The sequence below is a fragment of the Microlunatus aurantiacus genome, assembly GCF_039536605.1.
GTDB classification, from domain to species: domain Bacteria; phylum Actinomycetota; class Actinomycetes; order Propionibacteriales; family Propionibacteriaceae; genus Microlunatus; species Microlunatus aurantiacus.
The window spans coordinates 1,063,599-1,121,269 of sequence record NZ_BAAAYX010000002.1 but is presented as its reverse complement, the minus strand read 5'-3'; the positions used below and the strand labels follow the sequence as shown (position 1 = coordinate 1,121,269).

The 57,671-nt window shown below is 71.6% G+C and carries 49 protein-coding genes (2 of these 49 cut by a window edge); 26 read left to right on the top strand and 23 right to left on the bottom strand.

Annotated elements, in window-relative coordinates; translation table 11 throughout:
* On the top strand, nt 1-1,961 hold the 3' portion of the coding sequence (gene lysX, locus ABD714_RS05290) for a bifunctional lysylphosphatidylglycerol synthetase/lysine--tRNA ligase LysX (RefSeq protein ID WP_344811214.1). 1,459 nt of this gene lie to the left of the window's left edge; the window shows 1,961 of its 3,420 coding nt (coding positions 1,460-3,420); the start codon falls outside the window, past its left edge; it ends in the stop codon at nt 1,959-1,961.
* 79 nt (nt 1,962-2,040) lie between these two features.
* Here lysX and ABD714_RS05285 read toward each other — a convergent pair whose 3' ends face one another.
* On the bottom strand, nt 2,041-3,129 hold the full coding sequence (locus tag ABD714_RS05285; protein ID WP_344811213.1) for an alpha/beta hydrolase: 1,089 nt from the start codon (nt 3,127-3,129) through the stop codon (nt 2,041-2,043).
* 80 nt (nt 3,130-3,209) lie between these two features.
* Between ABD714_RS05285 and ligD the strand changes: the two genes are divergently transcribed.
* Entirely contained in the window at nt 3,210-4,169 is a 960-nt protein-coding gene (ligD, locus tag ABD714_RS05280) for a non-homologous end-joining DNA ligase (protein ID WP_344811212.1), read from the top strand.
* A 25-nt stretch (nt 4,170-4,194) separates the two neighbouring features.
* On the opposite strand, the gene ABD714_RS05275 is transcribed toward ligD, so the two are convergent.
* Nucleotides 4,195-4,956 carry a TetR/AcrR family transcriptional regulator gene (locus ABD714_RS05275; RefSeq protein WP_344811211.1) on the bottom strand — a complete coding sequence of 254 codons (762 nt, stop codon included), beginning with the start codon at nt 4,954-4,956 and terminating at the stop codon, nt 4,195-4,197.
* 34 nt (nt 4,957-4,990) lie between these two features.
* On the opposite strand from ABD714_RS05275, the gene ABD714_RS05270 reads away from it, so the two are divergent.
* Nucleotides 4,991-5,641, top strand: coding sequence for a TetR/AcrR family transcriptional regulator (locus ABD714_RS05270; protein WP_344811210.1), 651 nt, complete (start codon nt 4,991-4,993; stop codon nt 5,639-5,641).
* Nucleotides 5,638-6,456 carry a dimethylargininase gene (gene ddaH / locus ABD714_RS05265; RefSeq protein WP_344811209.1) on the top strand — a complete coding sequence of 273 codons (819 nt, stop codon included), beginning with the start codon at nt 5,638-5,640 and terminating at the stop codon, nt 6,454-6,456. Before ABD714_RS05270 ends, ddaH begins: the two co-directional genes overlap by 4 nt.
* A 71-nt stretch (nt 6,457-6,527) precedes the next feature.
* Here the strand turns inward: ddaH and ABD714_RS05260 are convergent, their stop codons facing one another.
* On the bottom strand, nt 6,528-7,433 hold the full coding sequence (locus ABD714_RS05260; protein WP_344811208.1) for a universal stress protein: 906 nt from the start codon (nt 7,431-7,433) through the stop codon (nt 6,528-6,530).
* Nucleotides 7,434-7,742: 309 nt separating this feature from the next.
* The gene (locus tag ABD714_RS05255; protein ID WP_344811207.1) at nt 7,743-9,221 is read right to left on the bottom strand and encodes an amino acid permease; all 1,479 of its coding nucleotides are present in this window, start codon (nt 9,219-9,221) and stop codon (nt 7,743-7,745) included.
* Nucleotides 9,222-9,392: 171 nt separating this feature from the next.
* Between ABD714_RS05255 and ABD714_RS05250 the strand changes: the two genes are divergently transcribed.
* From ABD714_RS05250 to ABD714_RS05215, 8 genes are all read left to right on the top strand, one after another.
* Nucleotides 9,393-10,643, top strand: coding sequence for a toxic anion resistance protein (locus ABD714_RS05250; protein ID WP_344811206.1), 1,251 nt, complete (start codon nt 9,393-9,395; stop codon nt 10,641-10,643).
* 43 nt (nt 10,644-10,686) lie between these two features.
* Nucleotides 10,687-11,247 (top strand): hypothetical protein, encoded by a 561-nt coding sequence (locus ABD714_RS05245; RefSeq protein WP_344811205.1) that lies wholly within the window; start codon nt 10,687-10,689, stop codon nt 11,245-11,247.
* On the top strand, nt 11,244-12,602 hold the full coding sequence (locus ABD714_RS05240) for an AAA family ATPase (protein WP_344811204.1): 1,359 nt from the start codon (nt 11,244-11,246) through the stop codon (nt 12,600-12,602). The genes ABD714_RS05245 and ABD714_RS05240 overlap by 4 nt, the downstream gene beginning before the upstream one ends.
* Nucleotides 12,599-13,897 carry a hypothetical protein gene (locus tag ABD714_RS05235; protein ID WP_344811203.1) on the top strand — a complete coding sequence of 433 codons (1,299 nt, stop codon included), beginning with the start codon at nt 12,599-12,601 and terminating at the stop codon, nt 13,895-13,897. The genes ABD714_RS05240 and ABD714_RS05235 overlap by 4 nt, the downstream gene beginning before the upstream one ends.
* Nucleotides 13,894-14,874: a glutamate ABC transporter substrate-binding protein gene (locus ABD714_RS05230; RefSeq protein WP_344811202.1), complete on the top strand. Its 981-nt coding sequence runs from the start codon at nt 13,894-13,896 to the stop codon at nt 14,872-14,874. The genes ABD714_RS05235 and ABD714_RS05230 overlap by 4 nt, the downstream gene beginning before the upstream one ends.
* Nucleotides 14,875-14,935: 61 nt before the next feature.
* Nucleotides 14,936-16,027 carry a coiled-coil domain-containing protein gene (locus ABD714_RS05225; RefSeq protein ID WP_425562337.1) on the top strand — a complete coding sequence of 364 codons (1,092 nt, stop codon included), beginning with the start codon at nt 14,936-14,938 and terminating at the stop codon, nt 16,025-16,027.
* Between the two features lie 25 nt (nt 16,028-16,052).
* Nucleotides 16,053-18,440, top strand: coding sequence for a serine/threonine-protein kinase (locus ABD714_RS05220; protein WP_344811200.1), 2,388 nt, complete (start codon nt 16,053-16,055; stop codon nt 18,438-18,440).
* 87 nt (nt 18,441-18,527) lie between these two features.
* Nucleotides 18,528-19,640 (top strand): PP2C family protein-serine/threonine phosphatase, encoded by a 1,113-nt coding sequence (locus ABD714_RS05215; RefSeq protein ID WP_344811199.1) that lies wholly within the window; start codon nt 18,528-18,530, stop codon nt 19,638-19,640.
* 153 nt (nt 19,641-19,793) lie between these two features.
* On the opposite strand, the gene ABD714_RS05210 is transcribed toward ABD714_RS05215, so the two are convergent.
* Nucleotides 19,794-20,420 carry a maleylpyruvate isomerase family mycothiol-dependent enzyme gene (locus ABD714_RS05210; protein WP_344811198.1) on the bottom strand — a complete coding sequence of 209 codons (627 nt, stop codon included), beginning with the start codon at nt 20,418-20,420 and terminating at the stop codon, nt 19,794-19,796.
* A 376-nt stretch (nt 20,421-20,796) separates the two neighbouring features.
* Here ABD714_RS05210 and ABD714_RS05205 point away from each other — a divergent pair, with 376 nt between their 5' ends.
* Both ABD714_RS05205 and ABD714_RS05200 read left to right on the top strand, forming a co-directional pair.
* Nucleotides 20,797-21,114 (top strand): ArsR/SmtB family transcription factor, encoded by a 318-nt coding sequence (locus ABD714_RS05205; RefSeq protein WP_344811197.1) that lies wholly within the window; start codon nt 20,797-20,799, stop codon nt 21,112-21,114.
* Nucleotides 21,111-21,635 (top strand): SRPBCC family protein, encoded by a 525-nt coding sequence (locus ABD714_RS05200; RefSeq protein ID WP_344811196.1) that lies wholly within the window; start codon nt 21,111-21,113, stop codon nt 21,633-21,635. Before ABD714_RS05205 ends, ABD714_RS05200 begins: the two co-directional genes overlap by 4 nt.
* Nucleotides 21,636-21,641: 6 nt before the next feature.
* On the opposite strand, the gene ABD714_RS05195 is transcribed toward ABD714_RS05200, so the two are convergent.
* Nucleotides 21,642-22,088, bottom strand: coding sequence for a hypothetical protein (locus ABD714_RS05195; protein WP_344811195.1), 447 nt, complete (start codon nt 22,086-22,088; stop codon nt 21,642-21,644).
* Nucleotides 22,089-22,196: 108 nt separating this feature from the next.
* Between ABD714_RS05195 and ABD714_RS05190 the strand changes: the two genes are divergently transcribed.
* Entirely contained in the window at nt 22,197-22,625 is a 429-nt protein-coding gene (locus ABD714_RS05190; RefSeq protein ID WP_344811194.1) for an META domain-containing protein, read from the top strand.
* A gap of 65 nt (nt 22,626-22,690) precedes the next feature.
* Here the strand turns inward: ABD714_RS05190 and ABD714_RS05185 are convergent, their stop codons facing one another.
* Nucleotides 22,691-24,841: a YhgE/Pip domain-containing protein gene (locus ABD714_RS05185; protein ID WP_344811193.1), complete on the bottom strand. Its 2,151-nt coding sequence runs from the start codon at nt 24,839-24,841 to the stop codon at nt 22,691-22,693.
* The gene (locus ABD714_RS05180; protein ID WP_344811192.1) at nt 24,838-25,551 is read right to left on the bottom strand and encodes an ATP-binding cassette domain-containing protein; all 714 of its coding nucleotides are present in this window, start codon (nt 25,549-25,551) and stop codon (nt 24,838-24,840) included. The genes ABD714_RS05185 and ABD714_RS05180 overlap by 4 nt, the downstream gene beginning before the upstream one ends.
* 127 nt (nt 25,552-25,678) lie before the next feature.
* Here ABD714_RS05180 and ABD714_RS05175 point away from each other — a divergent pair, with 127 nt between their 5' ends.
* Genes ABD714_RS05175 through ABD714_RS05165 form a run of 3 tightly spaced genes read left to right on the top strand, consistent with a single transcriptional unit; the run spans nt 25,679 to nt 28,083 of the window.
* The gene (locus ABD714_RS05175) at nt 25,679-26,959 is read left to right on the top strand and encodes a vWA domain-containing protein (RefSeq protein ID WP_344811191.1); all 1,281 of its coding nucleotides are present in this window, start codon (nt 25,679-25,681) and stop codon (nt 26,957-26,959) included.
* Nucleotides 26,960-26,988: 29 nt separating this feature from the next.
* Nucleotides 26,989-27,804 carry an FHA domain-containing protein gene (locus ABD714_RS05170; protein WP_344811190.1) on the top strand — a complete coding sequence of 272 codons (816 nt, stop codon included), beginning with the start codon at nt 26,989-26,991 and terminating at the stop codon, nt 27,802-27,804.
* A gap of 54 nt (nt 27,805-27,858) precedes the next feature.
* Nucleotides 27,859-28,083, top strand: coding sequence for a DUF3107 domain-containing protein (locus ABD714_RS05165; protein WP_344811189.1), 225 nt, complete (start codon nt 27,859-27,861; stop codon nt 28,081-28,083).
* Nucleotides 28,084-28,106: 23 nt separating this feature from the next.
* On the opposite strand, the gene ABD714_RS05160 is transcribed toward ABD714_RS05165, so the two are convergent.
* Nucleotides 28,107-28,772, bottom strand: a complete 666-nt coding sequence (locus tag ABD714_RS05160) for a ferritin-like fold-containing protein (protein ID WP_344811188.1) — start codon at nt 28,770-28,772, stop codon at nt 28,107-28,109.
* 164 nt (nt 28,773-28,936) lie between these two features.
* Here ABD714_RS05160 and ABD714_RS05155 point away from each other — a divergent pair, with 164 nt between their 5' ends.
* Entirely contained in the window at nt 28,937-30,595 is a 1,659-nt protein-coding gene (locus tag ABD714_RS05155; protein WP_425562346.1) for a DEAD/DEAH box helicase, read from the top strand.
* Nucleotides 30,596-30,686: 91 nt separating this feature from the next.
* On the opposite strand, the gene ABD714_RS05150 is transcribed toward ABD714_RS05155, so the two are convergent.
* From ABD714_RS05150 to ABD714_RS05140, 3 genes are all read right to left on the bottom strand, one after another.
* Nucleotides 30,687-32,198, bottom strand: coding sequence for a vanadium-dependent haloperoxidase (locus ABD714_RS05150; RefSeq protein WP_344811187.1), 1,512 nt, complete (start codon nt 32,196-32,198; stop codon nt 30,687-30,689).
* 101 nt (nt 32,199-32,299) lie between these two features.
* Nucleotides 32,300-33,367 carry a hypothetical protein gene (locus ABD714_RS05145; RefSeq protein ID WP_344811186.1) on the bottom strand — a complete coding sequence of 356 codons (1,068 nt, stop codon included), beginning with the start codon at nt 33,365-33,367 and terminating at the stop codon, nt 32,300-32,302.
* Nucleotides 33,364-33,906, bottom strand: coding sequence for a SigE family RNA polymerase sigma factor (locus tag ABD714_RS05140; RefSeq protein ID WP_344811185.1), 543 nt, complete (start codon nt 33,904-33,906; stop codon nt 33,364-33,366). The genes ABD714_RS05145 and ABD714_RS05140 overlap by 4 nt, the downstream gene beginning before the upstream one ends.
* A 204-nt stretch (nt 33,907-34,110) precedes the next feature.
* On the opposite strand from ABD714_RS05140, the gene ABD714_RS05135 reads away from it, so the two are divergent.
* Both ABD714_RS05135 and ABD714_RS05130 read left to right on the top strand, forming a co-directional pair.
* The gene (locus ABD714_RS05135) at nt 34,111-35,031 is read left to right on the top strand and encodes a phosphotransferase family protein (RefSeq protein ID WP_344811184.1); all 921 of its coding nucleotides are present in this window, start codon (nt 34,111-34,113) and stop codon (nt 35,029-35,031) included.
* Nucleotides 35,032-35,230: 199 nt separating this feature from the next.
* Complete coding sequence (locus ABD714_RS05130) at nt 35,231-35,794, top strand: flavodoxin family protein (protein ID WP_344811183.1); 564 nt, start codon at nt 35,231-35,233, stop codon at nt 35,792-35,794.
* A 140-nt stretch (nt 35,795-35,934) separates the two neighbouring features.
* On the opposite strand, the gene ABD714_RS05125 is transcribed toward ABD714_RS05130, so the two are convergent.
* From ABD714_RS05125 to ABD714_RS05100, 6 genes are all read right to left on the bottom strand, one after another.
* Nucleotides 35,935-37,749, bottom strand: a complete 1,815-nt coding sequence (locus tag ABD714_RS05125) for an ABC transporter ATP-binding protein (protein WP_344811182.1) — start codon at nt 37,747-37,749, stop codon at nt 35,935-35,937.
* A gap of 160 nt (nt 37,750-37,909) precedes the next feature.
* Nucleotides 37,910-38,632, bottom strand: a complete 723-nt coding sequence (locus ABD714_RS05120; protein WP_344811181.1) for a class F sortase — start codon at nt 38,630-38,632, stop codon at nt 37,910-37,912.
* A gap of 44 nt (nt 38,633-38,676) precedes the next feature.
* A complete protein-coding gene (locus tag ABD714_RS05115; RefSeq protein WP_344811180.1) occupies nt 38,677-39,447 on the bottom strand; it encodes a DUF4397 domain-containing protein in 771 nt (256 codons plus the stop codon).
* 23 nt (nt 39,448-39,470) lie between these two features.
* Nucleotides 39,471-40,244: a ParA family protein gene (locus ABD714_RS05110; protein WP_344811179.1), complete on the bottom strand. Its 774-nt coding sequence runs from the start codon at nt 40,242-40,244 to the stop codon at nt 39,471-39,473.
* A 22-nt stretch (nt 40,245-40,266) separates the two neighbouring features.
* Nucleotides 40,267-41,124, bottom strand: coding sequence for a PHP domain-containing protein (locus tag ABD714_RS05105; protein ID WP_344811178.1), 858 nt, complete (start codon nt 41,122-41,124; stop codon nt 40,267-40,269).
* Between the two features lie 60 nt (nt 41,125-41,184).
* Nucleotides 41,185-46,101 carry an NAD-glutamate dehydrogenase gene (locus tag ABD714_RS05100; RefSeq protein WP_344811177.1) on the bottom strand — a complete coding sequence of 1,639 codons (4,917 nt, stop codon included), beginning with the start codon at nt 46,099-46,101 and terminating at the stop codon, nt 41,185-41,187.
* Nucleotides 46,102-46,198: 97 nt separating this feature from the next.
* Between ABD714_RS05100 and ABD714_RS05095 the strand changes: the two genes are divergently transcribed.
* Nucleotides 46,199-46,672 (top strand): DUF2505 domain-containing protein, encoded by a 474-nt coding sequence (locus tag ABD714_RS05095; RefSeq protein WP_344811176.1) that lies wholly within the window; start codon nt 46,199-46,201, stop codon nt 46,670-46,672.
* A 162-nt stretch (nt 46,673-46,834) separates the two neighbouring features.
* On the opposite strand, the gene pruA is transcribed toward ABD714_RS05095, so the two are convergent.
* Nucleotides 46,835-48,463, bottom strand: a complete 1,629-nt coding sequence (gene pruA / locus ABD714_RS05090) for an L-glutamate gamma-semialdehyde dehydrogenase (RefSeq protein ID WP_344811175.1) — start codon at nt 48,461-48,463, stop codon at nt 46,835-46,837.
* Nucleotides 48,464-48,515: 52 nt separating this feature from the next.
* Nucleotides 48,516-51,380, bottom strand: a complete 2,865-nt coding sequence (gene ppc, locus ABD714_RS05085) for a phosphoenolpyruvate carboxylase (RefSeq protein WP_344811174.1) — start codon at nt 51,378-51,380, stop codon at nt 48,516-48,518.
* 113 nt (nt 51,381-51,493) lie between these two features.
* On the opposite strand from ppc, the gene ABD714_RS05080 reads away from it, so the two are divergent.
* The gene (locus ABD714_RS05080; protein ID WP_344811173.1) at nt 51,494-51,853 is read left to right on the top strand and encodes a hypothetical protein; all 360 of its coding nucleotides are present in this window, start codon (nt 51,494-51,496) and stop codon (nt 51,851-51,853) included.
* A complete protein-coding gene (locus ABD714_RS05075; protein ID WP_344811172.1) occupies nt 51,850-52,380 on the top strand; it encodes a hypothetical protein in 531 nt (176 codons plus the stop codon). The genes ABD714_RS05080 and ABD714_RS05075 overlap by 4 nt, the downstream gene beginning before the upstream one ends.
* Nucleotides 52,381-52,398: 18 nt before the next feature.
* Here ABD714_RS05075 and ku read toward each other — a convergent pair whose 3' ends face one another.
* The 3 genes from ku to ABD714_RS05060 form a co-directional block, all read right to left on the bottom strand.
* Nucleotides 52,399-53,205, bottom strand: a complete 807-nt coding sequence (gene ku / locus ABD714_RS05070; protein ID WP_344811171.1) for a non-homologous end joining protein Ku — start codon at nt 53,203-53,205, stop codon at nt 52,399-52,401.
* A 239-nt stretch (nt 53,206-53,444) separates the two neighbouring features.
* Nucleotides 53,445-53,915 (bottom strand): DUF6912 family protein, encoded by a 471-nt coding sequence (locus ABD714_RS05065; RefSeq protein ID WP_344811170.1) that lies wholly within the window; start codon nt 53,913-53,915, stop codon nt 53,445-53,447.
* Nucleotides 53,912-56,236 (bottom strand): wax ester/triacylglycerol synthase family O-acyltransferase, encoded by a 2,325-nt coding sequence (locus ABD714_RS05060; protein WP_344811169.1) that lies wholly within the window; start codon nt 56,234-56,236, stop codon nt 53,912-53,914. The genes ABD714_RS05065 and ABD714_RS05060 overlap by 4 nt, the downstream gene beginning before the upstream one ends.
* Nucleotides 56,237-56,416: 180 nt before the next feature.
* On the opposite strand from ABD714_RS05060, the gene ABD714_RS05055 reads away from it, so the two are divergent.
* Together ABD714_RS05055 and ABD714_RS05050 are read left to right on the top strand one after the other, a co-directional pair.
* On the top strand, nt 56,417-56,914 hold the full coding sequence (locus tag ABD714_RS05055) for a hypothetical protein (RefSeq protein WP_344811168.1): 498 nt from the start codon (nt 56,417-56,419) through the stop codon (nt 56,912-56,914).
* Nucleotides 56,911-57,671 carry the 5' portion of a hypothetical protein gene (locus tag ABD714_RS05050; protein WP_344811167.1) on the top strand. 592 nt of this gene lie beyond the right edge of the window, so the window shows 761 of its 1,353 coding nt (coding positions 1-761); it begins with the start codon at nt 56,911-56,913; the stop codon falls past the right edge of the window. Before ABD714_RS05055 ends, ABD714_RS05050 begins: the two co-directional genes overlap by 4 nt.

Sequence of the window (57,671 nt, the reverse complement as noted above, 5' to 3'; positions counted from 1 at the left end):
TGCGCCGCGACCCGTCCGCGGACAACGGGCTGGTCGAGCTGATGGTGGCCTCGCTGGCCGAGCGCTCGGCGCAGTTCGGGGTCGCCCGGGTGTCCCTCAACTTCGCCATGTTCCGTGAGGCCTTCGAGCGGGGGGCCGAGATCGGGGCGGGACCGCTGGCCAAGGCCTGGCGCCAGGCCCTGCTGCTGGCCAGCCGGAACTGGCAGCTGGAGTCGCTCTACCGCTCCAACGCCAAGTACCTGCCGAGCTGGCAGCCTCGGTTCATCTGCTTCGAGTACGCCTCCGACCTGCCCCGGGTGGGCACGGCCGCCGGGAGCGCCGAGGGCTTCCTCAGCCGTCCCAGCCTGGCGTCCCTGCTCCGCCGCCGGGAGACCGCCGCCGCCCTGGACACCGGCACCGAGGCGTACGCCGCCGAGGTCCGCGCCCTGATGCCGCCGGCACCGGACCTGTTGGCCGAGGCGCTCGCGGCCGACAAGCTGCCCGAGCAGGTGCGGGTGCGCCGGGCCAAGGTCGAGCGGTTGAAGGCCCGCGGCATCGAGCCGTACCCGGTCGGCTACCCGCGCAGCCACACCCTCGCCCAGGTCCGGGCCGAGGCCGGGCTGCTCGCCCCGGACACCCGGACCGGCGAGACGGTCTCGATCACGGGCCGGGTGCTGCTGAAGCGCAAGCTCGGCCGGATCGGCTTCGCCACCCTGCGCGACGGCTCCGGCGACCTGCAGGTGCTGATCACCCGCGACGGTGTCGGCGAGGAGCTGTTCGACCTGTGGCAGCACGACATCGACCTCGGCGACCACATCGGCGTCACCGGCGAGGTGATGGCCACCCACTCCGGTGAGCTGTCGGTGCAGGCGACCTCGCTGCAGCTGACCAGCAAGTCGCTGCGGCCGCTGCCGGACAAGCACAAGGGCCTGACCGACCCGGAGGCCCGGATCCGCGCCCGCTACGTCGACCTGATCATCCGGCCCGAGGCGCGCGAGATCGCCTACACCCGGGCGACCGTGGTGCGCAGCGTCCGCGACTCCCTGGCCCGGCGGGGCTTCACCGAGGTCGAGACGCCGATCCTGCAGCTCATCCACGGCGGCGCCAACGCCCGCCCGTTCGAGACCCACATCAACGCGTACGACCTCGATCTCTACCTCCGCATCGCCACCGAGCTGCACCTCAAGCGGCTGATCGTCGGGGGGATGGAGAAGGTGTTCGAGATGGGCAAGCAGTTCCGCAACGAGGGTGCTGACTTCAAGCACAACCCGGAGTTCACCTCGCTCGAGCTGTACGAGACCTACGGCGACTACGACTCGATGCGGATCCTCACCCAGCAGATCATCCAGGAGGCCGCGGTCGCCGTGTACGGCGAACCGGTGGCCCGTCGACCGGACGGTCCCGACGGCCAGCTGGTCGAGTACGACCTGTCCGGCGACTGGCCGGTGAAGACCATCTGCCAGGCGGTTTCGGAGAAGCTCGGCGAGGAGATCACGGCGGACACCCCGCGCGAGGTGCTGCTGCGGCACGCGGCGGCCGTCGGCCTCGACCTCGACGCCGACAGCCGCTGGGGGTTCGTGCTCGAGGAGGTCTACGGCGAGCTGTGCGAGTCGACCACCACCAGCCCGGTCTTCTACACCGACTTCCCCAAGGAGAACGCGCCGCTCACCCGCCAGCACCGCCACGATCCCCGCCTGGCCGAGAAGTGGGACCTGGTGATCTTCGCGGCCGAGCAGGGCACCGCCTACTCCGAGCTGGTCGACCCGATGGACCAGCGGGAGCGGCTGGTCGCGCAGTCCCTGCTGGCCGCGGCCGGCGACCCTGAGGCCATGCAGGTGGACGAGGACTTCCTCACCGCCCTGGAGTACGGCATGCCGCCGACCGGTGGCATGGGCCTGGGCATCGACCGGCTGGTGATGAACCTGACGGGCCTGAGCATCCGCGACACGATCCTGTTCCCGCTGGTGCGGCCCAACCGCTGACCGGCGCCGCACCAGCAGCCGGAAGGGTCGGGCCGGCGGCGTTCCGCGACACCCTCCGACAACGGCCAGGGTCCGGCTCTCACAGCGCCCCCACCTGCTTCAGCCAGACCAGTGACTGCGGCAGCGTGGGCTTGTAGGTCGAGTAGTTGTGCCCGCCACGGGGCAGCAGCAGCGTCGCCACCCCGGGGATGCCGGAGGACTGGGTGACCATCTGGGAGGTGTCGGCGTACGTGGCCCCCGGCTTCCAGGTGTCGGCGTCGGTCTTGCTGGCCACGATCAGCAGGTTGGTCTGCCGCTGCGGCGGCTGCTTGATCAGCCAGATCGGCGAGTTCTCGTTGCGCAGCTGCCGGCTGCCGCCGAAGAGGTCGCCGGTGGTCGAGTCGGTCTCGGCGTCGAAGTAGCCACCGATGCTGACCGCGGCCGAGAACTCCGTCCGGCTGCGCAGCAGCAGCTTCGCCGAGCAGAAGCCACCGGTGCTGAAGCCGAGCGAGGACCACCTCGCTCCCGACGGGTCGGAGCGGAACCGCTTGATCACCTGCTGGCGGACGCTGGTGGCCAGCCACGTCTCCGCCTGCGGGCCGCCGGGCACGTTGGTGCACTCGGTGTCCCGCGGCGCGTCGATCATCAGCGGCGGGAACACCGCGATGAACGGCGGGACCTTGCCCGAGTCGATCGCCTGGGTCGCCTGGGCGGCGAAGCCGAAACCGTTGAACATGGCTTGCGGGGTGCTCGGCTGCCCCGGCAGCACCATCAGCGTGGGGAACTTCGTCAGCCGGTTGCGCAGCTCGTCGTACTGCTTCGGCAACCAGACGAGCACGGGCAGCCGAGCCGCCTCCGGCCCCTTGGCCCCCGGAACCCGCACGGTGATCGTCTTGACCGTGCCCTGGGAGCCGTTGCCGGGCACCAGCCCGGTCAGGTCGATCGCGCCGCCCCCCGCGTCGGACTCACCGATCACCTCGCCCCAGCTGGTGTAGAAGCCGTACTCGTTGTTGGCGTACAGGCCGACGGCCCCGATCGCCAGCACCTGGCAGACCACGACGCCGACCAGGCGGAGCAGTCGCCCACCGAGCCCACCCGGCCCGCGGCCCCAGACGACGATCAGCCCGACGGGCACGATCACCGCCAGGGCACCGACGATCCACACCAGGACGGGGGACGTGAGACTCATGGGTTCAGGCTCCTGGGCACGGCTCCGACTGCACTCCGACGCCCGTGCAGGATCGCGGGGGCGGGGAGTTGAATGTGGCCATGGTCCCAGCCGCCGACAACGTCCGCACCCGGGTGGCCGGTCGCGAGCTGTCGATCGTCAACCTCGACAAGGTGATGTATCCCGCCACCGGCTACACGAAGGCGGAGGTGATCAGCTACTACTCCCAGATCGCCGACGTGCTGCTCCCCCACGTGGCCGACCGGGCCCTGACCAGGGTGCGGTTCCCCGACGGCGTGTCCGGTCCAAGCTTCTACGAGAAGAACGCCCCCGCCGGGACCCCCGACTGGGTCCGGACGGCGCGGATCCTGACCAGCGACGGCCCGGTGTCGTACGTGGTCGCCGACGAGCCGGCCACGTTGGTCTGGCTGGCCAACCTGGCCGCGCTGGAGCTGCACGTGCCGCAGTGGCGGGTGGGGGTGCTGGACCAGCGGACCGCCGCGAGCGGGGCGCTGGAGCGGGGTGAGCCGCTGGCCGACCGGGTGGTCGTCGACCTCGACCCGGGCGCCGGCACGACGATCGTCGACGTCGCCCGGGCCGCGATGATCGCCGCCGAGCGGCTCGCCTCCGACGGGCTGGTGCCGGTGGCCCAGACCTCCGGCAGCAAGGGCATCCAGGTCTACGCCGCGGTGGCGCCGACGCCGAGCCGACGGATCTGGGCGTACGTCAAGCAGCTGAACGGCACCCTGCACCGGCGCCAACCGGACTTCTTCGTGGCGTCGATGTCGATCGCCGAGCGGGCCGGGCGGATCTACGTGGACTACAACCAGAACCTCGCGGCGCGCAACACCATCGCGCCGTACTCGCTGCGCGGGCGGGAACGGCCGACCGTGGCCACACCGCTGACCTGGGAGGAGGTGGCCGCCACCGCCGGTCCCGACGACCTGCGCTTCTCCCCCGAGGACGTGCTGGACCGGGTCGCCGAGCACGGCGACCTGGCCGCCGACCTGCTGCACCCGGACCGACCGGAGCTGCCGGTCGCCGACGAGGACGGCGCTTGACGAGGTCCCCCGGCCGCAGTGGCGCTCAGGCCTCGGCCGCCCCTGCCGCTGTCTGCTGGCGCAGTCCCGCCAGAGTCAGGTCGAGCGCGGCCCGGAACTGGTCGAGGTCGTCGTGCACCGCGAACTCCTCCACGATCTCGTGCAGGAACGGGAAGTCGGCCGCGTCGACGTCGCGCCAGCTCTGCGCGACGCGGTCCAGGTACTGCGCACGGTCCACCCGCCCGTCGAGCACCTCGGCGGGGGGCTCCTGACCCAGGTCCGCCGTGCCGATGACCACGCCCAGGATCGCGGACACGGCGTGGAACCGCTGCCGCGCCGTGAGGTCCAGGCGGAGGGTCTGCCGCCCGAACTGCTCGTACAGGCGGAGCGAGTTGGTCTGCAGGATCGTGTTCCGCATGAAGTAGGCCGTCAGCCACGGCCGGGCCACGATCGCGTCGAACAGCGTGACGGCCATGGTGCGCAGCACGTCGACCGGGTCGCCCCCGTCCCGGTCGACCTCTCCGGACTGGTGCTCGACGGCGGCCAGCACGCCGCCGATCGCGTGGTCGGTGGCGCGGTCGAGCAGCTCGTCCTTGCTGGCGACGTACCAGTAGATGCTGGCCACGCCGCCGCCCAGCCGTGCGGCCAGCGCCCGGAACGTGAGCGCGGACTCTCCCGACTCGTCGAGCAACGCGACGGCCTCGGCGAGGACCGCCTCCATCGAGTGCGATGCCCGGCGCCGCCCGTCGGGGGTGCGCGTCCTGACCTGTGCCGTGCCGAGCAGGGTGGAAGCCACGGAGAAGGTCACCGGTGAGCGGCATGCCGCCCGTTAGGCTGCGCGGGTGAGCATCGAGGCCGTCGCCGCCAAGAAGAGCCCCACCCGGATGCCGCGGGACCAGCGTCGCGCACAGCTGCTCGACGCGGCCAACGACGTGTTCACCACCAACGGCTACCACGCCGCCGCGATGGACGACATCGCCGAAGCCGCCGGCGTGTCCAAGCCGGTCCTCTACCAGCACTTCGGCTCCAAGCTCGACCTCTACCTGGCCCTGCTGGACGCCAGCTGCGACCGGCTCGTGGAGGTCGTCGAGGAGGCGCTCGACTCCACCGAGGAGAACGCCGACCGGGTGGTCGCCACCATGGGCGCGTTCTACGAGTTCGTCTCCTCGGCCAGTGGGCAGTTCCGCTTCGTCTTCGAGTCCGACCTCACCGGCGACGGCCAGGTCCAGCAGCGGCTGTGGAAGGTCAACAACGACATCGCCGACGCCATCGCCGTGGTGATCGGAGACGACACCGGGCTGCCGTACGAGCAGTCCAAGCTGCTGGCCATCTCACTGGTCGGCATCGCCCAGGTCAGCGCGCGCTACTGGGTGTCCGGCGGCACCCAGCGGATCGCGCTCGAGGAGGCCAAGCACCTGGTCAGCAGCCTGGTCTGGCGGGGCATCGGCGGCTTCCCCAAGTCCGAGCACCCGCACCCCGAGGAGAACCCGTGACGGCGCCGAACGGTCACCTCCTCGTCCGGCGTCCCTCCCCCGCCCTCGCCCACGGCGAGCTGACCCACCTCGACCGTGCGCCCGTGGATGCCGAGCTCGCCCTGCGGCAGTGGCAGGGCTACGTCGACGCGTTCGCCGCCCACGGGTGGACGGTGCAGGAGATCGCGCCGGCCGACCAGCACCCGGACGGGGTGTTCGTGGAGGACACGGTGGTGGTCTTCGGCGACCTGGCGGTGCTGACCTCGCCGGGCGCCGCCTCCCGCCGGGGCGAGGTCGCGTCCACCGAGGCCGCGCTGGCCGCCCTGCCGGCGGCGTATCGCCTCCAGGTGGCCCGGATCGAGGAGCCGGGACACCTGGACGGCGGCGACGTGCTCAAGGTCGACCGGACCGTGTACGTGGGTCTCACGGCACGGACCGACGAGGCGGGCATCGCCCAGCTCACCGCGCTGCTCGGGCCCCGCGGCTGGCGGGTGGTCGCGGTGCCGGTGACGAAGGTGCTGCATCTGAAGTCCGGGGTGACCGCGTTGCCCGACGGCACGGTGGTGGGTCACCCGCCCCTGGTCGACGACGTGGGGGCCTACCCGACGTTCCTGGCCGTGCCGGAGGAGCACGGCACCGCCGTGGTCGACCTCGGGGTGGCGGCCGACGGTCGTCGCGCCGTGATCATGTCGGCCGGCGCCCCGCGCACCGCCGAGCTGTACGCGGCCCGGGGGCTCCAGGTGGTGACCGTGCCGATCACCGAGTTCGAGAAGCTCGAGGGTTGCGTGACCTGCCTGTCGGTACGCCTCCGCGGCGACCACGCGTCGTCGCCATGATCGAGCGCACCGATGATCGAGGGTGGCATCGTCACCGCCAGGGCGACTTCGCCTGAGGCGGCCCGCCCGGCTCAGGTCCCGCGCTGCTCGTGGTAGCCCCGCGGCACCACCAGCACCGGCACCGGTGAGTGCCGGATCAGCTTGGTCGCCCGCGAGCCCAGGAAGACCCGGGCGATCGGACCGAGGGTCGACGAGCCCAGCACCAGCAGCTCGTTGCGCTCCCAGTCGACACTCGACATGGACTCCCCCCAGCCGGCGCCGGTGGCGATCACGGTCTCGGTGGCGTCGTCGATGACCTCGTCGAGCCGCAGCCGGCTCTGAGCGTGCGACGCCTGCTCCCGCCAGGAGTCCAGCACCGAGTCCTCAGCGGACAACCCCACCTCGGGGGGATACATGGTCGCGCCGCGGACACCGAAGCTGGCCACCCGGGCGGGCGTGCCGAGACTCCGGGCGAAGGACACCGCGTGCGCCACCACCTTCTCCGACTCCTCGCCGTCGGAGAACGCGCAGGTGACCCGGCTGAAGCCGTCGGCAGCGGTCGACCGGTAGCCCCGGGGACTGAGGGCCAGCGGGATCGGCGAGGAGTGCAGCAGCTTGTCGGTGGTGGAGCCGACGACGATGCGACCCACCGCCCCGTCCGTGCTGGAGCCGAGCACCAGGACCGACGCTCGGCACTCCTGGGCGGCGTGCAGCAGGGCGGACGTGACCGAGCGGCCGGTGACGGCGTGGTAGTCGATCGGTATGTCGACGCTGGTGTCGACCAGGTACTCCCGTGCCTTGGCCTCGGCCTGCTCACCCAGCTGCTGGGCGAACTCGGCGTACTCGGCGTCGACCCGGGCCAGCGACGGCGTCGACCACTGGCGCGGGACGACGGTGACCACGCTGAGCGAGGTCCCCACGGCGTGGGCGAGCTGCAACCCGAGATCCAGCGAGCCACGCCCGCCCTTGTGCGGCACGTAGCCGACGAGCACGGTCATGAGCGCAGCCTCTCGGGAGTGCAGGAGCGTTCTGGGGCGACACGCCCTGTGCCTGACGTGGATGCCGTGTCGTCCCAGAACGCGACGAACGAGCGAGAAACCGCGGAGCGCATGACCGCGGAGCGCGGAGCGCGACCGACCGACCGAGTCATGAGCGCAGCCTCTCGGGAGTGCAGGAGCGTGAAACCGCGGAGCTCATGACCGCGGAGCGCGGAGCGCGACCGACCGACCGAGTCATGAGCGCAGCCTCTCGGGAGTGCAGGAGCGTGAAACCGCGGAGCGCATGACCGCGGAGCGCGAACACGGTCATCAGTGAGCCACCTCCGCGTCGTCGGCGTCGTCGGCGTCGACGTCCTCTCCGGCCAGCATCCGACCGAGCACCGAGTGCTTCCTCCCGTACAGGAGGTAGAACGCGATGAACACGCCGACCCAGAGGGCGAACACCAGCCAGGTGTACCAGTGCAGGTTGGCCAGGATGTAGCCGCAGGCGATGATCGACAGGATCGGGGTGACCGGGAAGAACGGCACCTTGAAGCCACGCGGCAGCTCGGGCTGGCGGTAGCGCAGGATGATCACGCCGAGGGACACCACGATGAAGGCGGTCAGGGTGCCGATCGAGACCACGTCGATCAGGTAGTCCAGCGGCACGAACGCCGCCAGCAACGAGACCACGATCGCCACGATGATCGTGTTGTTCACCGGCGTCTGCGTCTTCGCGCTGACCCGGGAGAACGTCCGGGGCAGCATCCCGTCCCGGCCCATGGCGAACAGGATGCGGGTCTGGCCGTACATGGTGACCAGCGTGACCGAGAAGATCGAGATCACCGCGCCGAGGGCCAGGATCGTGGCCCAGACGGTGTTGCCGGTGATGATCTCCAGGATCTTGGACAGCCCTGCCTCGGACTGACCCTCGAAGTCGGTCCACGGCTGGGCGCCGATGGCCGAGATCGCCACCAGCAGGTAGATGGCGATGACGATGAACAGGGCGCCGATCAGGGCCCGCGGCATGGTCTTCTGCGGGTCCTTCACCTCGTCGCCGGCGGTGGACACGGCGTCCAGACCGATGAAGGAGAAGAAGATCGTGCCGGCTGCGGTCGCCACCCCGGCCGATCCCATCGGGGCGAAGTCGGCGAAGTGGTCGGTGGTGAACGCGGTGAAGGCGATGATCGAGAACATCACCAGCACGCTCAGCTTGATCACGACCATGATCGCGTTGACCTTGGCCGACTCGCTCGCGCCCCGGATCAGCAGCAGCATGCAGAGCAGGGTGAGGATCACCGCAGGCAGGTTGATGATCCCGGTCTCCTGCCCCGGCGTCCCGAACGGGGCGGCCAGGATCGCCTGCGGCAGCTGCAGCCCGGTGATGTTGACCAGCGCCTCGTTCACGTAGCCGCTCCAGCCCACCGCGACCGCGGCGGTGGAGACGCCGTACTCCAGCAGCAGGCAGGCGGCCACGCCCATGGCGATGATCTCGCCCAGGGTCGCGTACGCGTAGGAGTAGGTGGAGCCGGACACCGGCACCGCGGAGGCCATCTCGGCGTAGCAGAGGGCGGCCAGACCCGCGGCCAGCCCGGCCAGCAGGAAGGACACGATCACCGCCGGGCCGGCCTCGGGCACCGCCGACGACAGGACGAAGAAGATGCCGGTGCCGACCGTGGCCCCGACGCCGAACATCATCAGCTGGAAGGTGCCCATGGTCCGGTTCAGCTGCGGACCGTGGCGATCGCCGATCGGCTTGCGCCGGAACAGCCCGCCGGCGTGGGTGGGAGACAACGGTTCGACGCTCATGGGACTCCGATCGCGGGGCGTGCGGTGGCCACTCGCCTGGCTGCAGTCTGTCCTACCGACCCGCCGAGCGGCAGTAGCGTCGCCTGTTGTCACACGGCTGTTTCCTGCCCTGCCCCGGGCGACCCCCGGCCGAGTAGATTGGCCCGGCCACCACCGCGAGAGGATGGGTCCATGACGCAAGCTCCCGGCGCCGCCGCACCGTCGCCCCTGACGCCCCCCGATCAGGTCGCCTCCCTGACCCTGACCGCCCCGGAGCCGCCGCAGCGCGTGGCCGCGACCCAGGCGCCGTCCATCGCCCCGCAGGTCGACGCCGCCCAGGTCCCGGCCCTGGACGCCCGGGTGGACGGCTTCCTCAGCGCCCTGACCAGCGCGCAGACCCGCTCGCCGGAGTTCGCCGCCCAGGCCGACAACGTCCGCAGCATGGGGGACGCGGACGTCCGCAAGGCGGCCGAGACCTCCAACCGGCTGCTGAACACCCCGGTCAAGGCCCTCAAGGAGGGCGGTATCGCGGAGGGGTCGAAGGTCGGCACCACCCTGCTGGAGCTGCGCCGGACGGTCGAGGACCTCGATCCCAGCCAGGCCACGGGCACCCGCAAGCTGCTCGGCTTCCTGCCGTTCGGCGACAAGGTGGTCGACTACTTCCGCAAGTACCAGGACGCCCAGACCCACCTCAACGGCATCCTGCACAGCCTGCGCAACGGGCAGGACGAGCTGGCCAAGGACAACGCCTCGCTCAACATGGAGAAACAGAACCTCTGGGCGACGATGGGCCGGCTGAACCAGTACGTCTACGTCGCCGAGCGCCTGGACTCCAGGCTGACCGAGCAGATCACCGCACTGGAGCTGTCCGACCCGGACCGGGCCAAGGCCCTGCAGCAGGACGTGCTCTTCTACGTCCGCCAGAAGCACCAGGACCTGCTCACCCAGCTGGCCGTGTCCATCCAGAGCTACCTGGCCATCGACATCATCATCAAGAACAACATCGAGCTGATCAAGGGCGTCGACCGTGCGGCGACCACCACCGTGTCGGCACTGCGAACCGCTGTCATCGTCGCCCAGGCCCTGGGCAACCAGAAGCTCGTGCTGGACCAGATCACTGCCCTGAACACCACCACGTCCGACCTGATCCAGCGGACCTCGGAGATGCTCAAGGACAACTCGGCGGCGATCCAGCAGCAGGCGGCCTCGGCCACCATCGGGTTGCCCCAGCTGCAGGCCGCGTTCGCCAACATCTACGCGACCATGGACTCCATCGACGCCTTCAAGCTCCAGGCCCTGGACTCGATGTCGACCACCATCACCACCCTCGAGGGGGAGGTCAGCAAGTCGCGGGAGTACCTGGACCGGGTCTCGCACGCCGACCAGCGGCTGGCCTCCGGAGCGCTCGACCTCGAGGGCGGCAGTGCCGGCGGCTTGCGCTGACCGGCGTCCCCGACGCCGACCCGACCCTCGACGAGAGCTGACCATGGGCTTCAAGGACTGGGTGGCCAAGGTCACCGGCCGGCTGGAGCCGGAGCGGGTGGCCGTCACGCTCAGCCCCCCGGCGCCGACCGAGGACGACATCATGAACGCCCTCGACCGGGCGGACGCGATGGTCACCGGCGGGGTGGTGCCGGCGCCGGTGCAGTCCCGGGTCAAGCGGATCACCTCGACGGTGCGTCAGACCATGCCGCGGCTGCGCAACCTCGGTCTGGGCAGTGCGGAGGCGTACTCGGTGATGGCCACCGCCACGGACTACCTGCCCGAGGCGATCAGCGGCTACCTGCGGCTGCCGCGGGACTGGGCCGACTCGCGGCCGATCGAGGCCGGCAAGACCTCGCTGATGCTGCTGATCGACCAGCTCGACCTGCTCGGTTCCACCATGGACAAGATCTTCGACGCCGTGGTCCGGGTGGACGCGGCCGCACTGGTCGCGCACGGTCGGTTCCTGCAGGAGAAGTTCGGTCACCCCGGCAACGCGCCGACCGCCCCACCCACGATGAGCCCACCGTCGGACACCCCCCGTAGCAGTCTGGATCTGCCATGAGTGACGAGCGCCCCGCCAACCCCGATCTGCGCCGCTGGGGCAACGACGCGCTGCAGGCCCTGTCGGACGCCTTCGACAAGGTCGTCCGCAGCCGCGAGGCCAGTCCCGGCATCGACGTGGCCGATGCGCGCGCCCAGGACTGGTTCGACCTCGCTCACCTCGACCCGGCGGCGCCGGGCAAGTTCCCCGGCGTGGGCGGCATCGGTCCGGCCGCCTCCGACCGTACGGTCTCGGACCGGCCGGACGCGGGAACCGTGGAGACGGGATCTGCTGGATCGGGGCCGGCAGGAGCGTCCGCGTCCGGTGAACCGGCGCCGACCGCCGTGGCGGCTGCTCCCGGGACCCCGGCGGCGGCGCCCGATCCGGAACCGGAGAAGACGCTCGAGGAGCTGCTGGCCGAGCTCGACGCCCTGATCGGGTTGGCCGACGTCAAGGCCGAGATCCACCGGCAGGTGGCGGTCCTGCGGGTCGAGGGCCTCCGCAGCAAGGCGGGGCTGCGCTCGGCGACCATCACCCGACACCTCGTCTTCGTCGGCAACCCGGGCACGGGCAAGACCACCGTCGCCAGGTTGGTGGGCGGCATCTACCGCGCCCTGGGGCTGCTCAGCCAGGGCCAGCTCGTCGAGGTCGACCGGTCCGAGCTGGTCGCGGGCTACCTGGGCCAGACCGCGATCAAGACCGCCGAGGTCGTGGCCAGCGCCGCCGGTGGGGTCCTGTTCATCGACGAGGCCTACAGCCTCAGCGGGGACCAGTACGGCACCGAGGCGGTCGACACCCTGGTCAAGGAGATGGAGGACCGGCGCGACGACCTGGTGCTGATCGTGGCCGGCTACCCGGATCCGATGGTCGTCTTCATCGCCCAGAACCCCGGTCTGGCCAGCCGTTTCCGGACCACCATCGAGTTCGTCGACTACACCGACGACGAGCTGCTGGCGATCTTCGCGCGCTTGGCCGAGGGTGCGGACTACGACGTCCCCGAGGCGACCCGGACCCGCTTCTCGACGCTGCTCGCCGCCACGCCCCGCGGCCCGTCGTTCGGTAACGGCCGGTTCGCCCGGAACCTGCTGGAGGGCGCCATCGGGCGGCACGCCTGGCGGCTTCGCGATGTCACCGAGCCGACTGTGGCCGAGCTCCGGGAGCTGCGACCGGAGGACCTGGACGACGGGCGCGAGCCGATGGCGCCCGAGCCACCGGTGGCTCCGGACCGGCTGACGGGCGACGGTCCAGCCGACACCCCGACCGGCGCTGACACCCTGACGGGCGACGGTCCCGCTGACACCCTGACGGGCGACGATCACCCACCGGCCGACGAGCCCGGCACAGCCGAGCACGACGAGAGCGAGGAGACCCCGTGACGCAGATGTCGGGAGCGGCCGCGACGGCACCGGTGCCAGTCACCTCCCCCGCCGCCCAGAACATGGTGGCGGCGAAACCGTCGCCGCTGCCGGTCGAGGCGACGGCGACACCGAAGCCGCGAGACACCCCTCGCGACCTGCGGCGGCTGACCACGCTGGTGATCGTGGCAAGCGTCGTGTTCGGTCTCGCCGGTCTCGCCACCTTCCTGCTGCTGACCTCCTCGCTGCAGCGAGCCGAGTCCTCGACCGCCCAGCTGATCCGGGTCCAGCAGATCCAGACCAACCTGCTGCGTGCCGACGCGAACGCCACCAACGCGTTCCTGGTCGGCGGCCTGGAGCCGGCCGACCAGCGCAAGGCCTACGACGACGCGATCACCGCGACCTCCCAGCTCATCGCGGAAGCCGCCGACGCCGAGCCGGGCGACCGGGCGGCCCTGTCCGCGCTCAACGTGCAGCTGATCGACTACACCGAGAACATCGAGCTCGCGCGGGCGAACAACCGGCAGGGCTTCCCCGTCGGCGCGCAGTACCTCCGCAACGCCAGCGGGGGCCTGCGAGCCGACGCCATGCCCATCCTGGACAACCTGGTGACGGCCAACGCCGAACGCGCCGAGAGCCAGATGAGTGCTCGGATCGCGATCCTCTTCGCGCTCGTCGGGATCGTGGTGCTCGGCCTGCTCGTCTGGGTCCAGGTCCAGCTGGCCCGGCGCTTCCGGCGCCGGTTCAACGTCGGTCTGGCGACCGCCTTCGGGATCGGGGTCGTCACCCTGATCGTGGGGCTGGCCGCGCTGGGGTGGGCGGCGGCCACGATCGGGGGCATCCGGGACGGCTCGTTCGCCGACGTGCGCGACGCCGCGAGCGCCCGGATCGAGGGCAACAACGCCAAGTCGAACGAGAGCCTGACCCTCATCGCCCGGGGCAGCGGCAGCTCGTTCGAGAAGGCCTGGCAGGTCTCGGCGACCGTCGTCGAGGACCGCCTCTCCCGCCTGGGCCGGGGCATCGACTCGGTCTGGACGCCGTACACCACCGTGCACACCGAGATCCGCACGCTGGACGACGGGGGTCAGTGGGACAAGGCGGTCGCCCTCGCCACGTCCAGGTCGAACGACACCTTCGACGACTTCGACAGCACGCTCGCCAGCGTGGTGGAGGGCGCCAGCACCGAGACCACCGGTGGCCTGGCCGCCACCGTTCCCGGGATGGTGGTCGGAGCGCTCCTCACCTTCGCCGCCGGCATCGCCATGGCGGTGCTCGGTCGCCGAGGACTCGCCCAGCGCCTGAAGGAGTACCGATGAGAGGTCTCGACGCCACCGTGACCGGACGGCTGTTGGGGCCGGTGCTGGCGCTGCTGCTCGCGCTGCTGGCGGGGTGCGGACTGGCGGCCTACACGCCCACGCCGCTGCCCGGCAACGGCGCGACGGCGGCGCCCACCTCCGCACCGCCCACGAGCGCGCCGACGACGGCACCGACCCGGTGCGACAACGCCCTCGCCTCCTACGACCCCAGCGACACCGAGGGGGCTGCGGTCCAGCGGATCCAGAAGCGCGGCCGGGTGATCGCCGGGGTGTCCGCCGACACCTACCTACTCGGCTCCCGCAACCCGTTCACGGGACGGATCGAGGGCTTCGACATCGACATGGTGAAGGCCCTGGCCAAGGCCATCCTGGGCGACGAGAACGCGTACGAGCTGAGGGTGATCACCGCGGCCCAGCGGATCCCGTCGCTGGAGAACCGGTCCGTCGACGTGGTCGCCCGCAACATGACGATCACCTGCGACCGCTGGACCCAGATCGGCTTCTCCAGCGAGTACTACCGCGCCGGCCAGAAGATCCTGGTGCGGCGCGGGTCCAAGGCCACCACCCTGGCCGACCTGAAGGGCCAGCGGGTGTGCGCCCCGAACGGCACCTCGAGCATGACCAACCTGATGAAGCTGCAGCCCGAGGCGATCGCGGTCGGCGCCGACAACCACACCGGGTGCCTGGCGCTGTTCCAGAACGGCGACGTGGACGCGATCACCGGCGACGACACCGTGCTGGCGGGGCTGGCCGCCCAGGACCCGTACGCGGTGGTCCCGGACCAGAAGGCGTTCACCGCCGAGCCGTACGGGCTGGGGTTCAACAGCCGCGACGTCGACCTGATCCGCTTCGCCAACGCCATGCTGGCGCAGATGCGCACCGACGGGGAGTGGAAGCAGATCTACGACCGCTGGCTCGCCGACGCGCTCGGTGCGGCCCCGGCCCCGCCCAAGGCCGTCTACGGCCGGACCGCATGACCGCCGTCGGCAGGTCGACGTGACGGCAGGCTCGGCGTCGGCTCCTGTCGCGCCGGGTCGGATGGGCGTGGCCGCCGATCCCACCGTCCTGCTGGCTTACCTGGATCAGCTCGGCCGGTGGCGCGACGCCCGACGGGCCGAGCTGGGCGAGCTGGACCGCGCCGCGCTCGCCTCCCCCACCGGCGCGTCGGCGACGTCGGACATCGCGCTGTCCCTGGCGTTGTGGAAGGCGGTGGCCGACCGCTACGAGCAGCTGCTCCGGGTCTGGGACTCCGGTCGCGTCGGCGTCACCGAGCGGGAGAGGCTCTCCACCCTGATCTGGGGCCGGCTGGACGCCGCGTACGACCAGAGCGGGCTGGCCGTCTCGCTGCCCGAGGCGTGCCGGCTGTCGGACGCCCTCGTCGGGCAGCTGCGGGTCCGGCTGGGCCTGGACGTGTCCGCCCTGGAGACCACCGACCGGATCGCCGACCTCCGCGCCCAGCTGGAGCGGATCCGCGACCAGATCGGTCTCGAACCCGCCGGCGTACGGCAGCAGCGCGCTGCCGAGACCCAGTCCAAGCTGGCCCGGCGGCTGCGGGACGTCGCCGAGAAGGCCGGTCGCGGCGGGGACGTGGGTGGTCTGCTGCCGTCCCTGGAGAGCGACCTGGCCCGCTTCGAACGCGACCTGATCGTCGGGGCGGCCCAGCGGCGTCAGGCCCGCGACGAGGTCGACCAGATCCGGCGGTTGCGCGCCGGCCTGGAGGTCCGCGCGGCGCGGCTCCGGACCCTGGCGGGCACCTGCGTGGCCACCGTGGACCCCGCCCCCCGCTACGCGGTGCCGGACGTGGACGCGCTCGGCCCGGTGCCCAACACGCTCGAGGCGCTGGCGGCCTACCGTCACCGGCTGTCCCTGGTCGACCGGGCCCTGACCCTGGCCGATGAGGCCTACGGGACCGCCCTGCGCCAGCACGCCGACCTGCTCGCCCGGCTGGACGCCTACCACCTGAAGGCGACCGCCACCGGCGTGGCCGACCAGCCGGCCGTGGCGAACGCGTACGGGCTGGCCACCGCCGCCCTGGCTGAGCGACCGACCAAGATGGCCCTGGCCGGCCAGCTGGTCAACCTGTACCAGACCTACCTGCAGACCGTCACCAGCCGCACGGCGGCGTCATGAGCGAGCCACGCCGAAGGGGTACCCGATGAAGTGCACGCAGCCCGGCTGCACCGGTTCGATCGTCGACGGCTACTGCGACGTCTGCGGGTCTCCCGGGGCGTCCGCCGGTACGTCGACCCCGACCCCCGCGGCTCCGGCGTCGGCCCGCACGTCGGCGGGCTCGTCGGTGGGCGCACCGCCCGGGCAGCGGGCCGGCGCCTGCCGCCAGCTCGGCTGCACCGGCACCGTCGTCGACGGCTACTGCGACGTCTGCGGCACCCCGGGGGACGCGGTGCCGGCGGCCCCCACCCGGTCGGCGGCGGCGAACGAGGACGTGGCCGGCCCGGTGTCGACCATGACGCGTGGCTCCAGCCGGCTCGGCTCGGCGGCCATCGGTTCCCAGCGCGCGGGCAGCGGCGGCACGACGGCGACCAAGCGGGTCAGCAGCGGCTCCCAACGGCTGCGGTCGGCCCGGCTCGGCGCCGGTCTGACCCGGGTGCCGCCCGCCCCGTCGATCGACGCGGCCAAGGCGATCATGACCAACCCGGTGGTGCCGGAGAACAAGCGGGTCTGCCCGTCCTGCGGATCCCCGGTGGGCCGGGGCCGGGACGGCCAGCCCGGCCGGGCCGAGGGCTTCTGCCCCAAGTGCGGCAGCCAGTTCTCCTTCACTCCGAAGCTGCAGCCCGGGGACCTGGTGGCGAACCAGTACGAGGTCGCCGGCTGTCTGGCCCACGGCGGCCTGGGCTGGATCTACCTGGCCAAGGACAAGAACGTCTCCGACCGCTGGGTGGTGCTGAAGGGCCTGCTGAACACCGGCGACGCCGATGCCCTGGCCGTGGCGATCATCGAGAAGCAGTTCCTGGCCCAGGTCGAGCACCCGCTCATCGTGGAGATCTACAACTTCGTCACCCACGACGGCGCCGGCTACATCGTGATGGAGTACGTCGGCGGCGTGTCGCTCAAGGACATCCTGAAGAACCGGATGCGGGAGGCGGGCGGCAGCTACAACCCGCTGCCGGTGGACCAGTCGCTGGCGTACATCCTCGAGGTGCTGCCCGCCTTCCAGTACCTGCACGACCTCGGGCTGGTCTACTGCGACTTCAAGCCCGACAACCTGATCCAGATCGGCGACGCGGTCAAGCTGATCGACCTCGGCGGGGTGCGCCGGCTGGAGGACGACGACTCCGCCATCTACGGCACCGTCGGCTACCAGGCGCCGGAGGTCCCGCAGGTCGGCACCAGCGTCGCCTCCGACATCTACACCATCGGCCGCACCCTGCTGGTGCTGATGGCGGAGTTCCGGGGATACCAGACCACGTACGTGGACAGGCTGCCGCCGGTCGAGGACGTCCCGGTCTTCGTGGCCCACGACTCGCTCTACCGGCTGGTGGCCAAGATGTGCGCCCCCGATCCCGCCGACCGGTTCGCCTCCGTCGACGAGCTGCGTGTCCAGCTGCTCGGGGTGCTGCGCGAGGTCGTGGCCGAGAAGCAGGCCGGGACGGCGTTGACGTCGGCGGCCTCGGTGCTGTTCGAGGCACCGGCAGTGGTCAGCGACGCGCTGGCCTGGGACCAGCTGCCGGCCCTGCGGACCGACACCACCGACGGTCAGTTCTCCTGGTTGTCCAACATCACCGCCGACGACCCGCAGGAGCGGCTGGCCGAGCTCAAGCACGCCCCCACCGTCACCCCGGAGATCCAGCTCGCCCGGGCCCGGGCGGCGCTGCAGGCCGGCTGGGACAAGACCGTCCACGAGGTCGTCAACCAGATGCTCACCCTCGACCCGTGGGAGTGGCGGGCGGTCTGGATGAGCGGGCTGCTGGCCCTGCAGCGCAAGGACGTACGGGCGGCGCAGTCGGCCTTCAACGCCGTGTACGGTCAGGTGCCCGGGGAGCTCGCGCCCAAGCTGGCGCTGGCCCTGTCCTGCGAGCTCGGCGGTGAGCCCGACCTGGCCGAGCGGCTCTACCGGATCTGCGCGTCGACCGACGCGAACTACGTGGCCCCGGCGGCGTTCGGTCTGGCCCGGGTGCGGTCGGGCCGCCGGGACGTGGCCGGGGCGGTCCAGGCGCTCGACCTGGTCCCGTCGACGTCGCGCAACTACCCGGAGTCGCAGCGCCAGAAGGCCGAGCTGCTGTACGCGGCGGCCGACGGGCTGCCGATGCTGGCGCAGGCGATGGACAGCATCGCCCGGGTCCGGATGGACCCGGTCGACAAGGCCGAGCTGACCGCCAAGATCATGGAGCGGGCCCTGGCCACGGTCGAGGCCACGGGTCCGAACCGGCGCCTGACCATCGGCGGTGTGCCGGCCGACGAGCCCGAGCTGCGGGACGGGCTCGAGGCGACCTACCGCACCCTCGCGTCGGCGGCCGACGACGACCGGGAACGCTATGCCCTGGTGGACAAGGCCAACGAGGTCCGCCGGTGGACCCTGACCTGATCGACCCTGACCTGATCGACCCTGACCTGATCGACCCCGACGTGATCGGCCCCGGATCGACCGACCAGAAGTGTGAGAGTGAGCACCGTGAGTGCTGAACAAGGCCCCGACCAGGCTGTCAACGCCGAGCCGGGGCGGTGTCCCACCTGCGGCGCGCCGGTCGAGCCGACGGCCCGCTTCTGCGAGTCCTGCGGGGCACCGCTCACCCCGACGGAGGCCGCGGCGGAGCAGTCGGTCGCCGAGCTGCCGGTGGAGCTCACCGCCTCGGTGGTCCAGCCGGAGGCGGGCACCGCCGAGCCGACTCTGGTGCTGCCCCGGCCGTGCGCCAGCTGTGGTGGTGTCGTCGGCGCCGACGGCTACTGCGAGACCTGCGGCACCAAGGCGCCGAGCGAACGCGACCACTACGTCGAGCGGCCCGCCTCCTGGGTGGCCGCCTGCTGCGACCGCGGCATCCGCCATCACCGCAACGAGGACGCCACGGCCGTGGCTGCGTCGGCCGAGCCGGGCAAGCGAGCGGTGTTGGTGGTCTGCGACGGGGTGTCCACCGCTGACGAGTCCGACATCGGCAGCCTGGCCGCCGCCCGGGCGGCCCGGGACGTGCTGGTGGCCAGCCGCCCCGCCGGGCTCGGTGTCCCCGAGAGCCGGGCGGCGGCGATCGAGGCCGCCCTGGTCACCTCGGCCGAGCGCGGCAACGCGGCGGTCATCGCCAGCACCTCGGCCGACACGGCGAACCCGTCCTCGTGCACCTTCGTGGCCGTGGTGCTCGAGGACGACCTCTGCGTCTTCGGCAACGTCGGCGACAGCCGGGCGTACTGGATCACCGACCCGGGGTCAGGGGCCCCCGTGCAGCTGACCACGGACGACTCGGTGGCCCAGCTCCGGATCGCCTCCGGTGTGCCCAAGGAGCAGGCCGAGGAGGGTCCGCAGGCGCACGCGATCCTGAAGTGGCTGGGCCGCGACTCCCAGGACTTCCGGCCGACCACCGGGTCGGTGCTGCTGAACGGCTCGGGCTGGGTGCTGGTCTGCTCCGACGGCTTGTGGAACTACGCTTCCGAGGCCTCCGACCTGCAGGCGCTGATGACCCAGCTGACCGCCACCGCCGGCAGCGAGCCCCTGGCACTGGCCGAGGCGATGGTCCGCTGGGCCTGCGACCAGGGCGGCAAGGACAACATCTCGGTGGCGCTGGCCCGCCGCCCCTGACCGTCAGCGGGTTGTCGCCCTCGTCGGCGAGGCATCGAGTCCCGGCGGCGGGAATCGCCTCGCGAGAAGGAGCTTCGGGCTCGCCGAGCGGGCGTTTCGCGTGACCGGACCTCCTTCTCGGCGGCACCTGTCACCCCGACCTCAAGGGTTGCGTCAGGTCAGTCGGCTGCGCAGCGTCTCGACGCCGTCCCCGGCGAGGTGGTCGACCGCGTCGGCGCGTCCGGTCAACGCCAGGGCGAGCGAGGCCGCGTCCCCGCTGACGGTGGGACCGGCGCCGTACGCCCAGTCGACGTCCTCGGCCCGGAGCTGCAGACCCTCGACCAGCCCCTTGCCGACCAGGCTCCCGGCGGACGTCGAGGTGAGGAAGCCCAGGCACGTACGCCAGCGGTCGGCGGGAACCGGGTGGGTGAGACCGAGCGGCCAGCAGATGTCCAGACCGTGCACGAGCACATCGGTCAGTGGCGCCTCCGGCCCGGCGCCGGGCGGGGTGAACCGCTTGTCGGCCCGGCGCCGCAACGTCTCGATCAGCTCGTCGTACGGCCGGCTGGCCTGATCCCGGGCCAACCGCGTGTTGGCCCGGTCGAAGTTGCCGCCGCACACCAGCATGGTCAGAGCGAACCTCGGGATGCCGACCTGCAGCGGGACGACGAGGTGCCCGACCACCTCCTGCACGCTCCAGCCGTCGCACAGGCTCGCGCTGGCGCGCTGCTCGGCGGTGAGTCCGGCCAGCAGGTCGGCCAGCCCGCGACGCTCTGCGGCGATCTCGGCGAACACGTCCATCCGCGCATTGTGCCGGGACCCACAGTTCCCTCAGCGGACGGGTCGCTGTGGCGCGAGCCGGCGGGCGACTTCCGCACCACCCCGGCCGCCGCGGGCGCGGACTTTCCGACCACGGACGACTGCCGCACCACCCCGGCCACACCACGCGTCCGGTTTTCCGACCACGGACGACTTCCGCACCACCCCGGCCCCCGCGCGCACCGGACTTTCCGACCACGGGCGGCTTCGCACCACCCCAGCCACACCACGCGTCCGGACTTTCCGACCACGGGCGACTTCCGCATCACCCCGACGCCGCGCGCCGGACTTTCCGACCACGGGCGGAGACCGTGCGTACCTTGACTGTTACGTACCCAAAAAGGTACGTTCACGAACTGTGGACGCAGTTCTGCAAGCCCTGGCCGATCCCAGTCGCCGTACGGTGCTGGAGATCCTGCGCGATCACCCCGCCACCGCCGGCGAGCTGGCCGACACCCTGCCCATCGCCCGACCAGGGGTGTCGCGCCACCTGCGGGTGCTGCGCGAAGCCGGCCTGGTCGATGTCCGGCAGGAGGCGCAACGCCGGATCTACACCCTCCGGCCGGAGTCCCTGGTCGAGGTGGACGCGTGGCTGGAGAACTACCGGCTGCTCTGGCAGCACCGCCTGGACGCCCTGCACACCGAGATCGCCCGAGGAAAGAAGGAGCAGCGATGAAGATCATCGGCACCATGACGGCTGTGGACCCCGACCGTGGAGCGGTCCGCGTCGAGGACACCTACGACACCCCCATCGACGACCTGTGGAGCGCGTGCACCCGTCCGGAACGGCTGGCCCGCTGGATCGCCCAGGTGTCCGGCGACCTCCGGGTCGGCGGGACGGTGCACGCCGTCTTCACCAGCACCTGGACCGGGCCGGCGGTGATCGAGAGCTGCGACCCCCCGCACCACCTGCTGCTGACCACCGAGCCGGGCGGTGCGGAGACCACGCAGATCGAGGCCTGGCTCACCGCCCAGGGGGCGCGAACCAGACTGGTGGTCGAGGAACGCGGTCTGCCGGTGGACCAGCTGCCGTTCTACGGTGCCGGCTGGCAGGTGCACCTGGAGGACCTCGGCCGCTCGTTGGCCGCCGACGGCCCCGTGCACCCGGCGGGTTGGTCGGCGGCGTCCGCGGCCCCGGACTGGGAGCGACGGTGGACCGAGCTCACCCCCGCGTACGCCGCGGTCCGGAGCGGATGATCCGCCTCAGCGACCCCAGCCGCTGACGTCGAGCACCTCGACCCCGCTCGCGCGACCGGCCAGCGCCGGTGAGGGTGCGGCCGACTCGTAGGCCACCGGCTCGTACGCGTACGAGCGGTCCCGACCCGGCACCAGGTCGGGGATCCGTGCCAGCGACACGAGCAGCTGCTCGCGGGCCAGCCGGTTGCCGAGCTGCCGGGTGGCCGACATCGAGGCGTCGTGGAGCAGCAACCGCTCGATCCGACGCAGGTCCTCGGTCAGCTGCTTGCGACGCGCCATCAGCCAGAGCTCGGCGTGCTCGAGCTCCCAGGCCGCGGTGTGCTCGGGGCGGCCATAGCGGACCGCGAGCTCCGCCCCACGTCGGAGCAGCCAGCTGCGTGGGCGGTCGTAGGTCAACATCAGCGCGATCACGAACAGGACCGCGATGATGACCAGGTCCACCGCGACCGCCATCGGACTCACCGCCTCGCCCCCACTGTCGCGCGCTAAACGGAGTCACGCAAGGGTCACGCTCGCGCGGCGCCGCGCCCTGCCGGGCACGTCGGGTGCCATCATCCGTCCGTGACGAAGCGGATGCGCCTGCTCGGCCTGGCTCTGTCGGTGCTCACCCTGCTGACGCTCAGCGGGGGCTGCGCCGACACGGCCAGCGAGCAGCCGGGCCTGGACGGGACCAGCTGGCACCTCACCGGCTGGGCTGAACCCGACCCGCTACCGCGGTCGGTCAGCATCAGCGCGGTGTTCACCGACGGCCGGGTGGCCGGGAACGCCGGGGTCAACCGCTACAACGCCTCGGTCACCGCCGGCCCCGACGGTTCCCTCGCCGTCGACCCGCCGATCAGCACGAAGATGGCCGGGCCGGCGGACGCGACGGCCGCGGAGCAGGCCTTCCTGGCCAGGCTCCAGAGCGCCACCTCCTACCGCGTCGTCGACGACAGCCTGATGATCGAGGACGCGGACGGACAGTCGTCGCTGACCTTCACCCGCGCCTGATCTCCGCCGTCCGCACGTCCTCGACCCGGTCGCCGGAGCCCTGAGGACCACAGGCCCGCGCCGACTCAGGGCGACACCAGGGGAGGGTGCAGATCCTTCATGCTGAAGCCCTGACGCCGGCTGACCACGAGCACGGTGAGGGCGGTGGTCGCCACCAAGATCCCGGCCAGCACGGCGACGTCGCGGGCGAGGTGCGACAGCTCGCCACCCGAGATGACGACCCGGAAGCCGTCGATCAGGTACGTCATCGGCATCGCCGGCCCGATCGCGGCGAAGAACCCCGGCAGCAGTGGGGTCGGGTAGGTGCCCCCGGTCGACGCGAGCTGCAGGATCAGCAGCACCAGCAGCAGGGACGAGCCGGCCGTGCCCAGGGCGGTCCGCAGCAGGTGCGCGATCGCGGAGAAGCAGCAGGCGGCCAGCACCAGCAGTCCCAGGAAACCGAACGGGTGCACCGGGTCCAGGCCGAGCAGCACCCAGACGATGCCGGCCATCAGCAGGCCACCGGCCACCGCGATCCCCCCGATGGGCAGCCAGCCGGTGAGGGCCAGCCGGACCGGCGAGGCCCGACCGGCCAGCGCCCGGCCGGTGATCGGTCGCACGACCAGGAACACCGAGATGCCGAAGACCCAGAGCGCGATGGCGAAGAAGAGGGGGGCCAGTCCGCGGCCGTAGTAGGTGGCGGGGTTGAGGACCTGCATGCTGACGTCGGCCGGGGAGGCCAGCACCTGCACCGCGTCGGACTGCTCCTCCCCGCTGAGTGCCGGGATGCGCTTGATGCCGTCGGCCAGACCCGCCTCCAGCTTGCCGGCCCCCGTCCGCAGCCTGGTCAGACCGGTCTCCAGCTCGGCCGCACCGGTGTCGAGCTGCTTCACGCCGGTGGCCAGAGAGGCGGCCCCCGTGCTCAACGTGTCCGCACCCGCGCTCGCGGACGCGATGCCGGTGGCCAGCTTGTCGGCACCGGCCGACGCCGACGCGGTCCCCGACTGCACCGAGGACGCACCCTTCGCCACCTCTTGGGCCCCGCTGTTGAGCTTCACCAGGTTGTCCCGGGCACTCCGGACCTTGGTCGGCAGCTGGTTGCTCTGCAGCCGCCGGTCCAGCGCGTTCACCCGGTCGAGCCCGCTGTCGACGTCGTCGGCGACGGTGTCGGCCCGCTTTCCGGCTGTGTCCAGGGCCGATGACAACCGCCTGATCGCGGTCTCGTCGGCGAGGTCCGGGTTGGCCTTGATCGCCGCGTCGAGGGCGTCCGAGGCGGCGTCGATGTCGCTGCCCACGGTGGCGCTGCCGGACCCGACCGCCTTGCCGATGCGGTTGAGCGTGGTATTCAGCGACTTCGCGTCGGCCTGCGCCTTCGGCAGCACCTCCAGGACGTCGTCCAGCACCGGGACCACCTCGTCATCGAGCTTCTGCGTGCCGGCGGCGACCTGGTCGGCACCCGTGCTCAGCTTCGCGGTCCCCGTCTTCAGCGTCCGCAGCCCGCTGGCCAGGTCCGCCGACCCGGTCTCTGCGGTGTCGAGACCGGCGGCCAGCGACGTCGCCCCGGTGGCCAGCCGGTTCGCCCCGGTGACGGCTCTGCCGGTGCCGGCGTGCAGCTTCGTCGCTCCCTGCTCGGCCGTGGTCAGCCCGGCCGCCAGCTCGGCGGCCCCCTTCCGGGCGCTCTCCAGACCCGTACGGATCTTGGTCAGGTTGGCGAAGACCGCGTTGAAGTACGCCACCTCGGCGGCTTCGTCGACGGCCCGGGCGATGGTGTTCTGGGCGCTGCTGGTGATGCTGCCGACCACGAAGCCGTTGGCGTCGTTGCGGTAGAGCATCACCTTCGCCCGCTGGGGATCGTCGCCGGCTCCGCTGACCAGGTCGGCGGAGAAGTCCGCCGGCACGCTGATCACCAGGTAGTAGTCGCCCTGGCGGAGTCCGCGCTGCGCCTCGGTCTCGTCGACGTCGTGGTACTCGAAGGCCGCGCCCTTCTTGAGCTCGCTGACGAAGTCGGCACCGGCGGTGATGGTCTGGTTCTCGAACGTGGTGGGCCGGTCGGCGTCGACCACGGCGACCGGCAGGTGGCCGAGCTTCCCGTAGGGATCCCAGTTCGCGCTCAGGTAGATGGCGCCGTAGAGCGCGGGCACGATCAGCACGAAGACGAGGGCCAACCTGGGCATCGTGCCGCGGAACCGGCGCAGCTCGAAGCGCGCCAGCCGGGACGCCGGGACCGGGATCTTCATCGGCTCTCCTCCACTGCGGCGGTGGCCGGTTCCGGCGACGTCTCCGCCGGCGGCCGTTCCAGTCGGTGACGGTCGCTGGCCCCGGGCAGCACCGCCTCCTCGAGCACCGACACCACCACACAGGTCCCGGCCTCGACGAGACCGACCAGACCGGTCATCAACCGGCCCAGCTGCTCGGCGTCGAGACCGCGTTGGGCGTCGTCCAGGACGACCAGCTCGGCGGGGCGGAGGGTGGCCAGGGCCACCGTCAGCAGGGTCCGGTCCAGCGACGAGAGATCACCGACCAGGGTCCTCCGGGGCAGGTCGAGACCGCCGAGGGCGGCGCAGGCGACCTCGAACCGCTCCCCGGCCCGCGGCAGCGGCATCGCGTCGATCAGGGCCCGCTCGGTGACGGACTCCGCCACGGTGAGGCGCGGCTCGAGGTCGACGAGGTTCCCGATCCGGGCCAGCGAGCTGCGGTCCCGCAGCTCGGCGGCCTGAGCGGCCGCGTCGTAGCCGGCCACCCGGCAGCTCCCCGTCCAGCCCCGCATCCGCCCGGCCAGCGTGAGCAGCAGGGCGGATCGGCCGCTGCCGGACCGGCCGACCACGGCGGCCAGCCGACCGCGCCGGAAGGACAGGTCCACCTGCGCGTAGACGGGTCCCTCGCGCGTGGTCAGGGACAGGTCCCGGGTCTCGATGTACGGTCGCTCGTCGCCGGCGGGGTCGTTCACCCGCGCAGCGTACGCGGACCGTACGGACTCACCCACACACACCGGACGGCTGACCGCGGTCGGGATACTGTGACCGTCACACGTCGTCAGCGAGGCCACGGGGGCCTCCCCGCAGAGGAGTTCGACCATGCCGGAGTTCACCGCCGCCGTCTACCAGAACGAGTTCCTCCCCGACGGCGGCACTGACGTGAACGCGATCGTCACCGTGACCTGCACCGGCGCCGGTGAGGCTGGCCGCGGGGCGGGCGGGCAGGCCGGCGAGATCATCATCGTCGACACCTCCGGCTCGATGGGACGGACGAAGATCGAGTCGGCCAAGATCGCCGCCGCCGCCGCGCTGGACCAGATCCTGGACGGCACCTGGTTCGCCGTGGTCGCGGGCACCCACCAGGCCTACCTGGCCTATCCGTCCGCCCGGACCGGCGCCGGCATGGTGCAGATGAACCCGCAGACGCGGTACGAGGCGCACCAGGCGGTCAGCGGCTTCCGATCCGACGGCGGCACGGCCATGGGCACCTGGCTGCTGCTGGCCGGTCGGCTCTTCGACTCGATCCCGATGCTCGCGCAGCGGCACGCCATCCTGCTCACCGACGGCGAGAACCACAACGAGTCGCCGGACCAGCTGACCAGCTCGATCGCCGCGGTCACGGGGCGCTTCCAGTGCGACTGCCGAGGCGTCGGCGTGGACTGGCAGGTGGCCGAGGTGCGCCGGATCGCCCAGGCGCTGCTCGGCACCGTCGACATCATCCCCCAGCCCGAGCAGATGGCCGAGGTCTTCGCCGACCTGATGCGCAACGCGATGAGCCGGGGGGTCGCCGACGCGCAGCTGCGGGTCTGGGCGCCGCAGGGCGCCCAGGTGCAGTTCGTCCGCCAGGTCTCCCCCACCGTGGTCGACCTGACCGACCGGCGGGTCCAGGTGAACCCGCTCACCGGCGGCTACCCGACCGGCGCCTGGTCCGACGAGTCCCGGGACTACCACGTCAGCGTCCGGCTGTCGGCCAAGGGCCTCGGCCAGGAGCAGCTCGCGGCCCGGGTCCAGCTCGCCGTCGGCGGTGAGGTCGTGGCCCAGGGCCTGGTCAAGGCGAAGTGGTCCGACGACGAGGGCCTCACCACCCGCATCAACCCGGAGGTCGCGCACTACACGGGGCAGACCGAGCTGGCCGAGGCCATCCAGGACGGGCTCGCCGCCAAAGCCGCCGGTGACGAGGAGGGCGCCACGACCAAGCTCGGCCGGGCCGTACAGTTGGCCGCGCAGACCGGGAACGCGGAAGCGACCACCCGGTTGCGCAAGGTGGTGGACATCGACGACATCGAGACCGGTACGGTGCGGCTGAAGCGCAGCGTCGACAAGGCCGACGAGATGGCGCTCGACACCGCCTCCACCAAGACCACCCGCGTACGCGGCTGAGCACGGCTGAGCACCTTGAGGAGACTCGCATGACGTCGGTCTGCCCGGCCGGACACGACTCGACCGCCGACGACTACTGCGACGTCTGCGGGATGCCGATCGACGCGACAGCGGTGATCCCCGCGGCGTCGTCGACCGGGTCCCCGGCGGCGCCCGACCCCGCGGCGCCCGCGGGTCAGACCTGCCCGCACTGCGGCACGGCCAACGTGGCCGAAGCGCTGTTCTGCGAGAGCTGTGGCTACGACTTCACCACCGGCAGCATGCCCCGCCCGCTCACCCCGCCCGAGGGGCTCACCCCGCCCGAGGGGCTGACCCCGCTCGACGGCGTCCCGACCCCCGACGGTCCCGGCGTGCCCGGCGGGTCGACCACAGCGGCTCCGGCCCAGGAGTCCGGCTCGGCCGGGTCCACGTCCGCGGCGGACAGCTCCTCGTTCAGCTGGGTGGCGGAGGTCTGGATCGACCCCGCCTGGTACGAGGCGCAGGACAGCCCGGACCCGCTGCCCTCGCCCGGTCTGCCCGTCACCGTGCCGCTCCGTCGCTCGTCGGTGCTGGTCGGGCGCGCTTCGCGCAGCCGCAACATCGCGCCCGACATCGACTGCGGCAGCGACTCCGGCGTCAGCCGTCGGCAGTCCCAGCTGACCACCGACGGCAGCCGCTGGTTCGTCGAGGACCTGGAGTCGGCCAACGGGACCTTCATCGGCCAGGCCAGCGCCACCCTGCCGGAGGACCCGATCCCGGTCGGGGTGAAGCGCGAGCTGGACCCCGACGACCGCATCTACCTCGGGGCCTGGACCCGGCTGGTGATCCGCGAGGCCACCGAGGACGAGATCGCCGGTCTCGCCTAGGTGCGGTGTGGCACGGTAGAGGCCGCAACAGCGACAGAACGACGAGGGAGTTCCGTGGACATCAAGGTCGGCGTCAAGCAGGTCAGCCGGGAGATCGTGGTGGAGTCCAACCAGACCGCCGCCGAGGTCGAGAAGGCCGTCGCCACCGCACTCGGCGAGGACAGCGTGCTGGTGCTGACCGACGCCCACGGGCGCAAGGTGCTGGTGCCGGCCGCGAGCATCGGCTACATCGACATCGGCGAGGAGAGCGCTCGCCGCGTCGGCTTCGGCTCCAGCTAGTCAGGACGGCAGACCGACGCCGGTCAGGACTGCAGACCGAGCTCGGCCATCCGCTTGGTGTGGTTGGCCACGAGCCGGGAGAACATCCGGCTGATGGCGGCCAGGTCCATGCCGGGGCGGTCGACCGTCCCGGTCAACAGGCTGGTCAGCGCATCCCGGTCGGCGGCCACCCGCTGGGCCTGGCTGAGCGCCTCGCCGACCAGGCGCCGGCCCCACAGGGACAACCGTCCGGCGAGCTTCGGATCGTTCTGGGTGCCCTGTCGGACCTGGGCGACGATGAACGCGTGCAGGTCCTCGGCGGCCAGCACCTCGTGCACGAGGTTGCGGGTGTCGGCGTCGACGAAGGCAGCCACCTCGCGGTAGAAGTCGGCGGCGAAGCCGTCCCCCACGTACGCCTTGACCAGGCCCTCGTACCAGTCCTTCGGCTTGGTGTAGCCGTGGAACGCGTCGAACGGTGCGTGGAACGGCTCCATCGCGGCCATCACCTCCACGTCCATGCCGGCCAGCTGGTCCGACACCGACGTGAAGTGGCCGATCTGCCGGGCCGCGACGGTGGCCAGCTGCACCTTGTCGGTCAGCGTGGGAGCGATCTGCGCGTCCTCGGCCAGCCGTTCGAACGCGGTCAGCGCGCCGTACGCCAGGATGCCGAGCAGGTCCACTGCACCCGCGCGGTAGCCGTCGTCACTCATGCGGGCAGCCTAGTGGGCGGGGCGCGATAGACTCCGAGGTGGCGCACCGCTGTGCGCCACGACTCTGTCGCACACGAAAGTACGAGATCCTGACTACCGAGACCACCACCGCAGCCCCGGTCGAGACGACTCCCGCCGAGTTGGCGACCTTCGCCAGCATCGGAGTGCTGCCCGAGATCGTGGACGCCCTCGCCGAGGTGAACATCGTCCACCCCTTCCCGATCCAGCAGATGTCCATCCCCATCGCGCTGACCGGCACCGACATGATCGGCCAGGCCCGCACCGGGACGGGCAAGACCCTCGCCTTCGGCATCACCGCCCTGCAGCGGATCATCGTCCGGCACGACCCGGAGTTCGAGCTGCAGGCCAAGCCGGGCGCCCCGCAGGCCCTGATCGTGGCGCCGACCCGTGAGCTCGCGCTCCAGGTCAGCAAGGACCTGACCGTCGCCGCCAAGATCCGGCAGGCCCGCGTGCTGACCGTGTACGGCGGGGTCGGCTACGACACCCAGCTCGACGCGCTGGCCGAAGGCGTCGAGGTCGTCGTCGGCACCCCCGGCCGCCTCCTCGACCTGGCCAACCGCCGTTCGCTGGACCTGAGCCACATCAAGGTCCTGGTCCTCGACGAGGCCGACGAGATGCTGGACCTGGGCTTCCTGCCCGACGTCGAGCGGATCCTGGCCAAGACGCCCGAGCTCCGGCAGACGATGCTGTTCTCCGCGACCATGCCGGCGGCGATCGTCTCGCTGGCCCGCCGCCACCTGCGCCACCCGGTCAACATCCGGGCCGAGTCCGCCGGTGAGGAGATGACCGTCCCGGCGACCGCGCAGTTCGTCTACCAGGTGCACGATCTGGACAAGCCCGAGATCGTCGCCCGCATCCTGCAGGCCGAGAACCGCAACCGCGTGATGATCTTCTGTCGCACCAAGCGCGCCGCCCAGCGACTCGCCGACGACCTGGCCGAGCGCGGCTTCTCCGCCTCCGCGATCCACGGTGACCTGAGCCAGGTGCTCCGCGAGAAGGCGCTGAAGCGGTTCCGGACCGGCGGCGTCGACGTGCTGGTCGCGACCGACGTGGCCGCCCGCGGCATCGACGTCGACGGGGTCACGCACGTCATCAACTACGAGTGCACCGACGACGACAAGACCTATGTGCACCGGATCGGTCGCACCGGCCGGGCCGGCGCTTCCGGGGTGGCCATCACTCTCGTCGACTGGGCCGACATGACCCGGTGGAAGGTGATCAACAACATCCTCGGGCTGCCGTTCCCCGAGCCGCAGGAGACGTACTCCACGTCGGAGCACCTGTTCCACGACCAGGGCATCGACCGCACGGTGACCGGGCGGCTCGTGCCCGCGCCGCCGCGGGAGCCGTCCGCCCGCTCCGGTCGCAGTGACCGCTCCGGTCGCTCCGAGGCCAGGAGCTCGGAGCGCGCGGAGCTGTCGCCCGAGGACGAGGCGGCCCAGGACGCCGAGCGTGAGCAGCGCCGGAAGGACCGTCCCAAGCGGGACCGGAACCGCCGACGCCTGCGCAACGGCCAGCCGGTGGAGGCTGCCGGCGAGTCCACCGAGGCGGTGTCGGCCGAGACGACGACGGTCGCCGACCCCGTCGCGGACGTCGCTCAGGTCGAGGGTGGCGCTGCCGACCACCCGGGTGCCGAGGGAGACGCCCCGAAGCGTCGCCGTCGTCGTCGCCGTGGTGGTCAGCGGTCCGGATCGGGCCAGGGTGCCGACGCCGGTTCCGACGGTGACGCCGATGGCGGGTCGCCCTCATCCGACAGCACCGGCTCCGACAGCACCGCCACCGACAACACCGCCTCCGCCTGAGCCGACCGGCGGAGGTCCAGCCGGGTGGTCCCCTTGAGCCGGTGGCGCGTGGTTGCCCGCCGCTGAGTCCGCTCTCGGCACCCTGGTCGGATCAGCTGCCGTCGGCTCGTCCGTACGCGATCACGGCCCTGCCGACCCGCTGACCGAGCGCCACGCCGGCGGTCGAGTCGCTGCGGAAGTGGATACCGGACCACACCCTGGACGCCGCGTTCTCCTTGGCCCGGCTCAGGAAGTAGTCGGCGTCCCGGGGGAACAGGTACCCGAGCACGGTCGCGGGAGCGGTCATGTTGCTCGAGTGACCCGACGGGTACGAGGCGAGCGGGTAGGTGGTCCACAGCGTGTCGATCGTCGGGTCGAAGTGGATCGGTCGTCCCACGAGGTAGTGGTACTTCGCGTTCCAGCAGGCGATGTACGCGTCGAGCATGGCGGCGAACGTCAACGCGTACGTGCGCGCCGCCCGCGGCGGGTTCGTGTCGAGCTTGTATTCGTGGATCTTCTGGTTCACGTCCTCGAGCACGATCAGCGAGACGTCGACCGCGTAGTAGAACGCCGCCGACGCCGCTTGCACGTACGCCCCCGAGTCGGGCTCCGGCCGGCCGGCGGGGTCCTGGGCCCAGAAGAACAGCTCGGCGAAGTCGGGCTGCTGGCGGCGCGGGTAGTTCTTCACCTCGGCCAGCTCGGCGGCACGCGCGGCCGAGCCCTTGGCCGGGGGCGGCGGTGGGCGGAACGCCGTGACGTCGCCGATCACCAGCGGCTTCCACTCCCCCACCAGCGCCTGGATGTAGCCCTCGTCCTTGGGCAGGACCGGGTAGGAGCCGTCGCCGCCGGGGTACGGCACGTTCGGGTTGCCCTCGAACGGTGTGTCGAAGCCGTCGGCGTCGATCCGGGCGCGGGCGACCTTGGCGGCGACGGCCTTGCCGAGCGCGTAGCCGGCCCGGAAGTCGCTCGGGTGCTCGACCCCGGCGGCGACGCGTGCGGCGGAGTGAGCGGCGGCCCGCTCGGCCAGCTCGGTCGCCTGGTCGGGGTAGAAGTGACGGAGGACGCCGACCGCGGCTCCGGCCGCCGCGCCGTGCTCGCTCGGGTACGAGGGGCTGTCGGGGGTGGCGATCGCCGTCTTCAGCCGGCGCCCGCTCGGCCGCGCCCGGCGATGGTGCTGCTTCCAGGCCCAGGCGGCGATCGTCGCGTCGTAGATCGCCAGGTTGAGGTAGGTGATGACCCGGAAGGTGTCGGGCGCCGGGTTGGCGACGAGCAGCTGGGCGCCGATCTGGTTCCAGCGGAAGCCAGGCGATCCCGTGTCCCAGGAGATCGCATCGAGCGTCTCGGCCGAGCGATCAGCTGACGCCCTCAGCACGGCGTCCAGGTCCCGGAGGGCCACCTGACCTCGGGGCGGGGGCGGCACAGGGATCTCCTTGCCCGAGGACAGCACCCAGGTCTTCCACCTGCCGGCCCCAGGCTCGACACCACGGTCGTCGCTTCGCCCGCGGTCGTCGGCCTGCGCGGCACCGGCCCCGGCACCCGTCAGGATCGCGGCTGCGCCCGCTGCTCCCGCCGCCTGCAGCGCCCAGCGGCGGCTGACGCCCCCGGTCGTGGTCGTCGTCTCCATGTCGGATCCCCTTCTCGGTCGGCTGTGGTACCCACCACCGATTGACAGGCACGTGCCAGACACACCTCCATAGACGCCCGACCCCCCAGATCGGTTGACGCCTACGCCACCACGGTGAACGTGACGTCCTGGACCCCGCCGGTGCCGCCGGACGCGCTCAGGGAAGCCCGGTACCGCCCCGGTGGCAGGGTGAGGACGGGCTCGACGTCGACGGCAGCCTCCCGCTCGCCGGGCGCAGGCAGCTCCTGCTCGTACGCGATCGCGCCGGTGTCGATGTCGACGACCTGCAGCCGAGCCGGCTCGTCGGGTCCCGCTGTGGCGGAGCCGAGCAGCACGAAGGGGCTGGGCACCACATCGCCCTGTCGCGGGCTGTCGAAGCCGGTCGGCCGGACCACCCGCACCGACTCGTCCCGGGTGAGCGGCTCCGTCGTGTCGACGGCGTAGTACAGCCAGAAGGGCCGGCCCCGCAACCTGATCACGACGTCGTCCCGGACGCCGAGCGTGTCCTGCAGCGTGCGCACCCAGGTCTGCGCCATCACGTGCGCCTCCGGCTCGGTGAAGACCTGGCTGGCGAAGGCGTTCAGGTCGACGCGGATGAGGCCGCCGGACACCGTGACCGAGGTGATGTCGATCTTCTGGGCGATCTTCTGGTCGAGCCAGCTGGTGTTGCCGGGCTGGACCGGTGGGGTGGTGAACAGGGCCTCCAGCGCGGCCCGACCGACATCGGGAGAGTCCGTGCGCATCCGCTCCGGAGTGAGGGTGAAGGCGGCCGGCGCCGGCCCACCAGCAGGTCCGGGATCGGGCGGTGGATAGACACCGGCCGTGGTCCGGTACACCACCAGCGTCGGGATCGCCGCGTCGTAGCGGGGCACGCTGGTGGTCGCCGGGGCGACGGGAGCCGGGGTGACGACCAGCGGGTGCCAACCGAGGACCACGGCCACCGTGAACGCCGCGGCAACAGCCACGGCGGCGATGGCCCCGCCCAGCACCCGACGACGCCGTCGTGTCCGGCTGACGGGGCCCGGGCGAGCGACGGGCCCTTCCGGCACGAGGACACGACCGGCGATGGCGTCCCAGGCATCGGGGACCTCGATGGACATCGCCGCGGCGTCCAGGGCCCGGGCCAGCAGCTGCCCGACCTGGTCGGCGTCGACGCGCCTGGCGGTCATCGGTTCACCTCCATCGCCGTCCGCAGGGAGCGAAGTCCGCGGGAGCAGTGGGTCTTCACCGCACCGCGGCTGACGCCCAGCGTGTCGGCGATCTCGGCCTCCGACAGCTGACCGTAGTAGCGCAGCACGAGCACCTCCCGCTGCCGTCGCGGGAGCTTCGCCATCACCGCCAGCACCCGTTCGTGCTCGAGGTGGACCAGCGCGTCCGTCTCCGCGCTGTTCACCTGCGACGGCGGACGGACGGGTTGGCGGTCGACGACGGCCCGATGCCGTAGGTGGGACCGTGCTCGGTTCGCCACGCAGGTGCGGAGGTAGGCGACAGCCGCCCCCCGGTCGCGGAGCGTTCGCCAGCGCGCCACCATGTCCACGAACGTGTCCTGGACGATCTCCTCGGCACGACCCACGTCGCCGATCAGCAGCACCGCCAGCCGGACCAGCCGGACGTAGTGCAGGGCGTACAGGTCGCGGACCGCCACCAGGGCCGCGGATTCGTCCCCCGCCTGGCCCTGCTCGACGGCCGGCAGACTGACAGAGTCCACGTGGACCTCCTCCCACCCCCTACAGACGCCTGGGGCGGACGGCAGGTTGACGCCACCGACGATCCTCCTCAGCACCCCCGGTGGCTACGGCACGCGGACGCCGGTGTGGGCGGAGGTCTTCCCGTGCGAACAGGGAAGGGTCGACCGGCGTCGCGCCGTCAGCTCTACTTGCGTCGCCCGCCTCCCTCCGTCAGGGTGACGCGGGTGCTGGAAGCTCCGGTGTTCGACTCCCGCGGCGCGTACGCGGCTCGGCTCGGTGACGCCGCCTACTGGCGCCCGTACGCGGCCGCCGCCCTGGCCGCCTGCGGTCTGACCGTGCCCACCACCTTCAGCAGCGGGTTCGAGGGGACGTATCCGACTCTGCTGGGCGACCGGCTCGTGGTGAAGCTGTTCGGGTGGTTCCCGGGGTGGCGGAAGTCCTTCGAGACCGAGGTGGCGGCGAACCGTGCGGTCGAGCAGGTGGACGGTCTCTCCGCACCACGGGTGCTGGCGGCCGGATCGCTCTTCCCCGGGGCCGATGACGACTGGCCGTTCCTGGTCTCCCAGCGGCTTCGGGGTCAAGCGTGGCGCGAGGTCGACCTGGCGACCCGGACGGCCGAGGCGATCGCCCACGACCTCGGCGGCCAGATCCGTCGTCTGCATGACCATCCGACCGGGAGCCTGCAGCTGGCTCGGGCAGACTGGCTCGCCGATCACGGCCGGGAGGCGCACGACCGGCACCGTGCGTGGCACTCGCTTCCCGACCGCCTGATCGACGAGATCCCCGCCTACCTGCGCGGCTATCGTCCAGAGCGTCGGTGCCTCGTGCACGGTGACCTGACCGAGGACCACCTGTTCGTGGCCGGGAGCACGCTGATCGGGATCATCGACTGGGGCGACGCGATGGTCACCGACCCGTGCTACGAGCTGGGCGCGCTTCATCTGGGCGCCTTCGCCGGCGATCGCCGGCTGCTCGGGCAGTTTCTCGACGGCTACGGCTGGTCTCGGGCCGAGGGCTTCGCCGATCAGGCCCTCCGGGTCGCGTTGATGCACGAGTTCGATCTGCTCGCGCCCTTCTCCGCCCTGGCCGCCGGCTGCAGCGACCTCACCTCCCTGGCGCACCACCTCTGGGCGCCCGTCCGCTAGCCGGGGCCGGTCGGCGACCGGACCACCGCGTGCGATGCGTGACGTCGTGCAACGCGATGTCACGGGTCGGCTGACCGCGACCGACGCCGGCACCGTCGGTGTCGTCCTGATCCAGCGCGGAGCGCACTGAGCCTGGTGCCGGGAGGACCGTCGTGACGGCGAGGTATGGTTGAACACTCAACTACTACCGAGGAGCTCCATGCCGACCAAGGTCGCTGTCATCTACTACTCCCAGACCGGCACCGTCGAGACGATGGCCCGTCGACTCGCCGCCACCGCTGAGGCGCACGGCGCCGAGGTGCGGCTCCGGTCCGTCGGCCGCGACGGCGACGAGGTCCCCGACGGCGAGCCGCAGCGGCCGACCGCCGACGACGTCGTGTGGGCCGACGTGGTCCTGTTCGGCTCCCCCACCCGCTACGGCAACGTGGCCGGACGCCTCAAGGTCTTCATCGACAGCCTGGGCGGCCCCTGGAGCCAGGGTCTGCTCGCCGACAAGGTCTACGCCGGCTTCACCTCCAGCCAGACCGCGCACGGCGGCCAGGAGACGACGCTGCTGGCGCTCTACAACACGATCCACCACTTCGGTGGACTGATCGTGTCCCCCGGCTACACCGACGGTTCCAAGTTCGTCGACGGCAACCCGTACGGCGTGAGTCACGTGACCGGAGCCAACAACGACGCCCCGGTCGACGAGACCGTCACCACGGCGCTCGACCACCTGGTCACCCGGGCCATCACCATCAGCGAGAAGCTGAACGCCTGAGTCTCGCCCCGCCACACCGAGCGCGCAGTCCCGCAGGGGGCTGCGCGCTCGGTCGTTCCGGGTTCGCCCGGCGGAGGACGAGCGTCGATCGGTCGATCGGTCGATCGGTCGATCGGTCGATCGGTCGATCGGTCGATCGGTCAGTCGCTCAGTCGGTCGCCGGCCTGCGCCATTCCCGTCTGCACCGCCCACAGGCCGCTGTAGAGTCCCCCGGCGGCCACCAGCTCGTCGTGGGTCCCCGCCTCGACCACGCGGCCCTCGGCCAGCACCCAGATCCGGTCGGCGTCGCGCACGGTGGACAGGCGGTGGGCGACGATCAACGCGGTCCGGTCGGAGGTGACGCGGGCCAGGGACCGTTGGATCGCCGCCTCGGTCTCGTTGTCGACCGCGGACGTGGCCTCGTCGAGCACCAGGACGGCCGGGTCGCGCAGGATCGCCCGGGCCAGGGCGATCCGCTGGCGCTGCCCGCCGGACAGCGTGAGCCCCCGCTCACCGACCACGGTGTCGTAGCCGTCGGCGGTGGCCTCGATGAACCGGGCGGCTTCGGCCAGGCGGGCGGCCTCGTGCACCTCGGCGTCGGTCGCGTCGGGCCGACCGTACGCGATGTTGTCCCGGATGGTCCCGTGGAAGAGGAACACGTCCTGGCTGACGTAGCCGATCACCCCACGCAGCGAGTCCCAGGTCAGCTCCCGGACGTCGACCCCGTCCAGCTCCACCGAGCCCTCCCGCGGGTCGGAGAAACGCAGCACCAGTCGGAGCACGCTCGACTTCCCGGCGCCGGTCGCGCCGACGATGGCATGGGTCTCGCCGGCCGGGACCACCAGGTTCAGTCCGCGGAGGACGTCGGGGCCGTCGGCGTACCCGAAGCGGATGTCGCGGAGCTCCAGCCGGCCGCGCACCGGACCGGGGAGGGTGGCCGGACCGGGTTGCTGCTGTCCGCGCTCCCCCATCAACGCGAAGATCCGTCGGGTGGAGGCCATCGCCCGCTGGTACAGATCGAGGGTCTCGCCGAGATCGGTGAGGGGCCACAGCAACCGCTGCGTCATGAAGACGAGCACCGTGTAGAGGCCGATCTCGAGCCGACCCTCGAGCACGAACCAGCCACCGAGCAGCAGGGTCGAGGTGAAGCCGGCCAGGATCGCCATCCGGATCAGCGGGACGAACGCGGCGGAGCGGCGGATCGCGTCCCGGTTGGCCTCCCGGTAGGCGTCGCTCACGCCTCGGACGCGCTCGATCTCGCGCTCCTCGGCCGTGAACGCCTTGATGGTGGTGAGGCCGCCGAGGTTGGCCGAGACCGTGGCGCTCACCTCGCCGGCGGCTTCGCGGACCGCCTTGTACAGCGGCTCCAGCACGCGCTGGAACCGGATGGAACCCCAGACGATGATCGGCACCGGCAGGAAGGCCAGCAGGGTCAGCTGCCAGGAGGTGGCCGCGAAGACGGCACCCACGAAGATGACCGTCCAGAAGGTGTGCAGGATGACCCGGGCACCGACGTCGAGGAACCGCTCGAGCTGGTTGATGTCCTCGCTGATCACGCTCAGCACGCGACCGGGCGCCGACCCCTCGTGCCAGGAGACGTCGAGCTGCTGCACGTTCGCGTACGTCTCGACCCTCAGGTCGTGCTCCACCGACTGCGACAGACCCCGCCAGAGCCTGGCGGCGACATAGTCCGTGGCCGACTCGATCACCCAGACGATCACGTTCAGGATCGCCACCGCGACCAGCTGGCCGAAGCGGCTCTCGATGCCGAACAGGCTCGAGGCGAACGAGTCGCTGCCGCGCACGACGATGTCGACCGCGACCCCCAGCAGCAGCTCGGGGGCGACGTCGGCGGCGGTGTTCGCCGTGGTGGCGGCGACCGCGGCCACCACCCGGGGCCGGAACCTGCTGTGGTGCCGCCACAGCGCACGAAGAGGTCGCGCGACACCCTCGGAAACCGACCCGTCAACCGTCACGTCCACCCTCGTGGCCTGGGCCCGCGGGCCGAGCTCGATGCTGCTGATCCCGCCGGCTGTGGCGAGGCGGCCACCTTACATAGCCCGCGACGACATCCGCGTCCCGTCCGGGCCGGCCGTCCCCGCCGGCCGCGCCTCCGTGGCCCGGCTGCTGCGTGGCTCAGCGCCGCTCGGGCACGAGCTTCGCCGTCACCACCAGGTTGGACTCGTAGCCGCGGCCGGGGCGGTAGGCACCGGTGCACGTGATCAGGACGAGTCGGTGGTCGCCCGTCTGGGTGAGGGCTCGGCTGTCATCGGCCAAGGCGTTCTGGGCCACGGTGCGGACCGAGGTGATCGTGAAGGTCTGGCGCTGCCCCGCGGCCCCCCGCACCTGGACCCGCTGGCCCTTCTCGACCCGCAACAGCTGGGCGAAGAAGCCCAGACCCTCGGTGGCGGAGTCCACGTGACCGGCGATCACGGTCGACCCGAACGGGTCGTTGAGCCACGAGCTGCCGTCCCACCAGCCGAGGTGCTCGACGTCCTTCGGCACCTGCAGCTCACCGTCGACGGTGGACACCGGCTCCACCCTCGCCGACTCCTTGCCAGGCAGGATGAGCTGGACAGGGACGAAGCGCTTGACCTGCGACGGAGCCTGGGTGCCTCGACCCGCCGCGCCCGGAGACGGGGCGGCCGCCGACGGGGTCGCCGACGCGGACGCGCCCGCCGTCGGAGCAGCGGCCGGTCCGCCGGCCGGCGGCACCGGGGCGGCGCAGGACGCCAGCAGGACGACCGAGGCGGTCAGCAGACCGACCCGGCCGGTCGGACGAATCAGGCCGGTCGGACGAATCTCGGCGAGCCGGCGAACCCGGGCGAGTGGACCCGCCCCGGCGGGGCGGCGATCCACGGGACGACCCGGCCGACGGGTCCGACCGTCGGGATCACCCGAGGTCAACGCGTCAGATCGACCCACAGCACGGGATCCTCGCCGGCGGCGAGGTCGGCGGCCTGACCGCCGGTGCCGGTGTCGACCTTCTTCGGCTTCTTGGAACCGGTCTTCGGGACGTCGATGACGTGCAGCACGACGTTCATCGTCTTCTTGCTCGGGTCGCCGACCGCGTACACCCGGTTGAGGGCGCCGCCCTCGACCGTGAGCTTCACCGGACCGAGGTAGACCGGGCTCTCCTTCTCGTGCGGCACGATGGCCGTCGAGTAGGTGCCCACCGGGACCACCAGGCTCAGGGCCTGGCCGTTGGCGATGTCGGAGAACAGCACCTTGCCGTTGACGGTCACGTCGGCCGGTGGGACGGTCGCGGTGTGCGCGACGGTCAGGTTCGCCTTGTCCGACGGCATCGCCGACAGGTCGTTCTCGTACGCCGTGAGGGTGGGATCGGTCTTGCCCGGCCCTGGCAGGTGCACGACCACGTCGGTGCTGCGGTCCGGCTTGACCTTCACCGTCTGCTCGACCACCGTCGTGCCGCCCTGGCTCACCCGCACCGTGTGGGAGCCCGCCTTGACGTCGAACGGTCCGGCCACCTTGGTGGCCGCCACCGAGTCCGCCACCGCCTTGCCGTCGATCTCCACAGCCACTGTCCGGTTCGGCAGACCCTGGACGATGTAGATCTCCGTCTGGTCGGCCGCCTGGCTGGGCGTGGCCAACCACGCTCCCGCCAGCAGTACCGTCAGACCCACTGCTGCTACGCCGATCTTGTGCCCCGTCACGTGAACACTGTAAGCGGACGTTTTCAGCCGCGGGCGGAAAGCAGCGAACCGGCCACCTCGCGGTAGGCGTCGGCACCCTTGCTGCTGCGGGCGGTCGCCAGGATCGAGCGACCGGCGGCCGGCGCCTCGGCGAACCGCACCGACTTGGGGATGGCCGGCTCCCAGACCGTGACGCCGTAGTCCTCGCCGATCCGTTCCAGCACCAGCCGACCGTGGCTGGTCCGGCCGTCGAACAGCGTCGGCAGCACCCCGATCACCTTGAGCCGCCGGTTGGTCATCCGCTTCACGTCGTGGATGGTGTCGAGCAGCTGACCGACGCCACGGTGACTGAGGGTCTCGCACTGCAGGGGGATGAGCACGCCGTGCGCGGCGGTGAGGGCCACGGTGGTCAGCACCCCCAGGGAGGGCGGGCAGTCGAGCATGATCACGTCGTACCGCTTGAGCAGGGGGGCCAGGGCGGTCTTCAGCAGCTGCTCCCGACCGGTCCGCATCAGCAGCAGCTGCTCCGCGGTGGCGAGCTCGATGGTGGCCGGCAGCAGGTCCACACCGTCCTCGGTCGGCACCACGACGTCGGCGGCCTTGACCTCCCCCAGCAGCACCTGGTGCACGGAGCCCTCGACGCTCTCCGGGTCGATGCCGAGGGAGAAGGTCAGGCACGCCTGCGGATCGAGGTCTACCAGGAGCACCGAGAGCCCCTGCTCCGCGAAGGCCGAGCCGAGCGAGCCGACCGTGGTGGTCTTGGCCACACCGCCCTTCTGGTTGGCGACCGCCACGACCCAGGCCTTGTGCGTACTCACCCCGACATTGTGCCCAGCCGCCTCAACGACCGGGCGCACCGGCGCGCTGAGCCATCAGGGCGCGCAACGTGGCGTACGTCTCGGGATCGGTGGTGTTCACCCCGAGATCGTGGTCGACCTTGCCCGTGCCGTGGTAGTCGCTCGAGCCGGTGGCCAGCACCCCGAGCCGCCCGGCGAGCTCCCGGAGCCCCGCCCGGGCGTCGGCACCGTGATCTTGGTGGTCGACCTCGATCCCGTCCAGACCGTGGTCGGCGACCAGGTCCGCCAGCACCTCTGCGGGGAGCAGCCGCTCGCGTCCACGCCCCCACGGGTGGGCGATCACCGCGACCCCGCCCGCCCCGTGCACCAGGTCGATGCCGCGGCCGATGTCGATGGCGTAGCGACCCACGTGGGCCGGTCCACCGTCGGCCAGGAACCGGTCGAAGGCCTCGGTCCGGTCCTTGACGTGCCCGGCGGCCACCAGGGCGTCGGCGATGTGCGGCCGGCCTACGGACGGGCTGGAGCCGACGAAGGCCAGCACCTCCTCCTCCGACACCGGCACCCCCAGCTCGGCCAGCTTGGCCAGCACCGGCCGCAGCCGGCCCGTCCGGCCGTCACGGACCAGGGCCATCTCCGCCGCCAGGTCGGCGTTCGCCGGGTCGGCCCCGTACGCCAGCAGGTGCACGCTCTGGTGCTGCCGGGAGCAGGAAAGCTCCATCCCGGGCACCACCTCGACGCCGTACCGCTCCCCCGCCGCCCGCGCCTCGTCCAGTCCGTCGAAGGTGTCGTGGTCGGTCAGCGCCACCACCGACAAGCCGGACGCGGCGGCGTGGGCCACCAGCTCCGCCGGGGTGTCGGTGCCGTCCGACACCGCCGAGTGGGTATGCAGGTCGATCCTCATGCCCCCACACCTACCACGACCAAACGGGAGCAACGCAGTCCTGAGACCGCCCCCTGATGCTCAGCTCACCCGGGGCAGCAACCCGCGGGCGACGCGCAGACCGACCGAGGCCTTGGCCAGGTCCGGCTTGCCGTCGCAGATGGAGCGCAGTGTCTTGATCGACTCCGCGACCCCAGGAGTGGCCTTCTCCCACGTGGCGATCCGCTGCTTGGTGGCACCGCCGGAGCCCGCCGCCATGGCTTCGGCGGCCAGCTCGGCCTGCACGGCGTGCAGGTCGTCCCGGAGCGCGGCCCGCGCCATGATCTCCCAGCGGTCGCTGCGGGGCAGCTCGATGATGCGTCGCAGCAACCGGTCCAGACCGAGGCGCTGGCCCAGGGAGAAGTGCACGCTGGCGGCGTCGGCGACCGAGACGTCACGCTGGGCCGCGGTGGCCACGATGGTCAACGCCGGGAACAGGTACGGCTGGATGGCGATCCGGCTGGCCAGCTCCGTCGACACCCCCGTGTCGGTGTAGTGCTTGAGCGCCTTGGCGTACGCCTCGGCGTCCCGACCCGACAGCAGGTCCGGCAGCACCGCGAGCAGACCCTCGACCGGTTCGGCGTAGAAGTCGACGGTCGCGCTGATGTCGATCGGCCGCCGTCGGTTGCTCACCAGCCAGCGGGTCGCCCGCTCGACCAGCGTCCGCACCTCCAGCCGCTGGTCGGTCTGCACCTCGGCCGGGATCTGGTGGTCCAGCGCCGTGATCGCGGCCTCGGAGTCCGCCGCCCCGAAGATGAGCCGGGCCGCCACGTTGGCCCGGATCAGGTCGGCCACCGAGGCGCCGGTCTCCGACGACAACCGGTGGTAGGAGGTGATGCCGGCCTTGTTCACGAAGTCGTTGACCAGCACCGTCGTGATGATCTCCCGGCTCAGCCGGTGCTCGCGGATCTGCTCGGCGTACGCCGTCCGCAGCGGCGTGGGGAAGTAGCGCACCAGCCGGTCGGCCAGGTCGGGGTCGTCGGGCAGGTCGGAGCTGAGCACCTCCCGCGCCAGCATGATCTTGGTGTAGGACATGAGCGTCGACAGCTCCGGTGAGGTCAGACCCTGCTGACGGCGTCGCCGGTCGGCCAGCTCCTCGCTGCCGGGCAGGAACTCGATGTCCCGGTCCAGGATCCCGCGGTCCTCGAGCCGCTCCATCCAGTCCTCGTGCACCCCCGCCATCGACGGGGACTGGAAGGTGGCGTTGGCCAGGGCGAGGTTCTGGTCGTCGTTGTGCTTGAGCACCAGCCGCGAGACCTCGTCGGTCATCGAAGCCAGCAACGTGTCGCGGTCCGGACCGGTCAACCGACCGGCCGCCACCTCGCCGGCCAGCAGGATCTTGATGTTGACCTCGTGGTCGGAGGTGTCCACCCCCGCGGAGTTGTCGATGAAGTCGGTGTTGATCCGTCCGCCCTTGCCCGACTCGCCGCCCTTCATGGCGTACTCGATCCGGCCCAGCTGGGTGAGTCCGAGGTTGCCGCCCTCGCCGACGCAGCGGGCGCGGACCTCCGAGCCGTTCACCCGCAGGCCGTCGTTGGCCTTGTCCCCCACCTGGGAGTGGCTCTCGGCAGTCGCCTTGACGTAGGTGCCGATCCCGCCGTTCCACAGCAGACCGACCGGCGCGCGCAGGCAGGCGCTGATCAGCTCGGCCGGCGACAGCTCCGCCACCGCCTCGGCCAGCCCGAGCGCGGAGCGCATCTGCGGGGTGATGGTGATCGTCTTCAAGGTGCGCGGGAACACCCCGCCGCCGGCGGAGATCAGACTCGTGTCGTAGTCCGCCCAGCTCGATCTCGGCAGCTCGAACAGCCGCTTCCGCTCCGCCCAGCTGGCCGCCGGGTCGGGATCGGGGTCGATCACCAGGTGCCGGTGGTCGAAGGCGGCCACCAGCTTGATGTGCTGGCTGAGCAGCATGCCGTTGCCGAACACGTCACCGCTCATGTCGCCGATGCCCACGCAGGTGAAGTCCTGGGTCTGGGTGTCGATGCCCATCTCCCGGAAGTGGCGCTGGACCGAGGCCCATGCCCCCTTGGCCGTGATGCCCATGCCCTTGTGGTCGTAGCCGGCCGACCCGCCGGAGGCGAACGCGTCGCCCAACCAGAAGCCGTGGTCGATGGAGATGCCGTTGGCGATGTCGGAGAACGTCGCCGTGCCCTTGTCGGCCGCCACCACCAGGTAGGGGTCGTCGCCGTCGTAGCGCACCACGTGCTCCGGTGGCACCACCTGACCCTCGACGATGTTGTCGGTCAGCTCCAGCAGGCTGGCGATGAACAGCCGGTAGCAGGCCTTGCCCTCGGCCAGCCAGGCCTCCCGGTCGACCGCCGGATCGGGCAGCTGCTTGCAGTAGAAACCGCCCTTGGCGCCGACCGGGACGATCACGGTGTTCTTGACCATCTGCGCCTTGACCAGACCGAGGATCTCGGTCCGGAAGTCCTCCGCCCGATCCGACCAGCGGAGGCCACCGCGAGCGACCGAGCCGAACCTCAGGTGCACACCCTCCACCCTCGGCGAGTAGACGAAGATCTCGTACGCCGGCCGCGGCTGCGGCAGGTCGGCGATCTTGCGGGGCAGCAGCTTCAGCGCGATCGTGTCCCGTCCGGGCTGGTAGAAGCTGGTCCGGATGACGGCGTCGATGATCGCCAGGTAGGACCGGATGATCTTGTCGTGGTCGAGGCTGGCGACCGAGTCCAGGGCCAGCTTGATCCGGTCGCGGTGGTCCTCGACCTCGTCGGCGCGGTCGGTCTTGCTCAGTCCGAGCTCCGGGTTGAACTTCGCGTCGAAGAGCGCCACCAGCATCCGGGCGATCTCCACGTTGGCGTTCAGGGCCTGGGCCACGTAGGTCTGGGAGTAGGTCGAGCCGGTCTGCCGCAGGTAGCGGCCGATGGCGCGCAGGATGCCGACCTCACGCCAGCCGAGGTCGGCGCCCATCACCAGCGCGTTGAAGCGATCCGGCTCGCTGCGCCCGCTGTAGGAGGCCGCGAAGGCCTCCATGAACTGGTTGCGGGCGGCGGTGTCCCAGCGCTTCTCCACCTCGGGGCGGCCGCCCGGCACCGCGATGCCGAAGTCGTAGACGAAGGCCCGCTTGTCGTCGGCCACCGTCAGCTCGTACGGCCGCTCGTCGACCACGTCGACCCCGAGCAGCGACAGGTGCGGGAGGATCTTCGACAGCGACAGCGTCTGGGACCAGCGGAAGATCTTGAACCGGAGGTCGGCGTCGTCGTCGGACCGGTCGGGCCGGTACATGGCCATCGCCATGTCGTCGGGACCGGACAGGTTCATCAGCGCCTGCAGGTCCAGGATCCCCTGGTGGGGCAGGTAGTCCTCCTTGTAGCCCTCCGGCAGGGCCCCCATCATCGTGGCCAGCTGGTCGGGCTCCTCGGCGCCGGCGAGCAGCTCGGCGAAGCCGTCGTTCCAGGACCGGGTGGCCAGCGTCAGCTCACGCTCCAGCGCCCGCACGTCGACCTCGCCGACCGTCTCCCCGTCGGGCATCGCGACGACGAAGTGCAGCCGCGCCAGCACCGACTCGGTCACCCTGGCGGTGAAGTCGATCGTGGAGCCGCCGACCCGCTGGAGCAGGATGTCCTGCATCTTGTTGCGGACCGCTGTGGTGTAGCGGTCCCGCGGCAGGTAGACCAGGCAGGACAGGAACCGTCCGTACGCGTCCCGCCGCACGAACAACCGGACCTGGCGGCGCTCCTTGAGGTGCGCGACCTTCTCCACCGTCGGGGCCAGCTCGTCGATCGGGGCCTGGAACAGCTCGTCGCGGGGGAACGTGTCGAGCACGTCGACGATGGCCTTGCCCCCGTGACTGGACTCGTCGTAGCGGGACCGCCGGAGCACCTCCTGCGCCTTCTGACGCAGCAGCGGGATCCGGCCGACGGCCTCGGAGTAGGCGGTGGAGGCGAACAGCCCGAGGAAGCGGCGCTCCCCGACCACCTGACCACCGGCGTCGAGCACCCGGATGCCCAGGTAGTCCAGGTAGGCGGGTCGGTGCACCCGGGACTTGTGGTTGTCCTTGGTGATCACCATCAGCTGCGGGTGGTCGAGCACCGGCAGGGCGTGGAAGGCGCCGGGCTGGTCCACGTCGGCGCGCAGGATGCCCAGGCCGGTGGCCGGCACGCTGACGAAGCGGGCCGGTCGGTCCGCGGCCGCGTCCGCCGCCTCGTAGCGGTACTCCCGGTAGCCCAGGAAGGTGAAGTGGTTCTGGGCCAGCCACCCCAGCAGCTCGGCGGCGGTGTCGGCCTCGGCCCGGCGGTCGGCGGGCAGGTCCGGGTCGGTCAGGACGGTGATGGTCTCCTGCGCGCGGTGCTGCATCTTGGCCCAGTCCTCGACGGCCTCCTCGACCAGCCGGAGGACCTCGCGCAGCCCCTGCTCGAGGTTCGCGACCAGCTGCTCGATCTGACCCTGGCCGCTGGGCGGCAGGATCTCCAGGTGCATCCACGACTCCGCCACCGCGTGCACCAGCTGCTCGCCGTCGCCCCGGCGGAGCTCGCCGGAGACGGGGTGGTCGGGCCGCAGGATGTCGTGCAGCGTCCCGCCGAGGTCGCGGTCGACGAGGAACTGCGGGTGGTAGACGTCGCGGATGCTCCAGCCCTGCCGGAGCACCTCCATCGTCACCGAGTCGACCAGGAACGGCCGGTCGTCGGTGACGATCTGGACCACCGTGGCACCGTTGCTCGTCCAGCCCTCGTCGGACTGTCCGGGAGTGCGGATGGCGATGGTGGCACGGGCCGACGGCCGGTTGGTGGCCAGCTCGTAGTGGCTGGTGACCAGACCGAGGAGCTCCTCCACGCTGCGTTCGTCGACGTCGAGAGCGTCCACGTGCCGGAAGTAGTGGCGGAGGAAGGCGGCGACCGCGTCGCCGTCGTAGCCCAGCGCCGCGGCCTTCGCCGCGCCTCGCGAGGCCACGTCCCTGATCTTGTCGGCTTTGTCGCGTTCGAGTTCGATCTCGAAAGTCGTCACCGCTGAGCAGCTCCTTCGGTTCTCGTCGGCACGTCGCTGTGCCTGTCCACATTCGACCATAAGCCTGCGGCGGGACGCGCGTGCCATGATGTCGGCCATGGACATCACGTCTCGTGTCGAGTTCGCTGCCGGGGTCGAGGAGGTCTTCGCGATGATGACCGATCGCGCCTACCTCGAGGAGGTGTGTGCGGCCACCCACGCGCGCTCGTTCGAGGCGGAGGTGACCGGCACCACCACCCGGACCTCGCGCAAGCTCCCCGCCCCCGACGTGGCCGCCAAGTTCGTCGGTCCCGAGATCACCGTCCTGGACGAGACGAACTGGGGCCCGGCCGACGCGAACGGCAACCGGACCGGGCGGGTGACGATGAGCATCCCCGGCCAGCCGGTCACCATGAAGGGCGCCATCGAGCTGTCGGCCGGTGGACCCGGCACCATCGCCCAGCTCACCGGAGATCTGAAGGTGGCGATCCCGTTGCTGGGCAAGAAGATGGAGCAGTCCGCCGCTCCGGCCATCCTCGCCGGCTTCCGCACCCAGCAGCGGGTCGGCGACGCCTGGCTCACCAGGAGCTGAACCCCCCTCAGGCCGATCCCAGCGAGCACGACCATCAGACGGAGTGCGAGCGGACGGGATCGCCCCCCGGCGTGCTGAGGAGGAGACAGGCGAGGCGCTTTTTCCTCGTCTGTCGACGACGAAGAAGCCGGGACCCAGGGGCGATCCCAGCGAGCACGACCATCAAGACATGTGGGGGTAGCCGTGGGTGGTCGGCGGCACCAGGGTCTCCTTGATCGAGCGCGGGCTGGCCCAGCGGATCAGGTTCCACATCGAACCGGCCTTGTCGTTGGTGCCCGAGGCCCGCGCCCCACCGAAGGGCTGCTGCCCGACCACCGCGCCGGTCGGCTTGTCGTTGAGGTAGAAGTTGCCGGCGGTGAACCGCAGCCGCTCCTGCGCCCGGGCCAGCGCGGCGCGGTCGTCGCCGATGACCGCCCCCGTCAGCCCGTACGGCGCCGCGGTGTCGACCTCGGTCATCACGGTCTCGAAGTCGCCGTCCTCGTAGACGTACACACCGAGGATCGGGCCGAAGTACTCGGTGGTGAAGATCTCGTTGCGGGGGTCGTCGCTGACGATGACGGACGGCCGGACGAACCAGCCGACGCTGTCGTCGACCGTGCCGCCGGCGACGACCTGCGTGCTGCTCGCGGCCCGGGCCCGCTCCAGCGCGTCGCGGTGCTTGGCGAAGGCGCGGCCGTCGATCACCGCCGAGGTGAAGTTGGTGAAGTCGCGGACGTCGCCGACGGGCAGCGCGTCGGTCTGCTCGATCAGGTCAGCGGAGATCGTGTTCCAGAGCGAGCGCGGCACGTACGCCCGCGACGACGCCGAGCACTTCTGCCCGGAGTACTCGAACGAGCCGCGGATCATCGCCGTCCGGAGGACGTCGGGGTCCGCGCTCGGGTGGGCCAGGATGAAGTCCTTGCCACCGGTCTCGCCCACGATCCGCGGGTAGGACCGGTAGTCGGTCAGGTGCTCGCCGATGGTGCGCCACAGGTGCTGGAAGGTAGCGGTCGACCCGGTGAAGTGCAGCCCCGCGAAGTCGGGATGGCGCAGCGCGACGTCGGACACCGCGATCCCGTCGCCGGGCAGCAGGTTGATCACGCCCGGCGGCAGCCCGGCCGCCTCGAGGATCGCGTACGTGTGGTGGGCGGCCAGCTGCTGGGTCGGACTCGGCTTCCACAGCACCGTGTTGCCCATCAGGGCCGGCGCCGTGGCCAGGTTGCCGCCGATCGCGGTGAAGTTGAACGGCGAGACCGCGTACACGAAGCCGTCCAGCGGTCGGTAGTCGGTGCGGTTCCAGACCCCCGGTGAGGAGATCGGCTGGTCGGCCAGGATCTGCCGCGCGAAGGCCACGTTGAAGCGCAGGAAGTCGATCAGCTCGCACGCGGCGTCGATCTCGGCCTGCTGCACGGTCTTGCCCTGACCCAGCATGGTCGCGGCGTTGAGGGTGTCCCGCCACGGTCCGGCCAGCAGGTCGGCCGCTCGCAGGAAGATCGCGGCCCGGTCGTCGAAGTCCATCGCCGCCCAGCCGGGGGCCGCTGCGGTCGCGGCGGCGATCGCGGCCTCGGCATCGGCGGCGGTGCTGTGGTGCGCGGTCCCGAGCACGTGGGCGTGCTCCGACGGCATCGTGACCTCGAAGGCCTCGCCCCCGCCGTCGCGGTGCGCGCCGCCGATCACAGCGGTCAGCTCGACCGGCCCGGCCGCGGCCATCGCCGCCAGCTCGGCCTCGATGCCCGCGCGCTCGGGTGAACCGGGCGCGTACCCGCGAACCGGTTCGTTGACGGGGGCGGGCACGGCGGTGATGGCGTCCATGCGTTTCAGGCTAGTGACTGGTCCTGCCGGCGGATAGGGCGCCCGTCGGGGCCTAACCGGTGTTGCGCAGGCCGGCGGCGATGCCGTTGATGGTCAGCAGCAGTGCCCGCTGCAGGTCGGAGTCCTGCGGTCCGTCGTCGGGCAGGTTGCGGGCCCGGGCCAGCAGGGAGGTCTGCAGGGCGTGCAGCGGGGCCAGGTAGGAGTCACGCAGCTCGAGGCTGCGACGCAGCACCGGGGACGACTCCAGCAGCTGCTGCTGCCCGGTCACCGCCAGCACCTCGGTCACGGTGCGCTCGTGCTCGGCCTCGATGATCGCGAACAGACCGGCCGAGTCCTCCGGCACGAGGGTGCGGACGTAGCGGGCGGCGATGGCGAGATCGGTCTTGGCCAGGGCCATCTGCACGTTGGACAGGAAGGTCTGGAAGAACGGCCAGGAGCCGTACATCTGCTGCAGCACCTCGCCGCGTCCGGCCTCACGCGCCGCGGCCAGCCCGCTGCCGACCCCGAACCAGCCGGGCAGGATGATCCGCGACTGGGTCCAGCCGAACACCCACGGGATCGCCCGCAGGTCGTCCAGTCCGCCCTCACCACCGGGCCGCTTCGCCGGCCGCGAGCCGATGTTCATCTTGCCGAGCTCGTTGACCGGGGTGGCCGCGATGAAGAACGGCACCAGCGCCGGGTCGCGGACCAGCCGTCGGTAGGCCACCTGGCCCTCGCCGGCGACGACGTCCATGGTGGTGTTCCACCCCGACAGCACCTCGGCCGGCAGCAGCGAGCGTCGGTGCAGCACCGACGCCTCCAGCGTGGCGGCCAGACCGACCTCGAGGTTCCACCGGCCGAGTCCGGGCAGCGTGTACTTCCCCGAGATCACCTCGCCCTGCTCGGTGATCTTGATCGGCCCGTCCAGGCTGCCGTTGGGCTGCGCCATCACCGCCTGGCCGGTCGGACCCCCGCCCCGGCCCACCGACCCACCGCGGCCGTGGAAGAGCCGCAGCACCACCCCGTGCCGGCGGGCGATGTCGCGCAGACCCCGCTGGGCTCGATGCACCTGCCACTGCGAGGCGGCGATGCCGGCGTCCTTGGAGGAGTCGGAGTAGCCGAGCATGATCTCCTGCACGTCGCCGCGCGCGGTCACCACCCGCCGGTACGCCGGATCGGACAGCATCGCCTCCAGCAGCGGACCGGCGGCCTCCAGCTCGGCCACGGTCTCGAACAGCGGCGCGAAGCCGATCCGTGCCGACGCAGGCGTCGACTCGCTGCCCAGGTCCACCAGCCCGGCCTCGCGGGCCAGCACCACCACGGCGTACACGTCGTCGACGTCGTGGGTCATCGAGACGATGTAGGTCTCGATCACGTCGGGACCGTATGCGTCGAGGGCGGCGCGGATGGAGGCCAGCAGGTCCAACGACGCGGCGGCGGGGTCGGGCAGGTCGAACCGGTTGGACCCGAGCAGCGGACGCCGGGAGGCCATCTCCTTCGACAGCACGGCGATCCGGTCCGGCCGGTCCAGGTCGGCGTACGGGGTCTCGAGGTCACCGAGCCGGTCGTAGAGCGCGGCCAGCGCGGCGTGGTGCTTGCCGCTGTGCTCGCGGACGTCGAGGGTGGCCAGACCCAGGCCCATCGCCGTCGCCGTCCGGATCAGCCGCAGGATCGCGCCGTTGGCCGTCAGCAGGTCGCCGCCGGCGATCATCGAGTCCCGGACCAGACTGAGGTCGCCGAGCAGCTCGTCCAGCGACAGGTAGTCCCGGCCCGGCTCGTGCGGCGTGCCGTCGGCCAGCCGGTCGCGGGTGCGCTGCAGCCGGATCCGGGCGTAGGTCAGCTTCAGCCGGTACGGCTCCTCGGCGTTGTAGCGCGCCGTGGCCGCGTGGGTGATCGGCAGGGCCTCGGCGTCCGCCTCGAGGCTGGCCACCAGCTCCTCGGTCACCGCGACGACGCGGGTGGAGGCGCTCATCTCCGTCAGCAGGTCCTCGATACCGGCGATCAGCGTCCGCAGACCGAAGTCGTGCTGCAGGGCGAGCACGTCCAGGGTGACCGCCGGAGTGACGTTGGGGTTGCCGTCCCGGTCACCGCCGGCCCAGCTGCCGAACCGCAGCGGCCGGGCCGCCGCCGGCAGCTCGACGTCGATCGTCGCGAGCACCCGGTCCAGCTCCTCCAGCAGGTCCGGCACGACCTCTGACGCGAGCGACTGCAGGTAGTAGGTGGCGATCCTCGCCTCGTCCTTGGGCTCCGGTCGCACGATGCGGAGCTCGTCGGTCTGCCAGAGCAGGTCCACCAGCTCGGCCAGGCGTCGCTCCAGGTGCGGCTTCTGCCCCGGCGGGCGCTGCGGGTCCTCCAGAGCGGAGACGACGTCGGCGATCTTGCGCAGCAGCTCCAGCACCGAGCGTCGGCTGGCTTCGGTGGGGTGCGCGGTGAAGACCGGCCGGTACTCCAGCCGGCTGAGCACGTCGGCGATCAGGTCCCGGTCGATGGTCCCCCGGTCCAGGGCCTCACCCATGCGCCGGGCGGTGGCCGCCAGGGGCCCCTCCTGCGCGGCGGCGATCTCGCGCCACCGGTGCAGCTGCTCGGTGATGTTCACGAGCTGGAAGTACGCGGTGAAGGCCCGGGCGAGACGGACCGCTGTGGCGTCGTCGACGCCCTCCAGCTCGGCGTGCAGCTCGTCGTCGCGGTGCTCGCGGGACAGCCGGCGGATCCGCTCCACCTGGGCGAGCAGCTCGGGACCCTCGTGCCGGGTCAGCGCCTCGCCGAGCAGCTGGCCGAGCTGCTTCACCGAGGCCCGCAGGGCGGCGTGCTGGCTGTCGGAGGACACCCCGCCGGCGTACTCCGCCACATCCGGGACCCGGCGTTCCGCCTCGACCAGCTGGTCGAGGGTCGGCTCGGGCGTGCTGAGGTCGACCTGGGCGCCACTCTGCTGCGTCATGGGCACAGTCTGACGGCAGTTTGTGACAGCCCTGTTGCACGTCCGCGAGGTGACGTGACCCGGTCTGTCAACCTGTGGTTGACACCACCTCCATGTCAACCTAAGGTTGACACATGACTCGTCAGCCGATGTGGCGTCCCAGCCCGAGCACCTCGATGAGCTCCGGGATCACGCTGATCGTCGTCGCCATCGCGGCCATCACGCTGTCGCGCTCCTTCGACGGCTTCGTCCAGGGGCTGCTCAGTGGGGCCGGCATCGCCCTGACCCTGATCGGGGTGGCCGCGCTGTCTCCTCTGCTGCGTCGTTCGAGCAGGCGCACGTCGGGGCCGGGGAACGGATCGACGACAGCCCGAGCGGGTTCCTGGACGCCCGACGCGTCGACCTCACCCGCCGATCGGACCGCCGGGGACAGTGCGTCCGACCAGGACGAGCCGGACCGGGGTTGGTTGCCGAGTCGGGACAGTCGCCCGTGACGTCGTTCCGCGACGACCTCGCCGAGGGCCTGGGCGCCGCCATCCTGGCGTCCGGGGGGCGGGAGGCGGATCCGCTGGGGGTGGTCTCCCGGGTGGTCGAGGCCGAGGACGTCGTCCGGGATCTGCTGCGCCAGTCCGTGCTGGCCGCCCGGGCCGCCGGCTGCAGCTGGGCTGCCATCGGCGCCGAGCTCGGGATGAGCCGTCAGGCCGCTCAGCAGCGGTTCGGTGGGACGGCCGCCGGCGCTCCCACCGACGACCACGAACGGTGGCTCGGCCCGGTGACCGCCTTCGACGAGCTGCCGGAGCTGGCGCTGGCCGGGCGCCTCGGCTGGCACACGGTCGAGGCCGGGATGCTGAAGCACCGGATGGTCCGGACCGACACCCAGTGGGAGCACAAGCGCGTGGTCTGGCCGGGATCGCCGGCCCGCAACGGACGGGACGGCTGGCAGATCGGCTGCCGCGCCTTCCCCTGGGTCTACCTGATCCGCGACACCGGCCTGCCGGCCGAGCCCGAACCCGTGCGCTGAGTCCGCACGACCGCCGCGCTACACCGCCTTGGACTCCGCCGCCGCCTCACGCCGCTTCTTCGCCGCCTCGACCGAGGCGCGCAGCGCCGCCACCAGGTCGACGACCTCGGCCTGCTCCTGCACCTCGGGCTCGGCCTCCAGCGGCACGCCGTCGGCCTTGCTCCGCACGAGCGTCTCCAGCGCCTCGCGGTAGGAGTCGCGATACTCCTCCGGCTCGAAGTCCCCCGACAGCGCGTCGATGAACGACTGCGCCATGGTCACCTCGGCGTCGGAGACCGTGACCTCGGCCGGCGGCGCCGCGAAGCCGCCGTCGCGGAGCTCGTCGGGCCACAGCATGGTGTGCATCAGCAGCACGTCGTCCTTGGGCCGGATGAGGGCGAGTGACTCCCGGGACCGCAGCGCCACCTTGACCAGCGCCGACTTGGCCGACTTGGTCAAGGCGTCACGCAGCAGCACGTACGGCTTGATGCCGGGTCCGTCCGCCTGCAGGAAGTAGGTCTTGGCGAAGTACGTCGGGTCGACGTCCTCCTCGGCCACGAACTGCACGACCTCGACGGCCTTGGTCGTGGTCAGCGGCAGGTCGTCGAAGTCCTCGGACGTGAGGATGACCATCCGGCCGTCGGGCAGCTCGTAGCCCTTGGCGATCTCCGCGAACGGGATCTCCTTGTCGCACTTCTCGCAGACCCGCTTGTACTTGATCCGGCCCCCGTCCTCGGGGTGCACCTGCCGGAAGCTGATGTCCTTCTCCTCGGTCGCCGAGTACAGCTTGATCGGGATGGTGACCAGACCGAAGGAGATGGCGCCTTTCCAGATGGACCGTGGCATGCCCTGAGTCTGCCCGATCCCACCGACAGTCGTCATGCGGTTGCCGCGGGTGCCGTCGACCCCGGGTCCCACCCGAGCGTACGACCCGACTGACCAGCGCGCCCAGGGTGCGGTGGCGGGATCGTCTTCCGGGGCGCCGGCTGCACCGTCTCGCCGGTCCTGCACCGGCTACAGCAGGTGCAGGGCAGGGAAGCGGGTGCAGGGCCGGGAAGCGGGTGCAGGGGGTGGGCTCTCGGCGGTCAGGTCGGGGCGGGGAGGGCGTCGAGCTCGTCGGGGGCGTACCAGAGCAGGTCGTACGACTCCTGCAGCGCCTCGACAGCGGGGGCGCTGAGCGCCGCCGCCAGATCGCTTCCCCGGACGGCTGCCCGAGCGGCGAGCACCGCGGACGCCGCGGCACCCTCGTCGGCGAACAGCGAACGGACCGCGACCCAGTCCAGCTGGGCCACCGTCACCGCCCCGAGGTCATCACCGTCGGCCACGTCCCGGTCGACGGCCAGCACGATCCTGGTCGGGGCGGTGTCGTCGAGGGTCAGGGCGGCGACACCGGCGTGGTTGAGGGCGACGTAGTCCGCTTCCTCGTCGTCGAGCCGAGCCTCGCTCAGCCAGGTCCGCAGACCCGGACCCGCGGCGTAACCGACGAGATCTCGCGCCGAGCCGACAGTCCGCAGCTGGCGAGCGGCGTCCAGGGTCAGGGGGACGAAGACGGTCATGACTCGTCGCCGGCCGATGCTGCCGGCGCGGCGGACGCTGGGGGTGGCGGGTTCGTCGCGGGCGGTTCGCCCGGTGCCTCCGTCGCGGGAGTCTGCTGAGCAGGGGTCCGCCGGGCCGGGGTCCGCTGGGCCGGCGTCTTCGTGGCCGCCGCCCTGGTCGCCTTGGTCCGCGGCGTCGGGGTCTTCTTCGCGGCCAGGGCCCTCGTCGCGGACGCCGTCCGCGCGGGTGCCGCCTTCGTCGCCGCGGGTGCCTTCTTGGTCGCGGGCGCCTTTTTCGTCGCGGGCGCCTTCGTCGTCGCGGGCGCCTTCGTCGGCGCGGGCGCCTTCGTCGCAGCCGCCTTCGTGGTCGCCGACGCCTTCTTCGTCGCAGCCGCGTTCTTCACCGCGGGCGCCTTCTTGGTCGCCGGCGCCTTCGTGGTCGCAGGTGCCTTGTTCGCTGCCGCCGGATCAGCCGTCGTCGCGGCAGACGACGCCGCAGGCCCCGACGTCTTCGGGGCGTGCTTCCGCGCGGCCGACGTCGGCTTCGCCGCGGTGGTCCCCGCCACGCTCTTCCCGGCCGGGCTCTTCTCGGCTGGGCTCTTCTCGGGCGCGCTCTTCTCGGCCGACGGGGTTCTCGTCACCGGCGCAGCCGCGCCCGAGGACGTCCCGGAGCTCGGCGCGGCCGGCGAGGTCGGGTCCTGCGTCTGCAGCTTGCGCGCCGTGGACGTCGCCGGCGTCGGGCGCTTGGCCGCCGGCGTACGCGTGGCGTTGGTGCCCAGCTCGACCGCCCGGGTGGCCAGGTTCCGCATCGCGGCCCGCCGCTGACCTGACCCGCGCCGGGCTTCCTGCCGGGCCGCCGCCTTCGAGGCGGCCGCCTTCTTGGCCGCCGCCGACGCCTTGCGGGTGGGCTGGCGCAGCGCCCGGGCCCGGACGGTGGTGTCGAGCAGCTCCTCCACGGCGTCCTCCAGGCACTGGGCCAGCACGTCGAGGTCGGGCACCGCGTCCCGATCGGCGGTCAGCCCGAAGAACACCTGCCCGTCGTAGGAGGTGACGCCGACGGCCAGCAGATGACCGGCCCCCAGCGGAAGCACCGGGTAGCTGGCGACGAGGCGCTCGCCCGCCGCGTAGAGGGTGAGCTGCGGGCCCGGCACGTTGGTGACCAGCACGTCGTGCTGGCGACGGAGCACGTCGCTGGACACCCGGACCCCGAGGGCGTGCAGCGTGGTCGGGGCGAAGCCAGCGATGTCGGACAGCGCCCGCGCGTCCACGGCCCGGCCGGTGTCCTTGTGCGCCTGCGTCGCGTACGCCACCTGGTGCAGGCGCATCAGGGCGTTCTGCTCGCCGATCGGCAACGGCTGCAGGTGCGGAGCGACCTGGCTCCCGAGCGAGCTCGGCTCGCCGTCGTCCTCGGTCACGCTCATCGGCACCAGGGCCGTCAGCTCACGCCCGTTGGGCACCGACTCACCCCTGGTCAGCAACCACGAGCGCAGCGCCCCGGTGACCGCCGCCAGGATCACGTCGTTGATCGTGTGGTCGTGCTCGTCGCGGACGGCCTTGAGCTCGGCCAGGGACACCGAGACCAGGGCGACCCGGCGCTGTTCGGAGACCACCCCGACCAGTGGCGACTTCGTGCGCGGCCGACTCCCCAGCAACGCGTCCTCGACCAGCTCGACGACGGTCGACCCGACCCCACCGACCGCCTCACCGACGGCCACCGCGACCCCGAGAGCACTCGTCGCGGCCCCCTGGATGTTCTGCAGGGCCAGCATCGGGTCGTTGGCGCTCTCCCAGAGGGCACCGGCGACCAGCTCGGCCGCTCCCGGTTCCGGCACCGGCCGCCAGGCCTCCGGCGTCGCCAGCTCGGGCTCGGACCGGGAGTCGAGCAGCACCTGGCCGATGTCGACGTTGTCCACCCCGTCCACCAGGGTGAGATGGGTCTTGGCGACCACGGCGAACCGGTCGCCCTCCAGTCCCTCGACCACGTACATCTCCCACAGCGGTTTGGAGCGGTCCATCCGCCGCGCCACGACACGGCCCACGAACTCCCGCAGCTGCTCCATCGTCCCGGGCCGCGGCAGGGCCGAGCGACGGACGTGGAAGGTCAGGTCGAAGCTCTCGTCGTCCACCCACACCGGCGCAGCCAACCGAGCCGGCACGTCGCGGAACCGCTGGCGGTAGCGCGGCACGAAGGCGATCCGCTCGCGGATCAGCCCGATCAACCGCTCGTAGTCGAGACCGTCGGGCCGAGAGTCGAAGATGTCGACTGTCGCGACGTGTGCCGGCGCGTGCGCGGTGTCCAGGACGAGCAGGGACACCTCCAGCGGCGTCAGTCGCTGCGGCATCGCCAATCCCCTCCGTCGCGGTGTCCCGCGCGCTGTCTCACGCGGATGTCCCGCGCGTTCTCTGCGGCCTGGTCCGCTCACCCACCCTACCGAGGTGCGACAGATCACCAACGGCCCCACCGCTGCGTCCGGCGACGGCTGGAACACTGGCCGTGACGTACCCCCGAGAAAGGACTCGTCGTGCCACCCGCCGCCCGCTCCCCCCGCCGCCGCTCCCTCGCCGCCGCCGCTCTCGTCGTCTGCCTGGGCCTGGCCGCCTGCGGTGGGCCTACCGAACCCGGGTCGACTCCGTCCAGCTCGTCGACCGGCGCCACCGCGACGCCGTCGGCCACGACTCCCAGTCCCGCCACCGCGTCCACGCCCGCGGCCGACCCCGGGTCCGCGACGCCGTCGGCCGACACCGCCGACCGGGTCGTCGTCGACATCACCATCGCCGACGGGAAGGTGAGTCCGAGCGGGGAGAAGGTGGACGTCGCCGTGGGGCAGGAGGTGCAGCTGAACGTCACCAGCGACGTCGACGACGAGATCCACGCGCACACCGACTCCGCCGACGGCTACGCCCTCGAGGTCAAGGCCGGTGTGCCGACCACGGGCCGGTTCAGCGTCACCTCTGCCGGCAGCTTCGAGGTCGAGTCCCACGACCTCGAGAAGATCATCGTGATCTTGAACGTACGGTGACCGCACCGCCGGTGCTCCTGCCGCTGATCCCTCTGCACGGTCTCGCCTCCCGGCACGATCTGCCGCTGCCGTTCGGCTTCGTGCTGGTCGGTGCCGCCGCCGCCCTGGCGATCACCTTCGGCGTCCTGCTGCTGGCCTGGCGGCGACCGAGGTTCGGCGCCGATCCCGGCGTCCCGGTGCCCCGGATCCAAGCGGTGGTGGACAACCGCGTCGTGCGCACGGTGGGCCGGGTGCTGGTGCTGGCCCTGTTCGCCTGGGTCGGGCTGGCCGTGGCCATCGGTCCCGACCAGCTCACCAACCCGGTCTTCGGCTTCGTGTTCGTCTGGCTGTGGGTCGGGGCGGTCCCGCTGTCGTTGATCATGGGACCCGTCTGGCGGGTGGTCAACCCGCTGCGGACGGTGCACCTGGTCCTGTGCCGGTTGGCGCGCACCGACACCGATCGGGGCCTGGTCGAGCTCCCTCGCTCGTTCGGCGTCTGGCCGGCCGCCCTGTCCCTGTTCGCCTTCGCCTGGCTCGAGCTCGTCCAACCCGACCGGACGACCCTGTCCGTGCTCCGGGTCTGGGTGCTGGCCTGGTCGGTGATCATGATCATCGGTGCGGTCGTCGCCGGTCGCCGGTGGATCGGTGCGGCCGACCCCTTCGAGGCGTACGCCACCACGGTCTCCAGGCTCTCGCCCTGGCGGCGGTCCGTCGACGGCGGTCTGCGGTTCGTCAACCCCCTGGCCGGTCTGAGTGCGGCTGCGCTGCCGGCCGGAAC

Coding starts and splice junctions, on each gene's coding strand:
- ABD714_RS05285 (WP_344811213.1), bottom strand. CDS start 3,129: ATGAGTCTCACGTCCCCCGTCCTGGTGTGGATCGTCGGTGCCCTGGCG.
- ligD (WP_344811212.1), top strand. CDS start 3,210: ATGGTCCCAGCCGCCGACAACGTCCGCACCCGGGTGGCCGGTCGCGAG.
- ABD714_RS05260 (WP_344811208.1), bottom strand. CDS start 7,433: ATGACCGTGCTCGTCGGCTACGTGCCGCACAAGGGCGGGCGTGGCTCG.
- ABD714_RS05255 (WP_344811207.1), bottom strand. CDS start 9,221: ATGAGCGTCGAACCGTTGTCTCCCACCCACGCCGGCGGGCTGTTCCGG.
- ABD714_RS05250 (WP_344811206.1), top strand. CDS start 9,393: ATGACGCAAGCTCCCGGCGCCGCCGCACCGTCGCCCCTGACGCCCCCC.
- ABD714_RS05245 (WP_344811205.1), top strand. CDS start 10,687: ATGGGCTTCAAGGACTGGGTGGCCAAGGTCACCGGCCGGCTGGAGCCG.
- ABD714_RS05240 (WP_344811204.1), top strand. CDS start 11,244: ATGAGTGACGAGCGCCCCGCCAACCCCGATCTGCGCCGCTGGGGCAAC.
- ABD714_RS05230 (WP_344811202.1), top strand. CDS start 13,894: ATGAGAGGTCTCGACGCCACCGTGACCGGACGGCTGTTGGGGCCGGTG.
- ABD714_RS05225 (WP_425562337.1), top strand. CDS start 14,936: ATGGGCGTGGCCGCCGATCCCACCGTCCTGCTGGCTTACCTGGATCAG.
- ABD714_RS05220 (WP_344811200.1), top strand. CDS start 16,053: ATGAAGTGCACGCAGCCCGGCTGCACCGGTTCGATCGTCGACGGCTAC.
- ABD714_RS05210 (WP_344811198.1), bottom strand. CDS start 20,420: ATGGACGTGTTCGCCGAGATCGCCGCAGAGCGTCGCGGGCTGGCCGAC.
- ABD714_RS05200 (WP_344811196.1), top strand. CDS start 21,111: ATGAAGATCATCGGCACCATGACGGCTGTGGACCCCGACCGTGGAGCG.
- ABD714_RS05195 (WP_344811195.1), bottom strand. CDS start 22,088: ATGGCGGTCGCGGTGGACCTGGTCATCATCGCGGTCCTGTTCGTGATC.
- ABD714_RS05185 (WP_344811193.1), bottom strand. CDS start 24,841: ATGAAGATCCCGGTCCCGGCGTCCCGGCTGGCGCGCTTCGAGCTGCGC.
- ABD714_RS05175 (WP_344811191.1), top strand. CDS start 25,679: ATGCCGGAGTTCACCGCCGCCGTCTACCAGAACGAGTTCCTCCCCGAC.
- ABD714_RS05170 (WP_344811190.1), top strand. CDS start 26,989: ATGACGTCGGTCTGCCCGGCCGGACACGACTCGACCGCCGACGACTAC.
- ABD714_RS05160 (WP_344811188.1), bottom strand. CDS start 28,772: ATGAGTGACGACGGCTACCGCGCGGGTGCAGTGGACCTGCTCGGCATC.
- ABD714_RS05150 (WP_344811187.1), bottom strand. CDS start 32,198: ATGGAGACGACGACCACGACCGGGGGCGTCAGCCGCCGCTGGGCGCTG.
- ABD714_RS05145 (WP_344811186.1), bottom strand. CDS start 33,367: ATGACCGCCAGGCGCGTCGACGCCGACCAGGTCGGGCAGCTGCTGGCC.
- ABD714_RS05130 (WP_344811183.1), top strand. CDS start 35,231: ATGCCGACCAAGGTCGCTGTCATCTACTACTCCCAGACCGGCACCGTC.
- ABD714_RS05105 (WP_344811178.1), bottom strand. CDS start 41,124: ATGAGGATCGACCTGCATACCCACTCGGCGGTGTCGGACGGCACCGAC.
- ABD714_RS05095 (WP_344811176.1), top strand. CDS start 46,199: ATGGACATCACGTCTCGTGTCGAGTTCGCTGCCGGGGTCGAGGAGGTC.
- pruA (WP_344811175.1), bottom strand. CDS start 48,463: ATGGACGCCATCACCGCCGTGCCCGCCCCCGTCAACGAACCGGTTCGC.
- ppc (WP_344811174.1), bottom strand. CDS start 51,380: ATGACGCAGCAGAGTGGCGCCCAGGTCGACCTCAGCACGCCCGAGCCG.
- ABD714_RS05080 (WP_344811173.1), top strand. CDS start 51,494: ATGACTCGTCAGCCGATGTGGCGTCCCAGCCCGAGCACCTCGATGAGC.
- ku (WP_344811171.1), bottom strand. CDS start 53,205: ATGCCACGGTCCATCTGGAAAGGCGCCATCTCCTTCGGTCTGGTCACC.
- ABD714_RS05065 (WP_344811170.1), bottom strand. CDS start 53,915: ATGACCGTCTTCGTCCCCCTGACCCTGGACGCCGCTCGCCAGCTGCGG.
- ABD714_RS05060 (WP_344811169.1), bottom strand. CDS start 56,236: ATGCCGCAGCGACTGACGCCGCTGGAGGTGTCCCTGCTCGTCCTGGAC.